Annotated in this window: 52 protein-coding genes and 2 pseudogenes (2 of these 54 running past the window's edge); 33 read left to right on the forward strand and 21 right to left on the reverse strand. The window is 62.3% G+C overall.

Features of this window, described 5'->3' with window-relative positions:
* A protein-coding gene (locus CRX69_RS07270) for an MFS transporter (protein ID WP_076383444.1) crosses the window boundary here: on the forward strand, positions 1–1,299 show its 3' portion. Its footprint begins 99 nt before the window's first position; 1,299 of the gene's 1,398 nt are visible here — the last part of the coding sequence; the start codon falls outside the window, past its left edge; the stop codon is at positions 1,297–1,299.
* Between the two features lie 9 nt (positions 1,300–1,308).
* Positions 1,309–1,827, forward strand: coding sequence for a single-stranded DNA-binding protein (locus tag CRX69_RS07275; protein ID WP_047229766.1), 519 nt, complete (start codon positions 1,309–1,311; stop codon positions 1,825–1,827).
* A gap of 107 nt (positions 1,828–1,934) precedes the next feature.
* Here CRX69_RS07275 and CRX69_RS07280 read toward each other — a convergent pair whose 3' ends face one another.
* Positions 1,935–2,489: a cysteine hydrolase family protein gene (locus CRX69_RS07280; RefSeq protein ID WP_107321778.1), complete on the reverse strand. Its 555-nt coding sequence runs from the start codon at positions 2,487–2,489 to the stop codon at positions 1,935–1,937.
* 96 nt (positions 2,490–2,585) lie between these two features.
* Here CRX69_RS07280 and CRX69_RS07285 point away from each other — a divergent pair, with 96 nt between their 5' ends.
* From CRX69_RS07285 to CRX69_RS07295, 3 genes are all read left to right on the forward strand, one after another.
* Complete coding sequence (locus CRX69_RS07285; RefSeq protein WP_107321779.1) at positions 2,586–3,578, forward strand: GlxA family transcriptional regulator; 993 nt, start codon at positions 2,586–2,588, stop codon at positions 3,576–3,578.
* Positions 3,579–3,779: 201 nt separating this feature from the next.
* Positions 3,780–4,889, forward strand: a complete 1,110-nt coding sequence (locus CRX69_RS07290; protein ID WP_107321780.1) for a DUF3182 family protein — start codon at positions 3,780–3,782, stop codon at positions 4,887–4,889.
* The gene (locus CRX69_RS07295; RefSeq protein ID WP_047229762.1) at positions 4,879–5,637 is read left to right on the forward strand and encodes an alpha/beta hydrolase family protein; all 759 of its coding nucleotides are present in this window, start codon (positions 4,879–4,881) and stop codon (positions 5,635–5,637) included. Before CRX69_RS07290 ends, CRX69_RS07295 begins: the two co-directional genes overlap by 11 nt.
* Positions 5,638–5,789: 152 nt before the next feature.
* Here CRX69_RS07295 and CRX69_RS07305 read toward each other — a convergent pair whose 3' ends face one another.
* The 5 genes from CRX69_RS07305 to CRX69_RS07325 all read right to left on the reverse strand — a co-directional run bounded on the left by CRX69_RS07305 (position 5,790) and on the right by CRX69_RS07325 (position 14,345).
* The gene (locus CRX69_RS07305) at positions 5,790–6,806 is read right to left on the reverse strand and encodes a lysylphosphatidylglycerol synthase domain-containing protein (protein WP_107321782.1); all 1,017 of its coding nucleotides are present in this window, start codon (positions 6,804–6,806) and stop codon (positions 5,790–5,792) included.
* Positions 6,793–8,091 carry a cardiolipin synthase ClsB gene (gene clsB, locus CRX69_RS07310; RefSeq protein ID WP_047229760.1) on the reverse strand — a complete coding sequence of 433 codons (1,299 nt, stop codon included), beginning with the start codon at positions 8,089–8,091 and terminating at the stop codon, positions 6,793–6,795. Before clsB ends, CRX69_RS07305 begins: the two co-directional genes overlap by 14 nt.
* A complete protein-coding gene (locus tag CRX69_RS07315; protein ID WP_076383448.1) occupies positions 8,088–8,900 on the reverse strand; it encodes an endonuclease/exonuclease/phosphatase family protein in 813 nt (270 codons plus the stop codon). The genes clsB and CRX69_RS07315 overlap by 4 nt, the downstream gene beginning before the upstream one ends.
* Positions 8,897–9,823, reverse strand: a complete 927-nt coding sequence (locus CRX69_RS07320) for a DUF72 domain-containing protein (protein ID WP_047229758.1) — start codon at positions 9,821–9,823, stop codon at positions 8,897–8,899. Before CRX69_RS07320 ends, CRX69_RS07315 begins: the two co-directional genes overlap by 4 nt.
* Positions 9,824–10,031: 208 nt before the next feature.
* Complete coding sequence (locus tag CRX69_RS07325) at positions 10,032–14,345, reverse strand: DEAD/DEAH box helicase (protein ID WP_107321783.1); 4,314 nt, start codon at positions 14,343–14,345, stop codon at positions 10,032–10,034.
* Positions 14,346–14,645: 300 nt separating this feature from the next.
* On the opposite strand from CRX69_RS07325, the gene CRX69_RS07330 reads away from it, so the two are divergent.
* Together CRX69_RS07330 and CRX69_RS07335 are read left to right on the forward strand one after the other, a co-directional pair.
* A complete protein-coding gene (locus tag CRX69_RS07330; protein ID WP_076386543.1) occupies positions 14,646–15,530 on the forward strand; it encodes a sugar nucleotide-binding protein in 885 nt (294 codons plus the stop codon).
* Complete coding sequence (locus tag CRX69_RS07335; protein WP_076383450.1) at positions 15,523–16,452, forward strand: NAD-dependent epimerase/dehydratase family protein; 930 nt, start codon at positions 15,523–15,525, stop codon at positions 16,450–16,452. The genes CRX69_RS07330 and CRX69_RS07335 overlap by 8 nt, the downstream gene beginning before the upstream one ends.
* Positions 16,453–16,587: 135 nt before the next feature.
* Here the strand turns inward: CRX69_RS07335 and CRX69_RS07340 are convergent, their stop codons facing one another.
* From CRX69_RS07340 to CRX69_RS07360, 5 genes are all read right to left on the reverse strand, one after another.
* Positions 16,588–17,286 (reverse strand): OmpW/AlkL family protein, encoded by a 699-nt coding sequence (locus tag CRX69_RS07340; RefSeq protein ID WP_107321784.1) that lies wholly within the window; start codon positions 17,284–17,286, stop codon positions 16,588–16,590.
* A gap of 256 nt (positions 17,287–17,542) precedes the next feature.
* The gene (locus CRX69_RS07345; RefSeq protein WP_047229754.1) at positions 17,543–18,061 is read right to left on the reverse strand and encodes a DUF3299 domain-containing protein; all 519 of its coding nucleotides are present in this window, start codon (positions 18,059–18,061) and stop codon (positions 17,543–17,545) included.
* An 11-nt stretch (positions 18,062–18,072) separates the two neighbouring features.
* The gene (locus CRX69_RS07350) at positions 18,073–19,338 is read right to left on the reverse strand and encodes an ABC transporter permease (protein WP_047229753.1); all 1,266 of its coding nucleotides are present in this window, start codon (positions 19,336–19,338) and stop codon (positions 18,073–18,075) included.
* A gap of 1 nt (position 19,339) precedes the next feature.
* Positions 19,340–20,050 carry an ABC transporter ATP-binding protein gene (locus CRX69_RS07355; protein ID WP_076383452.1) on the reverse strand — a complete coding sequence of 237 codons (711 nt, stop codon included), beginning with the start codon at positions 20,048–20,050 and terminating at the stop codon, positions 19,340–19,342.
* A 161-nt stretch (positions 20,051–20,211) separates the two neighbouring features.
* Positions 20,212–20,802: a DUF2796 domain-containing protein gene (locus tag CRX69_RS07360; RefSeq protein WP_076383453.1), complete on the reverse strand. Its 591-nt coding sequence runs from the start codon at positions 20,800–20,802 to the stop codon at positions 20,212–20,214.
* 132 nt (positions 20,803–20,934) lie between these two features.
* Between CRX69_RS07360 and CRX69_RS07365 the strand changes: the two genes are divergently transcribed.
* On the forward strand, positions 20,935–21,282 hold the full coding sequence (locus tag CRX69_RS07365; RefSeq protein ID WP_047229750.1) for a hypothetical protein: 348 nt from the start codon (positions 20,935–20,937) through the stop codon (positions 21,280–21,282).
* A gap of 67 nt (positions 21,283–21,349) precedes the next feature.
* Here CRX69_RS07365 and trxA read toward each other — a convergent pair whose 3' ends face one another.
* The 3 genes from trxA to CRX69_RS07380 all read right to left on the reverse strand — a co-directional run bounded on the left by trxA (position 21,350) and on the right by CRX69_RS07380 (position 23,526).
* A complete protein-coding gene (gene trxA, locus CRX69_RS07370) occupies positions 21,350–22,222 on the reverse strand; it encodes a thioredoxin (RefSeq protein WP_076383454.1) in 873 nt (290 codons plus the stop codon).
* A 183-nt stretch (positions 22,223–22,405) separates the two neighbouring features.
* Positions 22,406–23,059, reverse strand: coding sequence for a class I SAM-dependent methyltransferase (locus CRX69_RS07375; protein ID WP_076383455.1), 654 nt, complete (start codon positions 23,057–23,059; stop codon positions 22,406–22,408).
* Entirely contained in the window at positions 23,056–23,526 is a 471-nt protein-coding gene (locus tag CRX69_RS07380; RefSeq protein ID WP_107321785.1) for a YbaY family lipoprotein, read from the reverse strand. Before CRX69_RS07380 ends, CRX69_RS07375 begins: the two co-directional genes overlap by 4 nt.
* A 127-nt stretch (positions 23,527–23,653) precedes the next feature.
* On the opposite strand from CRX69_RS07380, the gene nrdR reads away from it, so the two are divergent.
* From nrdR to CRX69_RS07440, 12 genes are all read left to right on the forward strand, one after another.
* A complete protein-coding gene (nrdR, locus tag CRX69_RS07385) occupies positions 23,654–24,118 on the forward strand; it encodes a transcriptional regulator NrdR (protein ID WP_024778359.1) in 465 nt (154 codons plus the stop codon).
* Positions 24,115–25,248 (forward strand): bifunctional diaminohydroxyphosphoribosylaminopyrimidine deaminase/5-amino-6-(5-phosphoribosylamino)uracil reductase RibD, encoded by a 1,134-nt coding sequence (ribD, locus tag CRX69_RS07390; RefSeq protein WP_076383457.1) that lies wholly within the window; start codon positions 24,115–24,117, stop codon positions 25,246–25,248. The genes nrdR and ribD overlap by 4 nt, the downstream gene beginning before the upstream one ends.
* Positions 25,249–25,294: 46 nt before the next feature.
* On the forward strand, positions 25,295–25,957 hold the full coding sequence (locus tag CRX69_RS07395) for a riboflavin synthase (RefSeq protein ID WP_047229745.1): 663 nt from the start codon (positions 25,295–25,297) through the stop codon (positions 25,955–25,957).
* Between the two features lie 16 nt (positions 25,958–25,973).
* Positions 25,974–27,065 (forward strand): bifunctional 3,4-dihydroxy-2-butanone-4-phosphate synthase/GTP cyclohydrolase II, encoded by a 1,092-nt coding sequence (gene ribBA / locus CRX69_RS07400; protein WP_076383459.1) that lies wholly within the window; start codon positions 25,974–25,976, stop codon positions 27,063–27,065.
* 90 nt (positions 27,066–27,155) lie between these two features.
* On the forward strand, positions 27,156–27,632 hold the full coding sequence (gene ribH / locus CRX69_RS07405) for a 6,7-dimethyl-8-ribityllumazine synthase (RefSeq protein WP_047229743.1): 477 nt from the start codon (positions 27,156–27,158) through the stop codon (positions 27,630–27,632).
* On the forward strand, positions 27,629–28,129 hold the full coding sequence (gene nusB / locus CRX69_RS07410) for a transcription antitermination factor NusB (protein ID WP_047229742.1): 501 nt from the start codon (positions 27,629–27,631) through the stop codon (positions 28,127–28,129). Before ribH ends, nusB begins: the two co-directional genes overlap by 4 nt.
* Positions 28,130–28,147: 18 nt before the next feature.
* Positions 28,148–29,113 carry a thiamine-phosphate kinase gene (thiL, locus tag CRX69_RS07415; protein WP_076383460.1) on the forward strand — a complete coding sequence of 322 codons (966 nt, stop codon included), beginning with the start codon at positions 28,148–28,150 and terminating at the stop codon, positions 29,111–29,113.
* Entirely contained in the window at positions 29,110–29,613 is a 504-nt protein-coding gene (locus CRX69_RS07420; RefSeq protein ID WP_047229740.1) for a phosphatidylglycerophosphatase A family protein, read from the forward strand. Before thiL ends, CRX69_RS07420 begins: the two co-directional genes overlap by 4 nt.
* Positions 29,614–29,624: 11 nt before the next feature.
* Positions 29,625–30,383, forward strand: a complete 759-nt coding sequence (locus CRX69_RS07425) for a substrate-binding periplasmic protein (protein WP_076383461.1) — start codon at positions 29,625–29,627, stop codon at positions 30,381–30,383.
* Positions 30,384–30,492: 109 nt separating this feature from the next.
* Positions 30,493–31,110 (forward strand): GTP cyclohydrolase II, encoded by a 618-nt coding sequence (ribA, locus tag CRX69_RS07430; RefSeq protein ID WP_047229738.1) that lies wholly within the window; start codon positions 30,493–30,495, stop codon positions 31,108–31,110.
* On the forward strand, positions 31,107–31,526 hold the full coding sequence (locus CRX69_RS07435) for a hypothetical protein (protein WP_047229737.1): 420 nt from the start codon (positions 31,107–31,109) through the stop codon (positions 31,524–31,526). The genes ribA and CRX69_RS07435 overlap by 4 nt, the downstream gene beginning before the upstream one ends.
* Positions 31,526–32,323, forward strand: a complete 798-nt coding sequence (locus tag CRX69_RS07440; protein WP_107321786.1) for a cobalamin-binding protein — start codon at positions 31,526–31,528, stop codon at positions 32,321–32,323. The genes CRX69_RS07435 and CRX69_RS07440 overlap by 1 nt, the downstream gene beginning before the upstream one ends.
* 137 nt (positions 32,324–32,460) lie before the next feature.
* On the opposite strand, the pseudogene CRX69_RS07445 reads toward CRX69_RS07440, so the two are convergent.
* From CRX69_RS07445 to CRX69_RS07465, 4 genes and pseudogenes are all read right to left on the reverse strand, one after another.
* Positions 32,461–34,338 (reverse strand): annotated as a pseudogene (locus CRX69_RS07445) (TonB-dependent receptor domain-containing protein).
* Between the two features lie 145 nt (positions 34,339–34,483).
* Positions 34,484–36,382 carry a 1-deoxy-D-xylulose-5-phosphate synthase gene (dxs, locus tag CRX69_RS07455; RefSeq protein WP_047229735.1) on the reverse strand — a complete coding sequence of 633 codons (1,899 nt, stop codon included), beginning with the start codon at positions 36,380–36,382 and terminating at the stop codon, positions 34,484–34,486.
* 105 nt (positions 36,383–36,487) lie between these two features.
* On the reverse strand, positions 36,488–37,375 hold the full coding sequence (gene ispA / locus CRX69_RS07460; RefSeq protein WP_047229734.1) for a (2E,6E)-farnesyl diphosphate synthase: 888 nt from the start codon (positions 37,373–37,375) through the stop codon (positions 36,488–36,490).
* The gene (locus CRX69_RS07465) at positions 37,372–37,614 is read right to left on the reverse strand and encodes an exodeoxyribonuclease VII small subunit (protein WP_047229733.1); all 243 of its coding nucleotides are present in this window, start codon (positions 37,612–37,614) and stop codon (positions 37,372–37,374) included. Before CRX69_RS07465 ends, ispA begins: the two co-directional genes overlap by 4 nt.
* A 497-nt stretch (positions 37,615–38,111) precedes the next feature.
* Between CRX69_RS07465 and CRX69_RS07470 the strand changes: the two genes are divergently transcribed.
* Genes CRX69_RS07470 through CRX69_RS07495 form a run of 6 tightly spaced genes read left to right on the forward strand, consistent with a single transcriptional unit; the run spans position 38,112 to position 48,294 of the window.
* A complete protein-coding gene (locus tag CRX69_RS07470) occupies positions 38,112–38,900 on the forward strand; it encodes a YfaP family protein (RefSeq protein WP_047229732.1) in 789 nt (262 codons plus the stop codon).
* Positions 38,901–38,935: 35 nt separating this feature from the next.
* The gene (locus tag CRX69_RS07475) at positions 38,936–40,645 is read left to right on the forward strand and encodes a DUF2138 domain-containing protein (protein ID WP_107321788.1); all 1,710 of its coding nucleotides are present in this window, start codon (positions 38,936–38,938) and stop codon (positions 40,643–40,645) included.
* Complete coding sequence (locus CRX69_RS07480) at positions 40,630–41,289, forward strand: DUF1175 domain-containing protein (RefSeq protein WP_047229730.1); 660 nt, start codon at positions 40,630–40,632, stop codon at positions 41,287–41,289. Before CRX69_RS07475 ends, CRX69_RS07480 begins: the two co-directional genes overlap by 16 nt.
* Entirely contained in the window at positions 41,286–45,854 is a 4,569-nt protein-coding gene (locus tag CRX69_RS07485) for an alpha-2-macroglobulin family protein (RefSeq protein WP_107321789.1), read from the forward strand. Before CRX69_RS07480 ends, CRX69_RS07485 begins: the two co-directional genes overlap by 4 nt.
* Positions 45,793–47,475, forward strand: a complete 1,683-nt coding sequence (locus CRX69_RS07490; protein WP_420821198.1) for a DUF2300 domain-containing protein — start codon at positions 45,793–45,795, stop codon at positions 47,473–47,475. The genes CRX69_RS07485 and CRX69_RS07490 overlap by 62 nt, the downstream gene beginning before the upstream one ends.
* A gap of 3 nt (positions 47,476–47,478) precedes the next feature.
* Positions 47,479–48,294: a YfaP family protein gene (locus CRX69_RS07495; protein WP_107321791.1), complete on the forward strand. Its 816-nt coding sequence runs from the start codon at positions 47,479–47,481 to the stop codon at positions 48,292–48,294.
* A 111-nt stretch (positions 48,295–48,405) separates the two neighbouring features.
* Here the strand turns inward: CRX69_RS07495 and CRX69_RS07500 are convergent.
* Positions 48,406–48,591 (reverse strand): annotated as a pseudogene (locus CRX69_RS07500) (type II toxin-antitoxin system RelE family toxin); the annotation flags it as partial.
* A complete protein-coding gene (locus CRX69_RS07505) occupies positions 48,581–48,820 on the reverse strand; it encodes a type II toxin-antitoxin system RelB/DinJ family antitoxin (RefSeq protein ID WP_047230583.1) in 240 nt (79 codons plus the stop codon). The pseudogene CRX69_RS07500 and the gene CRX69_RS07505, both read right to left, overlap by 11 nt.
* Positions 48,821–49,306: 486 nt before the next feature.
* On the opposite strand from CRX69_RS07505, the gene CRX69_RS07510 reads away from it, so the two are divergent.
* The 7 genes from CRX69_RS07510 (at position 49,307) to CRX69_RS07540 (ending at position 55,039) form a co-directional block, all read left to right on the forward strand.
* Positions 49,307–49,888 carry a YjfI family protein gene (locus CRX69_RS07510; protein WP_092394936.1) on the forward strand — a complete coding sequence of 194 codons (582 nt, stop codon included), beginning with the start codon at positions 49,307–49,309 and terminating at the stop codon, positions 49,886–49,888.
* Between the two features lie 24 nt (positions 49,889–49,912).
* Entirely contained in the window at positions 49,913–50,611 is a 699-nt protein-coding gene (locus CRX69_RS07515; RefSeq protein ID WP_047229446.1) for a PspA/IM30 family protein, read from the forward strand.
* A gap of 377 nt (positions 50,612–50,988) precedes the next feature.
* On the forward strand, positions 50,989–52,026 hold the full coding sequence (locus CRX69_RS07520) for an ion channel (RefSeq protein WP_107321792.1): 1,038 nt from the start codon (positions 50,989–50,991) through the stop codon (positions 52,024–52,026).
* Positions 52,013–52,687: a DUF2491 family protein gene (locus CRX69_RS07525; RefSeq protein WP_047229448.1), complete on the forward strand. Its 675-nt coding sequence runs from the start codon at positions 52,013–52,015 to the stop codon at positions 52,685–52,687. Before CRX69_RS07520 ends, CRX69_RS07525 begins: the two co-directional genes overlap by 14 nt.
* A gap of 15 nt (positions 52,688–52,702) precedes the next feature.
* The gene (locus CRX69_RS07530; protein ID WP_047229449.1) at positions 52,703–53,131 is read left to right on the forward strand and encodes a DUF350 domain-containing protein; all 429 of its coding nucleotides are present in this window, start codon (positions 52,703–52,705) and stop codon (positions 53,129–53,131) included.
* 18 nt (positions 53,132–53,149) lie between these two features.
* Positions 53,150–53,869, forward strand: a complete 720-nt coding sequence (locus tag CRX69_RS07535; protein WP_076383471.1) for a DUF1190 domain-containing protein — start codon at positions 53,150–53,152, stop codon at positions 53,867–53,869.
* A 12-nt stretch (positions 53,870–53,881) separates the two neighbouring features.
* Positions 53,882–55,039, forward strand: a complete 1,158-nt coding sequence (locus CRX69_RS07540) for a glutathionylspermidine synthase family protein (RefSeq protein WP_047229451.1) — start codon at positions 53,882–53,884, stop codon at positions 55,037–55,039.
* 154 nt (positions 55,040–55,193) lie between these two features.
* On the opposite strand, the gene CRX69_RS07545 is transcribed toward CRX69_RS07540, so the two are convergent.
* Positions 55,194–55,716, reverse strand: partial view of a phosphatidate cytidylyltransferase gene (locus CRX69_RS07545; protein ID WP_047229452.1) — the 3' portion only. Its footprint extends 410 nt past the window's final position; the window shows 523 of its 933 coding nt (coding positions 411–933); the start codon falls outside the window, past its right edge; its stop codon occupies positions 55,194–55,196.

Genomic DNA, 55,716 nt, shown 5'->3' on the forward strand with positions numbered 1-55,716 from the left:
GTGTTGCCGGTGCTGGCGACCTATGGGATGGATCTGGCAGGCGCGACCCCGGCCCTCATCGGGTTGGCGATTGGCGCGTACGGCCTGACCCAGGCGATTTTCCAGATCCCGTTCGGGGTCATTTCCGACCGCATAGGCCGGCGTCCCGTCATCTACCTGGGCTTGATTGTCTTCGCCCTGGGCAGTGTGCTGGCGGCCAATGCCGATTCGATCTGGGGCGTGATCGCCGGACGCATCCTGCAAGGCGCCGGGGCGATTTCCGCAGCCGTCATGGCTTTGCTGTCGGACCTGACCCGCGAACAGCATCGGACCAAGGCCATGGCCATGATCGGCATGACGATCGGTCTGTCGTTCGCCGTCGCCATGGTCGTCGGGCCGTTGCTGACCCGCGCCTTTGGCTTGTCGGGGCTGTTTCTGGTCACGGGGGGCATGGCGCTGGTGGGCATCCTGATCGTGGCGTTCATGGTGCCGCGCTCCACCGGGCCGTTGCAGCACCGCGAATCAGGGGTGGCTCGCCAGGCGCTGATGCCGACGCTCAAGCACCCGGACCTGCTGCGTCTGGACCTGGGCATCTTCGTGCTCCACGCCATGTTGATGTCCAGCTTCGTTGCCTTGCCGCTGGCGCTGGTGGAGAAGGCCGGCCTGCCCAAGGAGCAGCACTGGTGGGTTTACCTGACTGCGCTGCTGATTTCGTTTTTCGCCATGATTCCCTTCATCATCTACGGCGAGAAGCGACGCAAAATGAAACGAGTTTTGCTCGGCGCCGTCGTGACGCTGATGCTCACTGAGCTATTCTTCTGGCAGTTCGGCGACAGCCTGCGGGCCCTGGTGATCGGCACAGTGGTGTTCTTCACCGCGTTCAATCTGCTGGAGGCGTCGCTGCCGTCGCTGATCAGCAAGGTTTCACCGGCGGGTGGCAAGGGCACGGCGATGGGGGTTTACTCCACCAGCCAGTTCCTCGGTTCGGCGTTGGGCGGGATCCTCGGCGGCTGGTTGTTCCAGCATGGCGGTTTGTCGGTTGTGTTCCTGGGATGCGCCGCGCTGGCTGCACTTTGGCTGGTCTTTGCTGTTACCATGCGCGAACCTCCGTATGTGACGAGCCTGCGCTTGCCGTTGTCGCCCGAAGCCATCCGCGAAGCAGGCCTGACCGAGCGCCTTAAGGCCGTCGTTGGAGTAACCGATGCAGTGGTGGTCGCCGACGAAGCGGCCGTTTATATCAAACTGGACACCGAATTATTGGATCGCGCGACGCTCGAGCGCCTGGTGAACAACCCGGCCCCGACCACGTGCGAAGCCTAGGAGAACGTTATGGCCCGTGGGGTTAACAAAGTCATATTGGTCGGTACTTGCGGCCAGGATCCCGAAGTTCGCTACCTGCCCAATGGCAACGCTGTGACCAACCTGAGTCTGGCGACCAGCGAACAGTGGACCGACAAGCAGACCGGCCAGAAGGTCGAGAAGACCGAATGGCACCGCGTGTCGATGTTCGGCAAGGTGGCCGAAATCGCCGGCGAATACCTGCGCAAGGGTTCGCAGGTGTACATCGAAGGCAAGCTGCAGACCCGCGAGTGGGAAAAAGACGGCATCAAGCGCTACACCACCGAAATCGTGGTCGACATGCAAGGCACCATGCAACTGCTGGGCGGTCGTCCACAGGGTGACCAGCAGCAAGGTGGCAACAACTATCAGCAGGCTGCTCCGCGTCAGCAAGCACCTCGCCCGCAGTCGGCGCCTCAGCCACAGCGTGAACGTCCAGCGGCTCCGCAACAGGCCGCGCCGCAACCGGCTCCGGATTTCGACAGCTTTGATGACGATATTCCGTTCTAAAGCCGCTGGAAGCTCCAGGCAGCGAGCTTCAAGCTAAAAACAAAACCGCGCTTCGGTTTACGAGGCGCGGTTTTTTTTAGCCTTGGATTTGCCGCTTGGGGCATGACTCAGTGGCGGGCAGCCAAAAACTGTTCAGTGCTCACCACATCCGCATAGGCAAATCCCAGGGCGGACATGAAGGCCGCATGTACGTGAGCCGCCGGGACGACGAGCCCATTGAATTCCAGATCGCGGCTGGCACAAGCATCGTGAATCACCGTGACCTCATAGCCCATGTCCGCCGCCGCTCGGGCGACCCCGTCGATGCACATGTGGCTCATGCTGCCGACGATCACCAGATGCTTAATGTCGTGGCGGTCAAGGATGGCTTGCAATTGGGTTTCGCGAAACGAGTTGACGAAGTGCTTGAGCACCACCGGTTCGTCGGTGCGGTTGAGCACTTTGGGATGCAGTTGCGCACCTTCAGAGCCTGGGGTGAAGAACGGTGCGGAATCGGAGGTGAATTCGTGACGGATGTGCACCACCTGATCCGCTGCCTGGCGAAAGGCTTCGATCAATCTGGCGGCGTTATCGGCGGCCGCTTCGGCACCGACCAATGGCCATTTTCCCTGGGGGAAGTAGTCGTTCTGGATATCGACTACGATGAGCGCTTGCTTGGACATAAGGCTTCCTCGATCAGTGGGGTCTGAAGCCAGTATTGGCTCATGCCACCGGTTTCAGAATGGGCCGTAACGACAATAAGCGAGGGAAAACTGACAATGACGCAGCAAAGGGCAGTCGCTGAGCTCGGGGTGCTCATCTACCCCGGCGCGCAACTGGCGGCGGTGCATGGCTTGACCGATCTGTTCGCCGTGGCGCAGCGGATTGCCGACGAGCAAGCCAGTTCTCAGTTGCCGCGCCTGCGGGTCAGTCATTGGCGAGCGCAGGAGGGAGAAGTGCCGACCCGGGTGTTCGAGAGTTTCGCCGGTCCTCAGGGCAGACTGGTTGCGCTGCTGATTCCACCGTCCATCGCCGGTTTCAGTGAGGGGCTGGTGTCGCAGGCGCTGATGACCTGGTTGCGAGCGCGGCATGCCGACGGTACGGTGCTGGGTGGGGTGTGTGTCGGTTCGATTCTGTTGGCCGAAAGCGGCCTGCTCGATGGGCGCAGCGCCACGACCCACTGGACCTCGGCCAAGACCTTTGCCGCGCGTTATCCGAAGATCAAGCTCGACGCTGATAAACCCATTGTCGACGATGGCGACCTGATTACCACGGCCGGGCTGATGGCCTGGTCAGAGCTGGGGCTACGACTGGTGGACCGCCTGCTCGGCCCCAGCATCGCCACGCGCACGGCGCAGTTTCTGGTGATCGAACACAGCGACAGCGCCAGCCAATGTGGCAGTAACTTCGCGCCCATCCTCGGACACGGTGACGCGGCCATTCTCAAGGTCCAGCACTGGTTGCAAGGCAGCGGAGCAGTGGACGTTTCCCTCGGCGCCATGGCCGAACAGGCCGGGCTGGAGGAACGCACCTTCCTGCGCAGGTTTCGCGCCGCCACCGGGCTCAAACCTACCGAATACTGCCAGCACCTGCGCGTCGGCAAGGCCCGGGAAATGCTGGAGTTCACCAATGGCACCATCGACCACATTGCCTGGACGGTGGGTTATCAGGACCCGGGGGCTTTTCGCACGACGTTCAAGAAAATTACCGGGTTGGCGCCCAGTGATTATCGGGCGAGGTTTGGGGTCAGCCCGATGAATGCGCCAAAGTAGTCATCGATCTCTTCGCCACCGTCGCAGTCGTCGTGCAATTTGCCGGATGTCCTCAGGGTGTCGTGCAGAATGAAACAGGCCCGGTGCTATCAATCCTCCCTCAGACGCCCGTTTCGTTGCTCGTCCTGGCTCGCAACACCGTTGGCCTGATCTCTGCACCCCTTTATCTAAAGCCATCGAGCGCAGTTAAAAGGGCACCGCATGACGACGGTCAATCGCAACAAACTGGTAGTGGACCATTCGATCAACCCCCACGCGCCGCTTCATGAGGTCGAAACCAATCGGGCGCTGGCCCGTTGGCTGGCGCAGATTCTCGGCCTTGAATACGGCGGCAGTTATGACCAACAGCATCATGCTGGCCATGATCTGTACTTGCTGCCCACGCAAACCGTCATAGGTGCCGAAGCCGCCCTGCGCTTGGGCGTCAAAGGGCCGGAGGATCTATGGGGCGGTTACGTCGAGCATGATTTTATCTGCACCAAGGCAATCACCCACGGTCTGCTGAACAGGCACGCGGTCGCGCCCTTGGGCTGGTCACCGCTGTTTGCCAAGTTGACCCGGGGTGCGGTGCTCGATGGCGTGACTGTGTTTGCGCTCCAGGATGCGCGCCAGGCGGCTGAGCACCTGCTGTACACCGGAACGATTCGCTTCAAGCCTATCCATGCCTGTGCCGGACGCGATCAGCGGGTGATCAAGAGTCTGGCGCAATTCGATGAAATCGCCGCCGGCCCCGAGGCTCAAGCGCTGTTTCGCGACGGTGTGGTGCTTGAGCAGAACCTCGAACAGGTCAAGACCCAGAGCGTCGGCCAGAGCTTCATCAACGGCAAGGTCTTGAGCTATTGCGGTGTGCAACATCTGACGCGGGACAGTGAAGGGCTGGAGGTTTACGGCGGCTCGGACCTGTTGGCGGTGCAGGGCGGTTATATTGAATTGCTCAAGCTTGAGCTGCCCGACGATGTACGTGAGGCGGTGCGGTTGGCGCAGGTGTTTGACGATGCCGCCAATCAGGCCTTTCCAAGGTTCTTTGCCTCGCGGCGCAATTACGACATCGCCCAGGGCATTGATGTCAGCGGGCAGCCTCGCGGTGGCGTGCTGGAACAGTCATGGCGCATGGGCGGCGCCAGCAGTGCTGAGCTCGCGGCGTTGCAGGCGTTCATTGAGGATCCTACGTCCAGCGCGGTCCGTGTGTCCTCGGTGGAGACCTACACTGAGCAGCCGCTGCCCCCTGGGGCCAGGGAGGTCTATCGCGGCCCGGCGCACAATGGTGACTTTCTTCTTAAATACGTAACGGTTCATTCCTATGACGGCTAGAAGCGAAACCATTCAGATCGAGATCGACGACGAATACATGAACGGCACCTTTCTGAGCCCTAAATCCAAGGTTCCAGGGGTGTTGTTCGTCCACGGTTGGGGCGGTAGCCAGGAGCGTGACCTGGAGCGCGCCAAAGGCATTGCCGGCCTGGGTTGCGTCTGTCTGACCTTTGACTTGCGCGGGCATACCGGCGGGGCGGGCATTCCGTTATCCCGAGTAACCCGGGAAGATAACCTGCGGGATTTGCTCACCGCCTATGACCGGCTGCTCGCCCATCCAGCCTTGGACACCTCGGCGATCGCCGTGGTGGGCACCAGCTACGGCGGTTACCTGGCGGCGATCCTGACGTTGCTGCGGCCAGTGCGCTGGCTGGCTTTGCGAGTGCCGGCGCTGTATCGCGACGAGCAATGGCACACGCCCAAGCGTGACCTGGACAAGACTGACCTGCTGGATTATCGCAGTACCCTGGTGCACGCCGACACCAATCGCGCCTTGCATGCGTGCTCGCAGTTCACCGGTGATGTGTTGCTGGTGGAATCGGAGACCGACGACCATGTGCCCCACGCGACGATCATGAGCTACCGAGCGGCGTGCCAGCAGACCCATTCGCTGACGCACCGGATCATCGACGGCGCCGACCATGCCTTGAGCGACCCAGTGTCCCAACAGGCCTACACCTCAATCCTGGTGGACTGGATCACCGAGATGGTAGTGGGTGAGCGGTTGAGCATTATTCAGGCGCGGTGATTGCGCTGTGTTCATGCGGGCCTTATCGCGAGCAGGCTCGCTCCCACAGGAGATCTTTGGTGGACAGGAATCCTATGTTCGCCGCAGATCAATTGTGGGAGCGAGCCTGCTCGCGATGAGGCCCGCTCAGACAACCCATACTCAGAACCCCGTCACTTAGGCCCCGGCTTGACCCGCAATGCCTTGGCCTTCGCCTCGATCACCAGGTACATCACCACCGTGATCAACAACGGCAAGATGAAGTAGATCGCTCGATAGGCAATCAGCCCCGCCAACAGGCCTCCGCGAGAAACCTCGTGCTGCAGCAGGGCAATGAACACCGCCTCCAGCACCCCCAATCCCGCCGGAATGTGCGTGATGACCCCGGCAATGCTGCTGATCATCAGCACCCCGAGCACCACCGGATAATCCAGCTTGCCCGGCAGCAGGGTGAAGATCACCGCCGCCATCAGCGACCAGTTCAACGCCCCCAGCGCCAGTTGCAGCCCCGCCATGCGCAGCGACGGCAGGTTGATTTCCATGCCGCGGATGGTCCAGGCCCGACGTTTGGAAAACCGACAGGCCACCAGATAACCGGCACTGATGCACAGCAGCAGCACGCCCACGCCTTGCAGCGCAGTGCTGCTCAGTTTCCACCCCGGCGGCATCGTTACCAGGCCACTGCTGAACACCACCCCGGCCAACGTCATGTAGCCAAACCAGTTCGTGGCCAGGCTCAGGCCGAGGATCTTGGCGATGTTCCCGTTGCTGACCCCCAGCCGTGAATACAGCCGGTAGCGCATGGCGATGCCGCCGACCCAGGCACTGAGGTTCAGATTGAAGGCGTAGCTGATCACCCCCACCGGCAATATCTGCTGCCAGCCCAGTTTCTGCCGTATGTAGGTGCGGCCGATCAGGTCGTAGCAAGCGTAAGTGATGAAACTGGTAACGGTGAGCGCAGCGGCAATGAGTAACGTGCGCAGTTTGAAGTCCGCCAGGGTCGCGAACACTTCGGCCCAGTCAATGCGCCGGGCCAGGGCAGTGAACAACACGATCAGCAGCAGGAAGAAGGCCAGGGTCAGAGGGCGTTTCCAGCGGCTCCAGCGTGATTTGGGTTTGCTGTGTTCGGCCGCGTGGGCATCAGATGCGTGGGCATCACTTGGCGCCGTGTGCGCGTCAGAGTGGTTCATGGGGTTCGCTCCGAACCGCCGTGGGCGGCGAAAAAGGTTTCAGGCGCGGCTTATGGGCTGGCAGCCAGCCGGCCCAGGCCGGAAAGTGGCGCAGGAAGTGAAACACCATGAAGCCGATGGTCATGCGCCACAGCAGGCCCCGAGGGGCAGGGTTGGCCGGCATGACGGTGCAATGGTTGCGGCTCAGATCATCGAGGCGCTCGAACAATTCACGGTTGAAGGCCCGGTCGCGGATCAGCACATTGGCTTCCAGGTTCAGGGACAGGCTCAGGGGGTCGAGGTTACTTGAGCCCACCGTGCTCCAGTCCTCATCCACCAAGGCGACTTTGCCGTGCAACGGCCGTTCGCAATACTCGTAGATCACCACGCCGGCCTTGAGCAGATAGTTGTACAGCATCCGCGCTGCGAGCTTGGCGATCATCATGTCCGGCTGGCCCTGCAGGATCAGTCGTACTTCCACGCCACGCCGCGCGGCATTGCGGATCTCGCGCAGCAGCCGGAAACCGGGGAAGAAATAGGCATTGGCAATGACCACGCGTCGCTGGGCGCTACGCAATACTTGCAGGTACACCTCTTCGATGTCGGTCTGATGCTCATGGTTGTCGCGATAGACCAGCCGCACCTGACCATCATGATCGTTGAAGGCCAACTCGTTGCGGCGGCTGCGGCGGCGTTGCCACCAATATTTGGCCCGGCTGGGCCGACCGCTCTGCAACAGCGCGAAGTGATGGATATCCACCACCGCCGGTCCTTTGACCTCCACGGAATAATCCTGCTTGGCCTCGGGACCGAAGTCGCCCAGATGGTCTGCGGAAAAATTGATCCCGCCGATAAACGCGATCACACCGTCCACCACGACGATCTTGCGGTGCAGGCGCCGGAACCAGTTGGTGCGGATGCCCAGGTGCCGGGGTGCGGGATCGAATATCTGCAAACGCACCCCGGCGTCGCTCAATGTCGCCAGAAATTCCGGGGTCAGCTCGCCGCAGCCAAAACCGTCCAGGCTGACGGTGATGCGCACGCCACGTCCGGCCGCGTCGACCAACAGGTCCCGTAGTTCGATACCGACTTTGTCCTCGAACAGAATGAAGGTCTCAAGGAGGATTTCCTTTTCGGCCCGGCGTATGGCCTCAAAGACCCTGGGAAAATATTCCTCGCCGTTCTCCAAAAGCGTGACCCGGTTATTGCCGTGCCAACCGTACTCGATGTCCACCAGCGCCGGATTGCGCTCGGTCGGCGGAACCTCTACCTGTTCCACCGTCGCCTTGTTCATAGTCGCGCTCATAATTCGATCTCCACCGAAAGCGGTGCATGGTCGGAAAGGTGCGACCAGGGGCGTACGTTCAATACCTTGGGATGACGGGCCTTGAGGTTGCGCACGTAGATGCGGTCCAGACGCAGGACCGGCAGGCGCGCCGGAAAGCTGCGGGCCGGCTTGCCCCATTGCTCGGCGAACACCTCCCGCAGGCCGCTGGGTTCAAGCAGCTCGCTGGCTTTGCCGCGCCAGTCATTGAAATCCCCGGCGACGATGACCGGCGCCTCGGGCGGCAGTTCGCTCAAACGCTGGCAAAGCAGTTTCAATTGCTCGACACGATGCCCCTCGCGCAACCCCAGGTGCACGCAGATGGCGTGGATTTCCCGCTCATCGCCGCCCGGCAGACGCAGCACGCTGTGGAGCATGCCGCGGCTTTCATGGCCGCTGATAGACACGTCCAGGTTGTCGTGGCGAATGATCTGGAATTTGGACAGCAATGCGTTGCCATGGTCCCCCGCCGGGTACACCGCGTTGCGCCCGTAGGCGAACTGTGGCCAGAGGCTATCGGCGAGGAATTCGTATTGCGGCATGCTCGGCCAGTTGGAATAGCGCTGCGGGTGGTGTTCGTGGGTGCCGTGGACTTCCTGCAAGAACACCACGTCGGCGGACACACTGCGCACCGCCTCGCGCAGTTCCGGGAGGATGAAGCGCCGGTTCAGGGCGGTGAAACCTTTATGGGTGTTGACCGTCAGGACGGTGAAGCGATTGATCCGGTCGAGGTCTTGCGTCCGTTCCTGGGTTGGATCGCGGGTCGTTTCGGTGAACTCCGGGATGCTCATGGCAATACCCCCTCGGCCGGGCGCTCGCCGGGCGTGGTGGCCAGGTCCTTGTCCAGGTCGAAGTGCTCCAACAAGTGACGCGCGTCATAGGGCGCACGGACTTTGATGTCATTGTCGAAATAGCAGAACACCTCCCGGCTCTTGCGGGCGCGGGGTTTCTTTTTCGGGTCGATCAAATGGGCATCGCGCGGTTGTGTGCCGTGGCTCCAGGCCTCGATCCGCTCGCCCCAGCGTTTCAAGGCCGCATCGGTGTAGCCGCTGGCGTATAGCTCCTCGGCTCCGTGCAGGCGCAAGTACACGAAGTCGCTGGTAACGTCTTCGCGATACGGCCATTTTCCCGCGGTGTCAGCGATCACCAGTGCCACGTCGTAGCGTTTGAGCAAGGTGATGAAGTGTGGATCGATAAAGCTTTCATGACGGATCTCCACCGCGTGACGCAGCGGCCGCTTCTTGTCGGCCTGGGTGCTGGCGTGGCCGTTCAGGCGCGGTTCGTGCTCCCGGGCCAGGGCGGCGGCATCTTCGGTGTTGTGGGGCAGTTGCTTGAGAAAGTCTTCGAACAACTCGGGATCGAATTTGAAACTGGGAGGAAACTGCCAGAGGATCGCGCCGAGTTTCTCCTTGAGCTCCAGCACGCCGGAAGCGAAGAAATTGGCCAACGGCTTGTGAATGTCCCGAAGACGTCTGATGTGGGTGATGAAACGCGGCGCCTTGACGCTGAAGACGAAGCCGGGCGGGGTCTCGGCGTACCACTGGGCATACCGTTCGGGGCGTTGCAGGGCGTAGAACGATCCATTGATTTCGATGCTGTTGACCGCTCGCGAGGCGAATTGCAATTCCCGTTTCTGGGTCAGCCCCTTGGGGTAGAAATCCCCCCGCCAAGGCGTATAACGCCAACCGGAAATGCCAATGTGGATCGCCGTCATGTGTCCCTCCCGTGCCAATGACCTCGTACCGCCTGTGTCTTTTGATGACTGTCGCGCGGGGTAGAAAGTTTCGATGGAGTTACCGACGGTGAGGGCAGGTGAAGTCCTGCAGTCTTGTTCGCTGTGTTTCAGTAGTTGCTGAATGGGCCCCCAGCGCAGATCAAATGTGGGAGCGAGCCTGCTCGCGATGAGGTCCGTCCAGACACCCTCAACTTCTCTGGATCAGCTTGTTCCTTACCTCAGTCATGCCCTGCGCATCCAGCTCCAGCCACACATGCTGTTTGCCCGCGATCTGCGCCGCCGCCGGCAGGCCATCGCGATACACCAGCCGATTGCTCGCCAGCGCCGGTACTTTCGCTCCCGGCAACAAGGTGCCGGCCAGGTTCAGCGGGTCGACACCGCACACCGCGACCAGGGCGCCGTCGCTGGGGCGGCGGCGCACTTCCCGCAGCAATGGAATGGCTTCGGGCAGGGCGAATTGCTCGCCCGCCAGGCCGCTGACAAAACGTCCGCCACGAATCTCTCCCCGCGCCTCCAGGCGATGAAACGTGCGCAGTAACTCGCGCCAGCTCGGCAACCAATCCGCCTCCCGCTCCAACAGGCGCCAGAACACCACGCCATAACGGCGCAGCAAGGTCATGGCGATGTGTTCGAGGGTGTCGGGTGGTATCGCCGCTGGCCGGTTTCCTTCCTCGGGCTCTGGTGTGCTACGGCGTATTAAGGCCCAGCGCCCGGCATCGTCCATGCCGCCAACGAATGCCCCGCGCCCGCGCCGACTGCTGCGGGCCTGGCGCTTACTGGCAGGGGTGATCAACGCGCGCAACCCGGCGAAGCTGTCGGCATTTACCAGCCCGGCGCCTACCAGTTCCTGTAGCGCGATTTCCAGTTCGCTGCGCAGCAAGTGCGCCTCGTGCAACAACTCATCGAAAAACAGCGCGCCGTGTTCGCTGAGGGCCTTATGGACTTTTTGCGTCTTGGGTGACAGCTCGCTGGGTGGGGTCTGTTCAGTCAGGCTGCTCCAGAGGGCGACCTGATTGCGCGGCAGCAACACAATCGGCGTGCTGCGCAAGGCGCTGGAAGATTGCTTCTGACGAGCGCTCAGGCGCGTCCACACCAGCTTGCCGCTGCGGCACAGCTCATCGAGCCAGCTCGGGGAATAGTCCTTGATCCGCGCCGGCAACAGGTCGCTGTCCCACGCCGAGGCGGCGGCCGGATAGCCTTCGAACTGACTGATGATCGACGGCAGCACCGCGTTGCCCCGGCCTTGGGTGGACGGCGACAGATGCTGCCAGTCGAACAGGAACCGCATGAAATCCTGCAACATCACCGGCTCGATTTCCCGGCGCAGGCGCTTGACGGTGTAGCGGTGGATACGCGCCAGCAAATGCCGCTCGCACCATTCTTCCTGTCCGCTGCCGGGGGTGAATCGGCCACGCAGCACGTAGCCTTGCTGTTCCAGTTGCGCCAGGGCCTGGGTGATGGGCGGGGGCGTGAGCCCCAGCGGGTAGGCGATGGCCTCCAGCGGCAGTGGACCAAAGGCGCTGAGCCGCGCGCGCAGTACCTCCACCATGGCCTCATCGCGGTCCCAGGGTTCATCGAAACCCGCCAGCGGCGTCAGCGGCGGTCGCCATTGAGCCTGTGGATAAATGGCTTGCAGACACGTCAGCCGTTCCAGCGCCACCCACACACCTCGTTCGGCGCTGATCTGTACATGACTGGCGCGGCCGCGCTCGGCCAGGGCCTGCAGCCAGTCCAGCCACGACGGCTGAGCACTTGCCTCGCTGTCGGCGATGCAGGCCAGGCTCATCAGTGCTTCGTGCATTTCATCGAGGTTGGTGGGGGCCGGCCAGGCTTCGTCCCGTACCGCCTGGATGGCGTCGGCGTCGAGTGCACCGAGGTCGTCGGTAGACTGCGGGTCGCTCCAGCGCCGGTTGATCACCGCTTGAGTGCGGCGTTCTTCCAGCGGGGCGTCGTCGAGAAAGGTGTAGGGCCGGGCGCTGAGGATTTCTGCCGCCAGGGGCGAGGGCGCCGGCAGATCGCGGCTGATCAGGCGAACCTCGCCGGCTTCCATGCGCCGCAACAGCGTCAGCCAGCCTTCGCTGTCCATGGCTTCGTGCAGGCAGTCGTCGAGGGTCTGTTCCACCAGTGGGTGATTGGGGATTTCCCGTTCGCCGGCGAGGTTCTCCAGGCAGGCGATCTGGTCCGGGAATACGCTGGCGATCAGGTCTTCGCTTTTCATGCGCTGGATCTGCGGAGCGACTTTGCGTCCGCCCGAATAGCGCGGCAAGGCCAGGGCGACACTGGCATTCCAGCGCCAGCGCACGCCGAACAGCGGCGCATCCAGCACTGCCTGGATCAGTATCTGTTCGGCACTATGGCTATTGAGATAGCGCCAGACCTCGTCCAGCTCGAAGCTGTGGCTGGTGGACAGCGACAGCACAATGGCGTCTTCGCTGGCGGCGGCCTGCAATTCGAAATTGAAGGTGCGGCAGAAACGCTTGCGCAGGGCCAGGCCCCAGGCGCGGTTGATGCGGCTGCCGAACGGCGTATGGATGATCAGTTGCGTGCCGCCGGACTCGTCGAAAAACCGCTCCATCACCAGTGTGTCCTGGGACGGCAGGGCGCCGAAGGCCAGGCGTGCCGGGGCCAGATAGTCCACCAGTTGTTCGGCACTGGCCAGGTTCAGTTGCAAGGTGCCGGTCAGCCAGTCGAGGGCCGGTTGCAAGTTGCCCGGCGTGGCACCGAGCAGTTGGTCCAGTTGGGCTTGCAGGCGGGCTACCGCCAGGGACAACTCGGCGCTGCGGCCAGGGGCTTCGCCAAGCCAGAACGGAATGGTCGGCGGCTGGCCCTGGGCGTCCTCGACCCGCACCCGACCGGTTTCCACGCGAATGATGCGGTAAGAGGTATTGCCCAGTTGGAACACGTCGCCGGCAATGCTCTCCACGGCGAAGTCTTCGTTGACGCTGCCGATGTTCAATCCTTGGGGTTCGAGCAGCACGCTGTAGTCGGCGTTGTCCGGGATAGTGCCGCCGCTGGTCACGGCGGTCAGCTTGCTGCCCCGGCGCCCGCGCAGGGTGCGGGTGACGGCGTCGCGATGCAGGTACGCACTGCGCACGCCCTGACGACCATTGAGGCCCTCGGCGAGCATGTGCAGCAGCGCCTGATAGTGGCCGTCGTCCAACTCGGCATAGGGCGCGGCGCGGCGAAAGGTTTCCAGCAGCGCCTGTTCCGGCCATTCCTGGCAACTGACCTCGGCGACGATCTGCTGGGCCAGCACATCCAGTGGCGCCTTGGGGATGTGCAGAATGTCCAGCTCGCCACGGCGCACGCAATCGAGCAGGGCGACGCATTCGATCAAGTCGTCGCGGGTGGTGGCGAACAGGCGTCCCTTGGGTGTGCCGCCAACCTGATGGCCCGAGCGGCCGACCCGTTGCAAAAACGCCGAGATCGACCGCGGCGAGGCGATCTGACACACCAGGTCGACGTCGCCGATATCGATGCCCAGTTCCAGGGACGCGGTGGCGATCAACACCTGCAACTCGCCGCGCTTGAGCCGTTGTTCGGCGTCGAGGCGAAACTCCTTGGCCAGGCTGCCGTGGTGGGCGGCCACCGCGTGCTTGCCCAGGCGTTCGCTCAAATGACGGCTCAGGCGTTCGGCCAGTCGCCGGGTGTTGACGAAAATCAGGGTGGTGCGGTGTTCCCGGGCCAGTTCGGCGAGGCGGTTGTAGACCAGTTCCCACACATCATTGGCCATCACCGCCGAGAGCGGCACGGGTGGCACTTCTATGTCCAGGTCCCGGGGGCGGGCGTGGCCGATGTCGACGATTTCACAGCTGCGCCCCTGGCCAACGAGAAAACGCGACACCGCTTCGATGGGTTTTTGCGTGGCGGACAGACCGATGCGCATCAGCGGTTCGGCGCACAGCGCTTGCAAACGCTCCAGGGTCAAGGCCAGGTGACTGCCGCGTTTGCTGGCGGCGATGGCGTGGATCTCGTCGACAATGACGGTGCGGGTGCTGGCGAGCATTTGCCGGCCGGAATCGGAGCCGAGCAGCACGTAAAGCGATTCGGGGGTGGTCACCAGAATATGCGGCGCGGTCTTGCGCATCGCTGTGCGGTCTTTTTGTGGCGTGTCTCCGGTGCGCACGGCGGTGGTGATGTGCAACGGCGGCAGGCCCATCTGCCGCAATTGTTCGGTAATGCCGGCCAGCGGGTTTTGCAGGTTGATCTGGATGTCGTTGCTCAATGCCTTGAGCGGTGAGACGTAGACCACCAGGGTCTGGTCCGGCAGACCGCCTTGTTCCAGGCCTCGGTGTACCAGGTCATCCAGTACGGCAAGAAATGCTGTGAGGGTCTTGCCCGATCCCGTGGGCGCAGCCACCAGGGTCGAACGGCGCTGCCCGATCAGCGGCCACGCCCGGGCCTGAGCGGCCGTGACCGCCGGGAATGTCTGGCTGAACCAGGCGCGAACGGCGGGATGAAAGCCTGCCATGGCGTGGTCGGCTGGGAAGGGCAGATTCATGTGGGCAGTTATGCGGGTGGGATGGGGAAGATGCAAGTACCTCTGAGCGATGCCTGGCCTGGGAGGGCCTCATCGCGAGCAGGCTCGCTCCCACATTCGACCGCATTCTTTCTGAAGAGACTCGCTCCATTGTGGGAGCGAGCCTGCTCGCGATAGAGCCTGTGAACCTTACACAAATACCGGATCTGCACTTTACGGATGACGGTTGCGCACTAAACCCGCAAAATGCAACGATTCCGACAACGCCTGCGGGCGTTGTCGACCCAATTCTTTTGCCAACAGACCGGGCCTGCTGACTTTATGCGAATGCGCCTTATGTTACTGGGCGGCGGAAATGCCCTTGGGCAGGCGCTGATTCGCCTCGGTGCGGAAGAAGACATCGGTTTTCTTGCCCCCCGCCCCCCCGAAGACGGCTGGGATGCCGCGAGCCTGACGCAGCTGCTGGACGACACTCGACCGGACGCCTTGATCAACCTGGCGTACTACTTCGACTGGTTCCAGGCTGAGACCGTCAGCGAGCAGCGCCTGGCCAGCCAGGAGCGCGCTGTCGAGCGGCTGGCCGAATTGTGCCAGCATCACAACATCATTTTGCTGCAACCGTCGAGCTATCGCGTGTTTGATGGATCCCGCGCTACGGCGTACAGCGAAAAGGACGAACCTGTGCCCTTGGGGCTGCGCGGGCAGGCGTTGTGGCGGATTGAGCAGAGCGTGCGCGCCACCTGTCCACAACATGTGCTGTTGCGTTTCGGCTGGCTGCTGGACGACAGCGCCGACGGCATCCTGGGACGTTTCCTGGCCCGGGCCGAACAACCCGAAGACCTGCTGTTGGCCGACGACCGTCGGGGCAATCCGACGCCGGTGGACGACGCGGCGCGGGTGATCATCTCGGTGCTCAAGCAACTCGATTGCGCCGCGCCGTTGTGGGGCACCTACCACTATGCCGGGCATGAAGCGACCACGCCGCTGGCGCTGGGGCAGGCGATCCTCACCGAAGCCCGGGCCCTGCATCCCCTGGCAATCGAATCGCCTACCCCCCAGGCACACGCCGCACGGCCGGACGCCGCGGAAGAACCGCAGCATGCGGTGCTGGCCTGCAAGAAAATTCTGCACACGTTCGGGATCAAGCCCCGCGCCTGGCGCGCTGCACTCCCGGGCTTACTGGATAGGTTTTATCGTCATGGCTGAAGGTCCTGTTTTAATCACCGGCGGCGCTGGTTTCATTGGTTCGCACCTGACCGACGCCTTGCTTGCCAAGGGCCATTCGGTGCGCATCCTCGATGACCTGTCCACCGGCAAGCGCAGTAACCTGCCGCTGGACAACCCTCTGGTTGAACTGATCGAAGGCGACGTGGCCAATGCGGCGCTGGTAGCCCGGGCCGTGGCCGGTTGCAGCGCCGTGGCGCACCTGGCAGCAGTGGCTTCGGTGCAGGCCTCGGTGGACGATCCGGTGCGTACGCACCAGAGCAATTTCATCGGCACCCTCAATGTCTGCGAAGCCATGCGCCAGGCCGGGGTGAAGCGGGTGCTGTTCGCCTCCAGCGCAGCGGTCTATGGCAACAACGGCGAAGGTGAGTCCATCGACGAAGACACGCCCAAGGCTCCGCTCACGCCATATGCTTCGGACAAGCTGGCCAGCGAGTTCTACCTGGACTTCTACCGCCGCCAGCACGCACTGGAGCCGGTGGTGTTCCGCTTCTTCAACATCTACGGCCCGCGCCAGGATCCGTCCTCGCCCTATTCCGGGGTCATCAGCATCTTCAGCGAACGGGCACAGAAAGGCCTGCCGATCACGGTGTTCGGCGACGGCGAGCAGACCCGGGATTTTGTCTACGTCGAAGACCTGGTGGACCTGTTGGTGCAGGCTATCGAAACACCTGAGGTGCAAGTGGGCGCGGTGAACGTCGGCTGGAACCAGGCCACGACCCTCAAGCAATTGCTCCAGGCCCTGGCCACGGTGGTGGGCGATCTGCCGCCGATCAGCTACGGCCCGGCGCGCTCCGGCGACATCCGCCATTCCCGGGCTGACAATCGCCGGCTGTTGGAGCGCTTCAGCTTTCCACAACAGACGCCGATGAGCGTGGGGCTGGCGCGGCTGCTGGGACGCTGAATCCTACGCCACCAAAAACTGTGGGAGCGAGCCTGCTCGCGATAGCGGTTTGTCAGCTGGCATCAATGCCGGCTGATCCAACGCAATCGCGAGCAGGCTCGCTCCCACAGGTTTTTTCTTACTCTCAAGAATGAGTTAGAACTTGTAACCCAACCCCACCATGTAGATCCAAGGGTCCACATCGACATTCACCTTGGCCCGGGTACCGCTGGCCACGGCGTTGTTGTCCACATAGGCGGTGGTGTCGATGTCGATGTAGCGAATCTGGCCGTTGACCATGATGTTGTCGGTCAGCATGTAGTCGGCGCCCACTTGCCACGCCATGCCCCAACTGTTGCTCGCCCGGAAGTTGCTGAAGCCGTTGGCGCTGGCTTCGCTGCCGACGTGTTCATCGTAGATCCAGGTGTAGTTGATGCCGGCGCCGACGTAAGGCTGGAAGGCCGACGTGGCGTCGAGCGGGTAGTAGACCAGGCTCAGGGTTGGCGGCAGGTGCTTGAGGGTACCGAGCTTGTTGTTGGCCGCACCCAGGGCGGTGCCTTTGATCTTCACATCGTGCTCGAACGGCGATGCGGCCAGCAGTTCGATGCCCAGGTTGTTGGTGATCATGTAGGCGAAGTTCAGGCCTAGCTGTGTGTCGCTGCTCATGGTTGCCTTGCCGCCCAGGTCGGCGCCGGCCAGCGGGCCACGATCGACCTTGACGCTGGAACTGTCGGCTTCCGGGTTGACGGTGATGGCGCCGGCGCGAACGATGATGTCGCCAGCGGTATGAGCCTGGGCGAGCGGGGAGGCGAGCGCGAGGGCCACGAGGGAAGCGCTGAGCAGAGACTTTTGCATGGGGGCTCCAGAGGGCATCTAAAATTGATGTCTCATGGTACGCAGCGCTCTAGGGCGGTCTTTTGACTCAGCTCAATGAGTCTGGGTCTATTAATTGACTCAGCTCAATAAAATGATGATGAGGAAATCTTGAGGGCCCCATCGCGAGCAGGCTCGCTCCCACATTGGACCGGATTCCTTCTGAAGCAACTCGGTCAACTGTGGGAGCGAGCCTGCTCGCGATAGCTATTCCATTGCCAACACATCACCACCAGATTCACTCCGGCAGCTCATACACATAAATCTTCTCAGCCGCCATCTGATACCCGGCATCGGCCAGTTCACTGGTGGACGGCTTGACCTGCATCGGCCCTTCGACCCAGTACGGCTGGTACAACTCGTCGAGCTTGACCCCGATTTCACTTTTCACATGCACGATCTGATTCGACGGCGGTGGCGGTACGTGGATGCAAGCGCCGAAATACGGCACCAGCAAAAAGTCCGTGGTGCGGCCTTCTTCGCTGACTTCCAGCGGCACGATGTAACCCGGCAAACGAATCTGCTGGCCGTCGAGTTCCTTGACCACCGGCGCGTTGGGCAGATCCTGCTTGGCCGCGGGGGCCGCTTCGGCGGCCAGGGCATCGCTCATCTGCGACAGGTCGTGCAGCGGCGTCATGTTCGGCACTTCCGGCGGTGCGTCCGGCGGGATCATTTCCTGCCACGACAAGTCCCTCGGTTCGGCCGCCCACAGCGGTAGGGCGACCGTCATCAACAGCGCAAGCAAAGCGCGGGGCATCTTCAACGTCCTCATAAACGGATCGACAGGCCATCGGCCAACGATTGGCGATAGGCGCGCCAGGCCGGCACGCTGCCCATCAGTAGAGCGGCGACCAGAATGCCAGCCATCAGCGTCCATTCATATTCGCTCGGCCAGGCCAAGGGCAGATACAACCCATAGGCCGACTGCACATAACCCTGCGCGGCGGCGATGCCGATGTACAGCAGGGCCAGCCCGGCGGCGACCCCGGCCAACGCCAGGGCGAAGGCTTCGAGCACCAGCAGGGTCGCGATGTGCCACGGCCGCGCGCCCACCGAGCGCAGGATCGCCATCTCCCGCCGCCGCTCGTTGAGGCTGGTGAGAATCGCCGTGAGCATGCCGATCAGACCGGTCAGCACCACGAACAGCGAAATCACGAACAAGGCTTTTTCCGCCGTGCCCATCAGGCTCCATAACTCCTGCAACGCCACGCCGGGCAGGATCGCCAGCAACGGCTCGCCGCGGAACTCGTTGATCTCGCGCTGCAGGGCGAAGGTGGAAATCTTGCTGTTGAGGCCAAGCATGAACGCGGTGATCGCCTTGGGCGTCAGGTCCATGTTGCGGGCCTGGTCGGCGCTGATGCGGCCCTTGCCCTGGGCCGGCACACCGTTTTTCCAGTCGATGTGGATCGCTTCCATGCCGCCGAGGCTGATGTGCAGCGTGCGGTCCACCGGGGTGCCGGTGCGCTTGAGAATACCGACCACGGTGAAGGGCTTGTCATCGTGCTTGACCAGGCTGACCACCGCTACGCCGTGGGCCAGCACCAGTTTGTCGCCCAGCGTGTAATGCAGCGCCTCGGCCACTTCGGCGCCGAGCACCACTTCGAATGGATCGGTGGCGAAGGCGCGGCCCTCGGCCAGCGCCAGGTGTTGCCGGCGACCGTATTGGTAATGCTCGAAGTAGGCCTCGGTCGTGCCCATCACCCGGTAGCCGCGATGGGAATCGCCCAGGGACATGGGGATCGCCCACTTCACTTTCGGGTTGCTGGCGAACTGCTCGAAGCTGTCCCAGCGGATGTTGTTGGTGGCGTTGCCGATGCGAAACACCGAATACAGCAGCAGGTTCACCGAACCCGAGCGGGCACCGACGATCAGGTCGGTGCCACTGATGGTGCTGGCGAAACTGGCCCGCGCCTCGGTGCGTACCCGCTCTACCGCCAGCAGCAGGCACACCGAAAGGGCGATGGCGAATGCGGTGAGGATCGCGGTGAAACGGCGGTTCGCCAGGCTGGCCATGGCAAGACGGAACAAATACATCTCAGACCTCGAGTGGCGTGGCGGCGCGATTGAGATCGGCCAGCGAGAGGTTGCGGTCGAACAGCGGCGCCAGGCTCTGGTCATGGCTGACGAACAGCAGGCTCGATCCGGCCTCGCGGCATTCAGCGAACAGCAGCCGCAGGAAGTTTTCCCGGGCGTCGTAGTCCAGTGCCGAGGTGGGTTCGTCGGCGATCACCAGTTCCGGCTGGCCGATCAATGCCCGGGCGGCTGCTACCCGTTGCTGCTGGCCGATGGACAGCGAGTCGGCGCGGCGCCCAAGCAGATTCGTGTCGGTCAGGCCCAAGTGCGCCAGCAGCGTGGCAGCAGCTTGATCGACGCTGCCGTGACGCTGGATCGCCCGTTGCGCACGCAGTTTCGAGAAGTGACAGGGCAGTTCAACGTTCTCGCGCACCGAGAGAAACGGCAGCAGGTTGAATTGCTGGAAGATGTAGCCGGTGTGGTCGACGCGAAAGCGGTCACGGGCCCCGGCGCCCAGTTCGGTGAGTTCCTGGCCGAGCAGGCGAATGCTGCCCCGGTCCGGTGTCTGCACACCGCCCAGCAGCCCCAGCAGCGTGGTCTTGCCGCTGCCGCTGGGGCCTTTGAGAAACAGCGTCTCACCGGCCTCCAGGCGAAACGCCGGGATATCCAGCAAGGGTGGATGTCCGGGCCAGCTGAAGCCCAGGTCGGACAGCTCGATGAGTGCTTGAGTCATGTTTGCGGGTTCAAAAGATGAATACCTGTGGGAATACCGGTGGGAGCAAAGCTTGCTCGCGATGAGGCCGTCACATTCAACTTGGGTGTCGACAATAGAACCGCCATCGCGAGCAAGCTTTGCTCCCACCAGGCTCGCTCCCACATTGGTTTTGCGGTCAATCAGAACTTCAGGGTGGGTGCCTTGGCCGTCACTTCCACGCCTTGCTGGCCGCTCGGGCTGATCAGTTGTACCTGAATTTTCTGGGTGGCCGGGAAGGTTTTGAACAGGGTCGCCAGGTCCAGGTTTTTCAACTCGCCCGGGGTGGCGCAGGTGAACTGGTAGTGGGCATGGATTTCACTGTGTTCGCCGTGGTGTTCGTCGCCATGCTCATCTTCGTCGTGGTCATCGTGGTCCGGTTCATCGCCAAACAGCGGACTCTCCAGTTCCTGCTGGGCCACGGTGCATTTGGCGGCGGCGGGCAGGCTGAACAGCGCCAGCGGCTTGTCCAGTTGCGCACGCACGGCGGCGACCTTGGCCTTGTCGGCATCGCTGGTGGCGGCGTGTTCGAAGCCCACCAGGTTCATCGCTGGGCTTTCCAGCTCCAGTTCCAGGGTTTGGCCATCCAGGGCGGCATTCAGCCGGCCGACACCGTGTTCATGGGCGCCGAGGCTGCCGTGCTCGTGATCATGATCGTGGTCATGCTCGACCGCCGCATGGGCGACAGCCAAGGGCAGCAGGGCGAACGGCAGGGCGAGAAGCAGACGGCGCATGACGAGTCTCCAGATAAAATGAGTGTTCTGTTATGTAATCTTATAACGAAAGTGCGCAGAGTTTGACCGGCTGCTTGGCGTCGCGCAAGGCCCATGGGAGCATGGGCACATGAAATTTTCAGGAGCACGGTAATGTTGCGGATACGCGGAACCGTCGGTGATTGGCCGGTAGACTTGTCGATCGACATGGATGAGGGCGACTGGGCGCAGCTCGGCGCGCAGTTGCAAACGGTCAGGCCCGATAACACGGCGACGGCTGCGGCCAGGCCGGCCAACCAGGACGATGCCTTGTGGCAGATCGCCAGGGAATTGCTGCGCAAGGCCGGGCAACTGAGCGGTCCGGACCTGCTGGAACAGCTCGAAGGCCTGACCGGCAGCGCCCCGGCCGGCAAACGCCTGTTAGTGCGCTTGCGCCATAGTCCGGACGTGAAAGTCATCAGCGGCGGCGATACACCGCTCTACAGTTGGCACGCAGATTGAGCCGCAAGCCCCAAGCTGAAACGAATCGCCGCTTGCAGCTCGAAGCTTGCAGCTTGCAACGGCTCCTCTAGTACAACGCCGCAAACAGCTTGCGGCGATAGGTCGTCACCAGCGGATGGTCGTTGCCCAGCAATTCGAAGACTTGCAGCAACGTCTTGTGGGGTAGGCCTTCGCTGTAGCTGCGGTTGCGGATGAACAGCTTGAGCAGCGCGTCGAGGGCCGGCTCGTACTGCTGGCGGGCCAATTGCTGGATTGCCAGTTGATACACCGCTTCGTCGTCCTGCGGATCTTTCGCCAGGCGGGCCTTGAGATCGGCGGCGTCCGGCAGATCCTTGGCCAGGCCGAGGAACTGGATCTGCGCCTTGGCCCCGGCCAGCGCGGCCTTGTGCTCGTCGCTTTTCACCGCGTCGAGCACGGTTTGTGCCTCAGTCAGCTCACCGCGCTCGGTCAGGCAGCGGGCATACAGGATCAGCGCCTTGGCGTTGGTATTGTCTTCCCCCAGCAGTGCAGTGAGCACGGCCTCGGCATCAGCGAAACGCCCCTCGTCGAACAGCGCCTGGGCCTGTTCAAACGGGTCGGCGGCGGCCGGAGGCGGCATCTGTACATGAGGTTCGAGCATCGCCCGCACGGCGGACTCCGGCTGGGCGCCGGCGAAACCGTCGACGGGCTGGCCGTCCTTGAACAGCACCACGGTAGGCAAGCTGCGAATGCCGAAGCGGGCGACGATGTCCTGCTCGATGTCGCAGTTGACCTTGGCCAGCAGCAGTTCGCCCTGATAGCTCTCGGCAATGCCTTGCAGCATCGGCATCAACGCCTTGCACGGTGCGCACCACTCGGCCCAGAAATCCACCAGCACCGGTTTGTGAAAAGAGTTGGCGATCACCGACTGGTCGAAGTCGGCGGTGGTGGCGTCGAAGATGTACGGGGTGTCCTGGGTCATGGGGAATCTCGTAGAACGCTTGAATGGGGCAACTATACGGCTTGGTGGGGGGCGGCTGAAAGCGGGGGGTTGCGGTGCCTTATCGCGAGCAGGCTCGCTCCCACATGGGATTTGTGATGAACACACATTTTGTATTCGACACAAAACCCTGTGGGAGCAAGCTTGCTCGCGATGCTCTTGAGGCTAACGCCGCGCGTGGTACAGGCTCACATGCCGAAACTCCTCGGGCTCGGCCAGATCCGGCAAGGTCATGGCTTCGAGCATTTCGATGCGCCGGTACAGCGGATGCTGGAAATCCCGCACCCGGGAGTCGGCCACCAGGGCCTCGCGGCCGCGACTGAGGAACTGGTCGAGCAACGGCAGGTTGGCGCGGTCGTAAAGCACATCCGCCACCAGGATCAGGTCGAAGCGATCGTCCTCGGCGAAAAAATCCTCCGAGTACCCAAGCGTTACGTCATTGAGCAGGGCATTGGCCTGGCACGCAGCAAGCGCCAGAGGATCCAGATCACAGGCCACCACCTCCAGCGCCCCGGCCTTGAGCGCCGCAATACCCGCCACGCCGGAACCGGCGCCGAAGTCCAGCACTCGCTTGCCTGCGACCCAATGCGGCTGTTCGACCAGATAGCGTGCCATGGCCAGGCCGCTGGCCCAGCAGAAGCTCCAGTAAGGTGGTTCGTGGAGAATGCGCCGGGTTTCTTCCGGGCTGAACGCGCGGTCCATGTTATCGCCGTCGATCAGCCACAATTTCAGCTCAGTCTCAGGCAGCGGGCAAGCCACTAGACGCGCGTCTCCAAGCAACTGGCCCAACGCGTGCTGCAGGTCTTGCGGTGAATTCATGGCGCTTTGACAAATTGCAGCGCGCCCAGCGCCTGGGTGGTCGGCTGGCTGATGCGTTGCTCCGGCAGATGCAGGATCAACTGGCCCGACTGGCTGGCGCGGCCGCGCAGTTCCACGCGGGCGCCAACCGGGAAGGCTTCGGGGTTGAAGCGCAGGCGAAAGGGCAGCGCCTGGTTGGTGCCGATCAGGCTGGAGCTGGCGAGCAATTGTTGCGGACGGTCCTTGTCATCGATCACCAGCAGTGCCAGTTCGACCTCGGCCCCGGCCGGTATCCCTTGCAGGGTGCCGCTCAACTCCCGCTGGTGCGCCGGTAGCGGCCCCAGTTCGGCGGCCTGGCGGGCTTTTTCCTGGGCTTGTTTCGGCGCAGGGGCCTTGGCCGGGGCGGGGGCATCGGGTTTGGGGGCGTCGCTGCTGCACGCCATCAGCAGGCTGAATAGACTGAGCAAAACGAGCGATCGTAGCGGCATGTGTGGCTCCAGCAAGGTAAATTCCAGGGGGCTGACGGTAACCCCGTCTGTATACCGTAAACCCTATGGCTTGTCTTGCCAGTGGGATGCGCTACCATGGCCCTCCCTTTTTTTGTTGCCTGCCACCATGCACTGTCCCTTCTGCGGTGCCAACGACACCAAGGTCATCGACTCGCGACTGGTCGCCGAGGGCGAACAGGTCCGCCGCCGGCGCGAATGCCTGGCCTGCGGCGAGCGTTTCACGACGTTCGAGACCGCTGAACTGGTGTTGCCGCGCCTGATCAAGACCGACGGCAGCCGTCAGCCGTTCGACGAAGACAAACTGCGCGCTGGCATGCAGCGCGCCCTGGAAAAACGCCCGGTGAGCGTCGAGCGCCTGGAAGCGGCGCTGGTGCACATCAAGCACAAGCTGCGGGCCACTGGCGAACGCGAGGTCAAATCCCTGGTGGTCGGTGAACTGGTGATGGCCGAGCTGCAGAAGCTCGATGAAGTCGCCTACATCCGTTTCGCCTCGGTCTATCGCCGTTTCCAGGACTTGAACGAATTTCGCGAAGAAATCGACCGCCTGGCCCGCGAACCGGTGAAAGAATGACCAGCCCGGCGCAGCAGGCGGTCCTCGACGCCCAACACATGGCCCGTGCCCTGGAATTGGCGCGGCGCGGTCACTACACCACGCATCCCAATCCCCGGGTAGGTTGCGTGATCGTGCGTGACGGTCAGGTTGTCGGCGAAGGCTGGCACATTCGCACCGGCGAACCCCATGCCGAAGTCCATGCCCTGCGCGCCGCCGGTGAACAGGCTCGGGGCGCCACGGCTTACGTGACCCTCGAACCCTGTAGTCATCACGGGCATACGCCGCCCTGTGCCGATGCGTTGGTCAATGCCGGCGTGGCGCGGGTGGTGGCGGCGATGCAGGACCCGAACCCGGAAGTCGCCGGGCGCGGCCTGCAGCGGCTGGCCCAGGCCGGTATCGCCACCGAAAGCGGCGTGCTGGAAGGCGAAGCCCGCAAGCTCAATGAAGGTTTTCTCAAACGCATGGAACACGGCTTGCCGTTCGTGCGGGTCAAGCTTGCCATGAGCCTCGATGGCCGTACCGCCATGGAAAGCGGCGAAAGCCAGTGGATCACAGGTACCGCTGCACGTTCGGCGGTGCAACGCCTGCGCGCCCAGGCCAGTGTGGTGCTGACCGGTGCCGATACGGTGCTGGCCGACAACGCCCGGCTGACCGTGCGCGCCGATGAACTGGGCCTGGATGCACAGCAGACCGCGCTGATCATGAGTCGTCCGCCGTTGCGGGTACTGGTGGACGGTCGTCTGCGCGTGCCGTTGGACGCACCTTTCTTCAAGGCCGGCCCGGCGCTGGTCGCTACCTGCATGGCGGTGGAAGAACAATACGCCAATGGCCCAGAATGCATGATCGTGGCGGGCGACGATGGCCAGGTCGATCTGCGTCGCCTGCTGATGGAGCTGGCGGGCCGCGGCGTCAATGAAGTGCTGGTGGAAGCCGGCCCACGCCTGGCGGGGGCTTTTGCCCGGCAAGGATTGGTGGATGAGTTCCAGATTTTCATCGCCGGCAAGTTCCTTGGTTCTTCGGCACGACCGTTACTGGATTGGCCGCTGGCGCAGATGAAAGATGCCCCGGAGCTGAAAATCACCGAAATCCGTGCCGTGGGCGATGACTGGCGAGTCATCGCCGTTCCCGTTTCGCAGGCCCGCGTATAATTCCCGGCTTTCGCTCAAGCGGCGGCCCGTTCTCGAGGAGGACTCCATGTTTACCGGCATCATCGAATCCATCGGCAGCATCCGTGCACTGACCCCCAAGGGCGGCGACGTGCGGGTTCATGTCGAAACCGGCAAGCTCGACCTGAGCGACGTCAAACTGGGCGACAGCATCGCGGTAAACGGCGTGTGCCTGACCGCCGTCGAACTGCCGGGCAATGGTTTCCTGGCGGACGTCAGCCGCGAAACCCTCGACTGCACCGCCATGAACGATCTCAAGAGCGGCAGCCCGGTCAACCTGGAAAAAGCCCTGACCCCTACCACCCGCCTGGGCGGACATCTGGTCAGTGGCCATGTCGACGGCGTGGGTGAAGTGGTTGCGCGCAGCGATAACGCCCGGGCCGTGGAGTTTCGCATCCGCGCCCCGAAAGAGCTGGCCAAGTACATCGCCCATAAAGGCTCGATCACCGTCGATGGCACCAGCCTGACGGTCAATGCGGTGGATGGCGCCGAGTTCCTGCTGACCATCATTCCGCACACCTTGAGCGAAACCATCATGGCCTCGTATCGGCCCGGTCGCCGGGTCAACCTGGAGGTTGACCTGCTGGCCCGTTATCTGGAGCGCCTGCTGTTGGGTGACAAGGCAGCAACGCCTGCAGCCGGTAACATCACTGAAAGCTTTCTGGCCGCCAACGGCTACCTCAAATCCTGACCCAAGGGGGTGCCGCGTGGCGCTCAATAGCATCGAAGAACTGGTTGAAGACATCCGCCAAGGCAAGATGGTCATCCTCATGGATGACGAAGACCGCGAGAACGAAGGCGACCTGATCATGGCCGCCGAGTGCTGCAAGGCCGAACACATCAACTTCATGGCCAAGCACGCCCGTGGCCTGATCTGCATGCCCATGACCCGCGAGCGCTGCGAGCTCTTGAAGCTGCCATTGATGGCGCCGCGCAACGGTTCCGGCTTCGGCACCAAGTTCACCGTGTCCATCGAGGCCGCCGAGGGCGTGACCACCGGTATCTCCGCCGCTGACCGTGCCCGCACTGTGCAGGCTGCCGCCGCGAAAGACGCCAAGGCCGAAGACATTGTCAGCCCCGGCCACATCTTCCCGCTGATGGCCCAGGCCGGCGGCACCCTGGCCCGTGCCGGCCACACCGAAGCGGCGTGCGACCTGGCGCGCATGGCCGGTTTTGAAGCCAGCGGCGTGATCTGCGAAGTCATGAACGACGACGGCACCATGTCCCGTCGCGCGGAACTGGAAGCCTTTGCCGCCGAACACAACATCAAGATCGGCACCATCGCTGACCTGATCCACTACCGGATGATCCACGAACGTACCGTTCAGCGGATTGCCGAGCAGCCGCTGGACAGCGAACTGGGCCAGTTCAATCTGGTGACCTACCGCGACTCGGTGGAAGGTGACGTGCACATGGCGCTGACCCTGGGCACCGTGTGCGCCGAAGAACCGACCCTGGTGCGCGTGCATAACATGGACCCGCTGCGCGACCTGCTGATGGTCAAGCAGCCCGGCCGCTGGAGCCTGCGGGCCGCCATGGCCGCGGTGGCCGAGGCCGGCAGCGGCGTGGTCCTGCTGCTCGGACACCCGCTCGATGGCGACGTGTTGCTGGCGCACATCCGTGAAACCGGCGATAACACCATCGTGAAAAAACCGACCACCTACAGCATCGTCGGCGCCGGTTCGCAGATCCTGCGGGACCTGGGCGTACGAAAAATGCGCCTGATGAGCGCACCGATGAAATTTAATGCGATATCCGGTTTCGACCTGGAAGTTGTAGAATACGTGCCCTCCGAATAATGGCCCGGGATTTCCGGCTCAGTATTCGCGGCTAATATCACTAAGGAGCGCGTATTCGAACGCGCTCTGGCTCTTTAAGAGATCTGACGAATGACCCTGAAGACCATCGAAGGTACCTTCATCGCCCCTCAAGGCCGCTACGCTCTGGTAGTGGGCCGTTTCAACAGCTTCGTGGTTGAGAGCCTGGTTGGCGGTGCGGTCGATGCCCTGGTTCGCCATGGCGTGAGCGAAAGCGACATCACCATCATCCGTGCGCCTGGCGCCTTCGAAATTCCGCTGGTTGCGCAGAAAGTCGCTCAAAAGGGCGAATATGCGGCGATCATCGCCCTGGGCGCGGTCATTCGTGGCGGTACTCCGCACTTCGAATACGTGGCCGGCGAATGCACCAAGGGCCTGGCCCAGGTGTCCATGGAATTCGGCGTGCCGGTCGCCTTCGGCGTGCTGACCGTTGATTCCATCGAGCAAGCCATTGAACGTTCCGGCACCAAGGCCGGTAACAAAGGCGCCGAAGCTGCCCTGTCCGCCCTGGAAATGGTCAGCCTGCTGGCGCAGTTGGAGGCCAAGTGATTAGCGACGAAAGCGATCGTTTCAACCCGCGCGATCCCAAGCCAGCCGATGCCGGCAAGCCTTCGAAGAGCGTCAAGCGTCGCGAAGCCCGTCAGCTCGCGACCCAGGCGCTGTATCAATGGCACATGGCCAAGCAATCGCTGAACGAGATCGAAGCGCAGTTTCGGGTCGACAACGACTTCAGTGACGTTGATGGCGCGTACTTCCGCGAGATCCTGCATGGCGTCCCGGCCCACAAGACCGAAATCGACATTGCCCTGGCTCCTTGCCTGGACCTGACCATCGAAGAGCTGGACCCGGTTGAACTGGCCGTGTTGCGCTTGTCCACCTGGGAGCTGATGCAGCGCGTCGACGTTCCGTACCGCGTAGTGATCAACGAAGGGATCGAGCTGGCGAAAGTCTTCGGGTCCACCGATGGGCACAAGTTCGTCAACGGTGTACTCGACAAGCTGGCCCCGCGTCTGCGTGAAGCTGAAGTGAAGGCGTTCAAGCGCTGACCGGCGTTTGCAGCGACTATGGGCGAATTTGAGCTGATCCGTCATTACTTCGCCGCCGCGTCTTGCGCGCAGGGCGGCGAGGGCGTTGCGCTCGGGATCGGCGACGACTGCGCCTTGCTGGCCGTTCCACCCGGGGAGCAGTTGGCGGTGTCCACCGATACCCTTGTGGCCGGTGTGCATTTTCCAGACCCTTGCGACCCGTTCCTGCTCGGCCAGCGCTCGCTGGCCGTGGCGGTCAGTGACCTGGCCGCCATGGGCGCTACTCCTTTTGCATTTACCCTGGCCCTGACCTTGCCGACGGTGACCGCCGATTGGTTGCAAGCCTATGCCCGTGGTTTGAACCAGATGGCCCAGGCGTGTGATGTCGCGCTGGTGGGCGGTGATACTACGCGTGGGCCGTTGAGCATGACCCTGACGGTGTTCGGTCGCGTGCCGTGCGGCCAGGCCCTGACTCGCGGCGGCGCGCAGCCTGGTGATTGGCTATGTGTCGGTGGCGAGTTGGGCAATGGCGCTGGCGCATTGCCGCTCGTGCTGGGGCAGCGCACCGCCGAACCTGATATCGCCGAGCCGCTGCTGGCGCATTATTGGTCGCCACGCCCGCAAATCGACCTCGGCCTGGCGCTGCGGGGCAAGGCTGGCGCGGCGATGGATATCTCTGATGGCCTGCTGGCCGATTGCGGGCATATCGCCCTGGCGTCAGGTGTGGCGTTGCACGTTGAACGTGACCGCCTGCCATTGTCCAAGGCTTTGGTAGCGTTCCTGGGCCGAGCGAATGCCGCGCACGCCGCGTTGAGCGGTGGTGACGATTACGTGTTGCTATTCACCTTGCCATCTGTCCGACTGATGGCGTTGCAGGCCGAGGGCTGGCCGATCCATGTGATCGGTCGCGTGGTGGCCGGGCAAGGTGTTGCGCTGCTCGACAGCGATGGACACGACATCACCCCGAAGATCCGGGGCTATCAACATTTTCGGGAGACACCGTGACAGATCATCCCAACCAGGTCCCGGCGGAATTCGTTCCGCCCTCGGTCTGGCGTAATCCCTGGCATTTCCTCGCGTTCGGCTTCGGTTCGGGCACTTTACCTAAAGCTCCGGGCACCTGGGGCTCGCTGGTTGCGCTACCCTTTATACCGTTGTGGCAGATGTTGCCGGACTGGGGCTACTGGCTGATGCTCGGCATCACCATGCTGTTCGGCTTCTGGCTGTGCGGCAAGGTGGCGGATGACCTGCGGGTGCACGATCATGAGGGCATCGTCTGGGACGAAATGGTCGGCATGTGGATTACCCTGTGGCTGGTGCCTGAAGGATGGTATTGGCTGTTGGCGGGTTTTCTGATGTTCCGCTTCTTCGATATCCTCAAGCCATGGCCGATCCGCTGGATCGACCGCAAGGTGCATGGAGGCGTAGGCATCATGCTTGACGATGTATTGGCCGGTGTCTTCGCCTGGCTGGCGATGCAAGGATTGGTGTGGTGTTTCTCCTGAGGGATTCAGGCATGGGCGCAAGCCGCGCACTCTTACTGCTGTTGTGTCTGGTGGGCTGCTTCGGCGCGCGGGCGGCCGAGCCGACGGCGCTGCCCGACAAGGTGCGCGCGGCCAGCGAGGAATGGGCGGATTACTCCCAGGCTGATGGCAAGGGCATGGCGTGGGACATCTTGCGTGAAGTGTTCGAGCCCGCAGGCGTGAGGCTGGAAACCCGCAGCGTGCCGTACACCCGTTCAATCGGGCTGGTGCAGCGCGGTGAGGTCGATGTGCAGGTGGGCGCTTATCTCGATGAGTCGGAGGGGGTGCTTTATCCTCAATGGCACTACGATGTCGATCACATCTACGCCTTGGGGCTGGCCTCCAAACCGTCTCCTACATTGGCAACGGTCGGCAACTATCGGCTGGTGTGGATGCGTGGCTACGAATACGACAGCTACCTGCCTAACATCCGCAAATTCAACGAAATTCACCGTGCCGTGGGCATCCTGCCGATGCTGGTCCATGATCGCGCCGATTTTTATATCGATGCGTTGATGGAAATCGAGAACGTACTTGCCAAGGCCGAGAATCCACAGCAATTCAAACTTTCGCCGCTGATCAATCTGCCGCTCTATCTGGGGTTTGCCAACACCGAAAACGGTCGGGTGCTACGGGGCCTGTTTGACCGGCGCATGGCTGAGCTGGTGAAGAACGGTCGACTGAAGCCGATTTTTGCACGCTGGAAACAACCCTATCCCTTCGACGAGCACGGCAGGCCACCAAAGCCGTAATCAATCTTTTCGATGTTTATGGCCGATAATTCAGCCTGAGCGTCGGTCGGGACGTGCTGTTACAATGCCCGCCTCTGCGAATCTCCAGTAATAGATCAGGAGCACACCGGTGCCTGTCGTTTTTGTTGCCGCTTCCAAGCTGCCAACGCCTTTTGCGCAATTCACCATGCATGGTTTTCTCGATGAAGCCACTGGCCGCGAGCACGTCGTGCTGAGCCTGGGTGATTTCGCCGACGGTGCCCCGGTACTGGGCCGCCTGCACTCTGAATGCCTGACGGGCGATGCCTTGTTCAGCCAGCGCTGTGATTGCGGCTCGCAACTTGAGGCCGCGCTGCGGGCCATTGCCCGCGAAGGGCGTGGCGTGCTGCTTTACTTGCGCCAGGAAGGCCGCGGCATTGGCCTGCTGAACAAGATTCGCGCCTATGAGCTGCAAGATGGCGGCGCCGACACGGTCGAAGCCAACGAGCGCCTGGGGTTTGCGGCCGACCTGCGTGACTACAGCATCTGCCTGCCGATGCTCGAGCATCTGGGCGTCAAGTCGCTGCGCTTGATGACCAACAACCCGCGCAAGGTCAAGGCGATGTCCGATATGGGCATCGTGGTGGCCGAACGCGTGCCACTGCACACCGGGCACAACCCCCACAACAAGCTTTACCTGGCGACCAAGGCCAGCAAGCTCGACCACATGATGGGCAACGAGCACCAGGGCGAGGTTGATCGGGCGTGACGCGCGGTCAGGTTCGGCGGCGACTGTCCGTCAGTTGGTGGCAATACCTGGCGCTGGCCTTGCTGCCGCTGTTCGTGATCAACGCGGTATTCGGCCAGGGCGAAGCGATTCTGCCGGTGCTGGCGATGCCGCTGTTTATCGCTGGCGTGGCCTCCATGTTCGTCAGCCTGCGCTTCTTTGGCGCTTACAAACACGCTTTGATCGCCACCCAAAAAGCCCTCGACACCCCCGAAGAGCCTCAAGCCTGGATCGCCTTGGCGGCCCGGCGGCGTGTGGCCTTTCTCGCTGCTGGCCTGCCGGCCTGGATCGGCGCCCTGGCGGTGTTCGTGGGCCTGGAAGCGGTGCCGTTGATGCTGCTGGCATTGTCCACGACGGTCTTGTTCTACCTGTATCGCATCCCGCGTCAGCTCGGTTGATGATCCGCTGGCTGGCGGTCCTGCTGTTGGCCGTCAGCGCCTCGACGGTGGCGGCCCAGCGTGTGGTCAGCCTGGCTCCGTCCCTGTCTGAAATCGTGGTTGAACTGGACTCCGCCGATCTGCTGGTGGGCGTGTTGGATGGCGGCGATCGGCCCTTGGCGTTGAAAGACCTGCCTTCTGTGGGGCGTTATGGGCAATTGGACATGGAGCGCTTGCTCAGTCTCAGGCCCGATCTACTCCTGCTCTGGCCCGGCAGTGTCGGCCACGCCCAGCGCCGGCAGCTCAAGGGATTGAAGATTCCTGTCTACGTCGCCGAACCCCACAGTCTCGACCAGCTCATCACCCAAATCGAAGCCATCGCCACGCAACTCGGCCGCCCGGAACGGGGCGTGGAGCGAGCGGCGCAGTTGCGCGGGCGTCTTGAGGCGTTGCGTCAGCGCTACCGGCGCGACACGCCGTTGCCGGTGTTCTATCAGGTCTGGGACCGGCCGCTGTACACCGTTGGCGGCGAGCAGATCATCAGTGATGCGCTGGCGGTTTGCGGGGCGCGCAATGTGTTTGCCGACCTGACCTTGCCGGCGCCGCAGGTGAGTGTGGAGTCAGTGTTGCAGCGCAATCCGCAGATCATCCTGGCCACGGACCAGGCCCAGCTCGACGCGTGGAAAGCCTGGCCGCAGCTGGCGGCGGTGGCGCAGGGGCGGCTGCTGTTGGTCAGTGACAAGGGGCTGGAGCGACCCAGTGGGCAGATGATCGAGGCGACGGCGCGGTTGTGCGGGCTAATTGCGCCGGACAGATAAACCGCGGTGCTCCCAATCGCGAGCAGGCTCGTTCCCACAGGGATTTGTGGCACCGCTGATTTTGTACTCACATCGGATCAAATTGTGGGAGCGAGCCTGCTCGCGATGAGGTCAGTCCCGGCACCACAATCTCTGGATCAGAGCGCCGGCGTCCAGGTTACCCCAAACAACCAGGCCCGGCCTTCCTCACGATACCCATACTGCCCACCTTCATGGCTATACAGCGCCCGGCTGTAGCCCTTGTCCAGCAGGTTATCGACCTTCATCTCCAGCTTCACCTCGCGGTTCAACGTCCAACTGCCGCGCGCAGGGCGTATCCGCCCAGGGCATTGCGGTTGTTCTCATCGTCGTAGCTGCTGCTCACCGCTTGCCAGGTGGCGCCCAGGCTCAAGCGGTCAAACTGGCGGTCCAGGTCCAGGCTCAAGGTCCGGCGGGCGCGGCGGGCCAGGGTGTGGCCGCTGTCGCGGTCCCGTGGGTCGATGATGGCCAGGCCCAAATTGCCCTGCCAGCCGAATAACTCTTGGCTTAGGGCTGCTTCGAAACCGTTGATTCGTGCCGAGGCGACGTTTTGTGGGCGTGAATTGCTGCCGAAAATAATCGCGTCTTCCAGGTCCGTGCGGTACAGCGAAGTCTCCAGGCGGGCGCTGTCGCTCAGTTGGCTGCGCCATTGCAGTTCGTAACTTTTTGCGGTTTCGGGCGCAAGGTCCGGGTTACTGAAGTCCGGGTAGTACAGGTCGTTGAAGGTCGGTGCGCGGAAGCTTTCGCTGTAGGTCAGCAGTACATCATTGTCCGGATTCACCGGCAGGGTGAACGTGCCGCTCCAACTATTCTGGGCGCCGAATTGCTGGTTCTGGTCGCGGCGCACGCCCAGTTCGGTGGAGAACGTTTCGCCCCGGAAACGATGCTGGATAAACGCCGCACGGTTCCAGCGGCTGTCTTCGTCATACGGCGTGCTGCTGTTGATCCGATCCTCATACCAATCACCACCGACGATCAGGCTGTTGCGATCGTCCAGCGTTACATCGTTCTGCCAGGTCAGCGAGTCGCGGTAGGTGTTGAACACTTCCCGGACATCACTGAGCTTGTCGAAGGTTTTTTCGCGGTTTTCGCTGTGGCCCAGTTCCAGGCGCGATTTCCACGCGTCGTTGATGCGCCCATCGACATAAGTGCTGAAACTGCTTACCGCAAATTCACTGTAGGGCTGCTGGGGCAACGACTCGAAGGTGTTCGGGTCGAAGCGGCCGAACGGGTTGTCGTATTCGCTTTTGCCGCGGTTATCCAGCAGGTTCAGGCCCACTTCCAGGTCAGCGTTGAGCTCATGACTCAAGCTCAGGCTCAAGGACTGGTTGCGGTTGGCATCAAGGTCACGGTCGCTGGCGTAGGACTCATGGGTGCGATTGGTCCCGTCGCTTTCATCCAGGCTGGCGCCGAGGCTGAAGCGTGTTCGATCATCACCGCCGGACAGGCCCAGGCTGCGCTCCCAGGTCTGGTGGCTGCCGAAACCCAGGTGCAAGAGCGGTTGCAGGCCTTGTTCGTTACCGCGACGGGTGAAGATCTGGATCACCCCGCCCACCGCGTCGGCGCCGTAGATCACTGAGCGCGAACCGCGCAGCACTTCCACCCGTTCGATCTGGTTGATGTTCAGGCGTTGCAAGTTGCTGTCGCCGGAGGTGGAGTTGCCGATGCGCTGGCCGTCCACCAGCACCAGGCTCTGGGCCGATTTGGTGCCGCGAATGTAAATAAATCCCCGGCAGGCTGCCACGCCCGCCCAGCGGCGCCACCTGAACCCCCGGCACACGGCTGAGCAGGTCGGTCACGCTGGCCGGTTGCAGGCGTTCGATGTCGTCACGGGTGAATACCGTGTTGGCGGCGCTACTGTCGTTGCGGGCCTCGACCTGGCGGTTGGCGCTGATGACCACGTCGGGGAGCTTGAGGGCCTGGTCGCGTTCGAAGGTGTCGGCCAGCAGCTCGGTGGTTGGTAGCAGTGAGAAGGTCAGGGCGAGGCGCAGTTTCATGGGTGTTCCGAGAAATATGGCTCCACGCATACCCCTGTGGGAGCGAGCCTGCTCGCGATGGCGTAAGACCAGTCGACATCTATATTGACTGACGCACCGCTATCGCGAGCAGGCTCGCTCCCACAAGGGTTTTGTGGTCTGAAGATTACCGGCCCAGCACCTGCAACCGCTGGCGCACGGCCGCTTCGATCCCGGCCTCGTCCAGCCCGCATTCAGCCAGCATCTGCGCCGGTTTGGCGTGTTCGACGTAGATGTCCGGCAGGCCCAGGTGCAGCACCGACTTGAGGATGTTTTCCCGGGCCAGGAACTCGCTGACCGCCGCTCCGGCGCCGCCCATGATGGCATTTTCCTCGACGGTCACCAGCAGTTCGTGACTGCCGGCCATCTCGCGCACCAGGGTTTCGTCCAGGGGTTTGACGAAGCGCATGTCCACCACGGTGGCGTCCAGGGTTTCGGCGACCTTCAAGGCCTCGGCCAGTTGCACGCCAAACACCAGCAGGGCGGTCTGCTTGCCCTGGCGGCGAATCACGCCCTTGCCGATTTCGATCGGCTCAAGATCAGCTTCAATGGTCGCATTCGGGCCGCTGCCGCGAGGGTAGCGCACCGCCGCCGGGCCATTGAACAGGTGACCGGTGGTGAGCATTTTGCGCAACTCGTTTTCATCGCTCGGCGTCATCAGCAACATGCCGGGGATGCAGCGCAGGAACGAAAGATCGAAGCTGCCGGCGTGGGTCGGGCCGTCTTCGCCTACCAAACCTGCACGGTCGATGGCGAACAGCACATCGAGGTTCTGCACCGCGACGTCATGAACAAGCTGGTCGTAGCCGCGTTGCAGGAAGGTCGAATAAATCGCCACCACCGGTTTTGCGCCTTCACACGCCATGCCGGCGGCGAGGGTGACAGCGTGCTGCTCGGCAATCGCCACGTCGAAGTAGCGCTGCGGGTAGCGTTCGCTGAAGGCCACCAGGTCCGAGCCTTCCTTCATCGCCGGGGTAATGCCCACCAGGCGTGGGTCGGCGGCGGCCATGTCGCACAGCCATTGGCCGAACACAGCGGAATACTTCGGTCCGCTGGCCTTCTTCGGAGCGGTGGCCGGGGCGTCCACTGGCTCAAGCTTGGTGATGGCGTGGTAACCGATCGGGTCGACTTCCGCCGGGGCGAAGCCTTTGCCTTTCTTGGTGACCACATGCAGGAACTGCGGGCCTTTGAGATCGCGCATGTTGCGCAGGGTGGCGATCAGAGTGGGCAGGTCATGGCCGTCGATGGGGCCGATGTAGTTCCAGCCCAGCTCCTCGAACAGCGTACCGGGCACCAGCATGCCCTTGGCGTATTCCTCGGTGCGGCGGGCGATTTCCCAGGCGCCTGGCAGGCGTGAGAGCACCTTTTTACTGCCTTCACGCATGCTGGCGTAGGTGCGGCTGGAAAGAATCTTCGCCAGGTAGTTGGACAACCCGCCGACGTTGCGCGAGATCGACATGTCGTTATCGTTGAGGATCACCAGCATGTTGGCGTTGACTTCCGGTGCGTGGTTCAGCGCCTCGAAAGCCATGCCTGCCGTCAGAGCGCCATCACCGATCACGGCAATCGCCTTGCGCTCGCTGTTTTGCAGACGGGCGGCAATCGCCATGCCCAGGGCGGCGCTGATGGAGGTGCTGGAATGGCCGACACCAAAGGTGTCGTACTCGCTCTCGGAGCGCCGGGGGAACGCTGCCACGCCGTCCTTCTGGCGCAGCGTGCCCATGCGCTCGCGACGGCCGGTGAGGATTTTGTGCGGATAGGCCTGATGACCGACGTCCCACACCAGCCGGTCGTCCGGGGTGTCGAATACGTAATGCAGCGCGATCGTCAGCTCGATGACGCCAAGGCCGGCGCCAAAGTGGCCACCGGTCTGGCCGACCGTGTAGAGCAGCTCCAGGCGCAACTCATCGGCCAGGGTTTCCAGCTCGGCTTCACCCAGGCGACGCAAGCCGTCCGGCGTGTTGGCGCGGTCCAGCAGCGGCGTGGTCGGGCGTTTGCGGGGAATCTCTTGAAACGTCGTGGGCATCAGGCGAATCGTTATAGGTATAGAAAGAGGCGGCAGTTTACCTTATGCATCGCAAGCTGCCCACGCGTAGGCCGGAACTTGGCCGATACGCAGTCTGACCCCGTATCAGCTACGGCGTTCGACGATATATCGGGCCAGCTCGCGCAACGGCTCGGCCGCCGCGTCAAAGGGTCGCAGCGCGCTCAAGGCCTGGTCGCGCAACTCCAGGGCATAGGCCTTGGCAGCGTCGAGGCCGAGCAGGGCCGGGTAGGTCGGTTTGTCGCGAGCGATATCGGCGCCCTGGCGTTTGCCCAGGGTCTGGGTATCGCTTTCGACGTCAAGGATGTCGTCCTGCACCTGGAACGCCAGGCCAATGGCCCGGGCGTAGGTCTGCAAGGCTTGCAATTGGTCAGGCGTGGCCCGACCGCTGGCCAGGGCACCGAGTTTGACGCTGGCCTCGATCAAGGCGCCGGTCTTGTGCCGATGCATGTATTCCAGCGCGCTCTGATCCAGCTTGAGGCCCACCGAACCGAGGTCGATGGCCTGGCCGCCGACCATTCCGGCCGGGCCTGCCGCCAGCGCCAGGGCGCTGACCATGTCCAAGCGAATCTGCGCCGGGCAATCGTTCAGCGTCGGCTCCAGCAGGGCGCTGAACGCCAGGCTCTGCAAGCCGTCACCGGCCAGGATCGCGCAGGCTTCGTCGAATTTCTTGTGGGTGGTGGGTTGGCCGCGACGCAAATCGTCGTCGTCCATGGCCGGTAAATCATCATGGACCAGCGAATACGCGTGGATCAGCTCCACGGCGCAGGCCGCGCCGTTGGCCTGTTCAGGCGCACCGCCCAAGGCTTCGCACGCCGCGTAGGCCAGCAGCGGACGCACGCGCTTGCCGCCGTTCATCACGCTGTAGCGCATGGCCTCGTACAGCCGCGCCAGCTCAGGGCTTGGGGCGGTGAACAGGGTGTCCAGTGCCGCGTTGACCCGGGCCTGACTGCCGGCCTGATAAGCGCCGATCATTCAGGCTGGTCCGCGTCGAAAGGCTCTTCGGTCAGCTCACCATCGCGTTCGAGCAACAGTTGTACCTTTTGCTCGGCCTGGGCCAGCGCCGCCTGGCAGTCGCGAGTCAAGCCGATACCCTGCTCGAAGGCGGTCAGCGAGTCTTCCAGCGACAACTCGCCGTTCTCCAGCCGCTCGACCAGCGTTTGCAGGTCGGCCAGAGATTGTTCGAAGTCCAGTGCAGCTTTTTTGCGGGCCATGGCGGCGATTCCGGTTGACTGTTAAACGGGCGCGACACTAGCAGACATGGGGTATTGGGGCAATCAGAGCAGGACCTGCGCGGTCTGTGAAACACTGCTTTTTGGTAAGGGGCAAGCTCCTGCTGGACTTGTAGGAACTGTCGAGTGCAACGAGGCTGCGATCTTCCCCCTGCCAATTGAATCTTGAGCGAAAGTTAAAAGATCGCAGGCTTCGCCAGCGCCAATAGAGGCAACGGGATTACCTCCGAAGCTACGTCAGTTTCCGTATTCGGCTCATTTCGTGAGCCGAATAGCCGCGCTAATCGGCTCACGCCCCCCTCAGTACGTGATTTCCCACACAGATTCGCGCGTTCCCTGATTGTGAATAATCCGCCGAATCGCTAACCTTCGCCGCATCTACGGGCCCCTTGTGGCGGGGCCTTCAGACGTAACCCGAATAATGACAGGCAGCGCCGAGGAAGGGCGCCGGGTTGGGTCATGCATGGCAGGAGGCAGACATGCGTTTTCTTTCATTGTTGATCGTGCTGGCGGGCGCGCCACTGGCGTGGGCCGAGCCTGCCGCCGAGCTGTCGGAACCGGTGGGCGGCTGGCGCTACAGCGGCTTGCTCGATCGCACTGAAAACCCACGCGTGGCCTATCCCACGCCGCCCATCGACCGCGGCGTGCAGCGCAATCGCACGATGATCGAGGGTCGGCTCAAGGCCATGGGCACGGCCCGGGCGCCCCACAGCCTGGCCGTCAACGGCAATCCACTGAATCTCTATACCGACGATGAAGGGCGTTTCGCCCGCCCGTATGCCTTTGGTGCTGGCTCCAACAGCGTCGAGGTACGCAGTTCCGCAGGCCAGTCCCTCAAGCGCGTGCAGTTCTATGAAGCCAACAATCAGCGAACCCCGGCGCAGATCCGCGTGGTGCTGGGCTGGGACGATCCCAAGGCCGAGCTGGACCTGCACATCGTCACCCCCGACGGCCAGCATGCGTTCTTCGGCCGGCCGGCGCTGAGCAACGGCGGCGGCCTCGACCCCGATGGCGTCGATGGCCCTGGCCCTGAGATGTTCACCATGACCGCGCCGATGCACGGTACCTACCTGGTCTACGTGAACTACTGGGGCAACTACAGCAACGGTGGCTACAACTTCGAAGAAACCAGCAACCAGAACGAGGTGATCACCTCGCAGATCAACCTGGTGCTCAACGAAAACACCGTCGATGAAAAACGCGAAACCTTTGTCGTGCCCCTGCGCGCCATCGGCGATCTGTTGCTGGTCAAGACTTTCAACTACTAAGTATCCGCTCCACGGATGAACAGGCCCTTGTGAATATGAGCGACAACACTGCTTCCCCGACCGCGCCGGCCCCCGCCACCAAACCTGTGCGCCGCTGGCCGGCGCTGCTGATCGGGCTGTGCCTGGTGGCCGGTGTCGCCGCCGGACTGGGTTGGTTCATGACCAAGCCCAAGGCACCGCCCATGGAACTGGCGTTGGAAAAACTCGGCCTGAGCCGCCCCGACGGCCTGCTCGAGGCCCACTCCCTGAGCCAGTTGCCCAAGGACTTGCTGGCGGTGCCGTTCCTCAAGGCCACGCTCACCGAGGATTTCGTCTTCTATTACGAAACCCATGCCGACCGCCTCGGGCTGATCGGCAGCCTGCGGCGGATCATCTACGAGCATGATCTCAAACTGCAGGACAGCCTGATCGAGCAGCTTTTCGACCAGCCGGCCGATGTAGCGCTATGGCGCGGCGCCGACGGGCGGCTCAAGGATTTTCTGCTGGTGATGGATCGCGGTGGCCTGGCCAAGGTGCTGGAGCCACTGGCAAAAGTGGCGCTGGATGATTCACAGCTCAGCCAGCTTGGTGAGATGAACGTGGCCGGCGACGTGGTGCCGGTCTATCAACTCACCTATAACGCCAGCAAAGCCCTGGTGTTCGCTTCTCATGGCGACAAGCTGGTGGTGTTGTCCAATCCGACCAGACTCTACGACCTGGGAAGTGGCCCCACCGACGAACCCGGCATGGTCTCGACCCAGGCCCTCGAAGCGCTGCTGGCCGGTGAAAAACTCTTCCCCGAAGCCTTTGGTCTGCTGCCCAAGGCGCCTGAGGTCAAGCAACGCATCTCGGTCAATGCCAGCGTGCTCGCCATGGGCTATCAGCGTTTCATCCCGAACTTCGCCGGGTTGCGTTTCGACATGGACGACAAGGGCTGGCACAGCTTCCTGGCCATGGATGAGCTGGAAGACCAGCCGGACTTCGACTTCAAGCCAATTTGGCAAGCCATGCCCATGGGCGCCAGCGCCTGTGTCGCTTTGCCCCTGGCCGCCGAACAACAGAAGCCATTGCTGGTGAAACTCGGTGCCGACGACAACGCGGCCCAGGTCATGATCGAGCACATGGCCGGCGCGGCGGGGCTGTGCTGGTACGCCGATTCGCGGCTTTACACACCACTGCTGGTGGCGAACCTGAACGATGACGGCGGCAAGCTCGATGCCGACCTGGGCAACCTGTTCGGTTCGATGGTGGGCGCCTACGAAAACAACGTGGCCGAACATGCGTTTCCCGTTGTTGAGACACAGGAAGGCCCGATGCACCGCTGGCAACGCCAGGTCAGCTCCAACTTCGGCCCTTACCCGGCCAAGGACGCCGCGCAGCCCGAGTCGATCACCGGCAAGGCGTTCATGCAAGTCAGTCTGGCGCGGCACGGTTCGACCCTGTTGTTTTCCCTCGACGACAAACTGGTAGACAAGGCCCTCGGCACCCTCGACAAACGTTTCCCGCCCATGGCCGACGTGGTGCCCAAGGACCTGCTGATGCCGGTCTACTTCGGCCCGGATGCCATGGCGCAACTGATGCAACGCGAAACCCTCGACAGCCTGCCCCAGGACATGGAACCGGTGTTCTACAACGCCGCGCAAACCTACCTGATTCCGAAGCTGCGCACCCTTGGCGGCTACGGCAAATACGCCCTGACGTTGCCTGAAGGCAGCGAACCGGACGGCCACTGGCAGTGGTTGCCACTGGAATGGAAAGCGCTGTGACCGGGTTGATCCGCCGCCCCGGATGGGTGTTGATGCTGGCGCTGCTGCTGGGCGGGCAGGCGTTTGCCGCTCAGACACCCGCGCTGGATGTGCAGCAATCGAAGGTCTTTCGTGCCTGGTTCGTGCGTATTGCCCAGGAACAACTGACCAAAGGCCCGAGCCCGCGCTGGTACCAACAGGACTGCGCCGGGCTGGTGCGCTTTGCGGCCAATGAAGCGCTGAAGGTCCACGACCAGAAGTGGTTGCGCAGCAATGGCCTGTCCAATCGCTACCTGCCGCCAGAGCTTGAACTGAGCGATGCCCAGCGACGTCTGGCGCAGCAGTGGCAACAGGGCGGCGGCAAGGTCGGACCCTACGTCAACGCCATCAAGCTGATCCAGTTCAACAGCCATCTGGTGAGCCGGGACGTCACCCAGGCCCGTCCGGGCGATCTGATGTTCTTCGATCAGGGCGATGACCAGCACCTGATGATCTGGATGGGCCGCAACATCGCCTATCACACCGGCACCACCACCCCAACCGACAACGGCATGCGCTCGGCAAGCCTGCAACAACTCATGAACTGGAAGGACACCCGATGGATACCCGACGCAGCCAACCCCAACTTCATCGGCGTCTATCGACTCAACTTTCTCTCCCAATGACCGGTGCCCACATGCTGCGCTTGTGTTCAAAATTGCCCCTGCTGCTGGCCCTGTTGCTGGCGCCGATCGTTCATGCCGAAGACACTGTGCAGCCCAGCGGCTATACGCCGTTGGCCGGTGAAAGCTTCTTCCTGCTGGCCGACAGCAGTTTTGCCAGTGACGAGCAAGCCATGGTCCGCCTCGAAGCGCCGGGGCGCGACTATCGGAAATTCCGCATGGAGCCGTACGGCGGTGCCGATATCCGCGTTTATCGCATCGAAAAACCGCTGGATTTCCTCAAGCGCCAGAAGAACCTGCACCGGGTGGTCAGCGACGGCCAGTTCAAGGGCGAAGGGCTGTCGAACACCCTGGCGTACCTGTGGGACAACTGGTACCGCAAATCCCGTCGGGTGATGCAGCGGGCGTTTTCCTACGAGTCGCGTCAGCAAGTCACCGAGCAAGTGCCGGAACTGAAAATGGGCAGCGCCATCGCCGCGCCGACGCCGTACGACGCGCAACCACAGTTCGCCTTGATTCCGGGTTTGCCGGTGGTCAGCCAGTTCCGTTACCCGCTGTGGCAGGCCAAGCCGATCCAGCCGCCAGCGGGGGTCAACCTGGCGGGTTCGTCGAGTGAGTTCATCAGCGTCGCGCCAGGCAACGTCTACGTGCCACTGGGCCAGTTGAAACCCGGTCTCTATTTGGTCGAAGCGCTGATCGGGAAATACCGGGCCACCACCATGGTGTTTGTTTCCAACACCGTAGCGGTGAGCAAGATCGCCGGGGACGAGCTGCTGGTCTGGGCCGCGCGTAAACACGAAGGTCGTTCGGTGCCCAAGGTCAACGTGCTGTGGACCGACGGCCTGGGCGTGATGAGCAGCGGCGCCACCGACGAAGACGGCTTGCTGCGCCTCAAGCACGTCAGCCCGGAGCGTTCGTTCGTCATCGGCGAGGACGAGGAGGGCGGGGTATTCGTCTCGGAAAACTTCTACTACGACAGCGAAATCTACGACACCAAGCTGTTCGCCTTCACCGATCGGCCGCTGTATCGGCCGGGGGACTGGGTGTCGCTGAAAATTGTCGGCCGTGAATTCAAGAATGCCCGGGACTCGGTGCAGCCGACGGCCGCCGACGTCAATGTCAGCGTGCTGGATGCCACCGGCACCGAGTTGCAGACCCTGGCCCTGAAGCTGGACTCCAAGGCCGGCACCCAAGGCCGTTTCCAGTTGCCGGAAAACGCCATGGCCGGTGGTTATGAGTTGCGCTTTGGCTACAAGGACCAGCTCTACAGCAGTGCCTTTCGCGTGGCCGAATACATCAAGCCGCACTTCGAGATCGCGCTGAACCTCGCCAAGCAGGATTACCGCACCGGCGAGCCGGTCAAGGGCGCTCTCGTGCTGCTGTACCCGGACGGCAAACCGGTGGCCAACGCCAAGGTGAGCCTGAGCCTGCGGGCCCAGCAACTGTCGATGGTGGATAACGAGCTGCAGCACCTGGGGCAATTCCCGGTGGAGCTGACCAGCAGCGAAGTGACCACCGATGCCAAGGGCAGCGCCACCCTCGATCTGCCGGCCGCCGACAAGCCGAGTCGCTATACGCTCACTGTGTTTGCCAGCGATGGCGCGGCGTATCGGGTCAAGACCACCAAGGAAATTCTCATCGACCGTGGCGCGGCGAACTTTCGCCTGAGCGCGCCCCAGCGTTTCAGCGCCGCCGGCGAGAACGTCTCGTTCAGCTACACCAACGAGGGTGGCACCACACAAAGCAACGCCGTGACGCCGGGCAGCTACGCCTGGGTGCGGCTGGAAGACCAGACCACCGGCGAAGGCAAACTGGCGGCCAAGGACAAGGGCTTCAGCCTGACCTTCGAGCGTCCGGGCACCTACAACCTGACCCTCAAGGATGACCACGGTCGAGTCATTGGCGCCACCGGCCATTCGGTGACCGGCGAAGGTATCAAGGCCGTGCCGGGCACGGTCGAGATTGTCCTCGACAAAGCCCAATACCAGGCCGGTGACGAAGCCCTGGCGCTGATCACCTTCCCGGAGCCGGTCAGCGATGCGCTGCTGTCACTGGAGCGGGACAAGGTCGAGGCTACGGCGCTGCTGTCCAAGGGCGGCGGCTGGCTGAAAATGGAAAAGCTCAGCGACACTCAATACCGCGCGCGCATCCCGGTGAAAGACGCTTTTGCGCCGAACCTGACCTTCTCGGTGCTGTACACCAAGGGCGGCCAATACAGCTTCCAGAACGCCGGTATCAAGGTGGTCGCGCCGCAGATCGACGTCGCCATCGTTACCGACAAAGCCACTTATCGGCCTGGCGACACGGTGACCGTGGACCTGAGCACCCAGTTCGTCGGCAAGGCGATCCCGGCGCACCTGACCGTCAGTGTCGTGGATGAAATGATCTACGCCCTGCAACCGGAAGTGGCGCCCACCATCGATCAGTTTTTCTACCATCCGCGCCGCAACAACGTGCGCACCAGCGCCAGCCTGTCGTTCATCAGCTACGACGTCGCCCTGCCGGGCAGCCCGGGCGCGCCGGGCAAGGCCAACCGCAGCGAGCGCGGGGTCAAAGTGCTGGAGCGGCCTCGTCGTGAAGACGTCGACACTGCCGCGTGGCAACCGGAGCTGGTCACCGACGCCAACGGTAAGGCCCGTTTCACCTTCAAGATGCCGGACTCCCTGACTCGCTGGCGTATCACGGCCCGGGCCATCGCCGATGACGGCCAGGTGGGGCAGAAAAAGCAGTTCATCGGTTCAGAGAAACCGCTGTACCTGAAGTGGAGCGGCCCGACCCGGTTCCGCAGTGGTGACAAACCGCAAATGGGCCTGTTCGCTTTCAGCCAGTCCGAACAGCCGTTGAAGGCCGAACTGCTGATCCGTTACGCCGGTACTGAACAGCGCGTGGTGGCGGACCTGAAGCACGGCATCAACTATGTGGCGCTACCGTCTCTGGAGTTGAGCAACGGCGACTTGAACGTGCAGTTGCAGGTCAATGGCGAAACCCAGGACACCCTGGCCGTGCAACTCAATGCCATTGGCAACGGTTGGCAAGTCACCCAGAGCCAGCGCCTTGACGTGGCGAGCGGTGACACACCGCTGAGCCTGCCGCTTGATGCCAGCGATATCCGCCTGCGCCTGGACGACAGCCCGCAAGCGCTGTTCCGTTCGGCCCTGGATGACTTGTTGAGCTACCCCTACGGCGGCGTCGAGCAAACCGCCAGTCGTCTGCTGCCGCTGAGCATCGCCTACCCGACGCTGGCGGCGAACCCGCAGATTCGCGATCGCTTGCGGCTGATCATGCAAAACAGTCGCCTGCGCCTGGTGCAAATGGCCGGGCCTGCGGCGAGCTTCACCTGGTGGGGCCAGGCTGGCGAACCGGATGCGTTCCTCACGGCCTACGCTTATTACGCCGACTGGCACGCCAGCCAGGCCCTGGATCTGAGCCTGCCGCCGGAGCACTGGCAGCGGGTGCTGGAGGTCTACGCCAAACAGGCCGGCGATACGCCGTTGCTGCAGCGTGCGCTGATCCTGTCGTTCGCCAAACAGATGCAACTGCCGGTGAACACCTTGCTCAGCGGCTTGATGGACGACCTGGCGAAAGCCGGCGAGGGCGGCGATTCGAGCGTGATGGACAGTGGCGAAGGCAGCCTGGTCATGAGCGCGCCGGATTCGGCCCTGGGCTTGGCCAGCGCCCGCATGCTGACGGCGTCCCTCGCCAGGCAGGTGAAGGTGCCGCTGCCGGAGGCCTTCAGTCGGCAACTCGACGCCGCACAACAGCAACTGGACGTCAGCTCCCAGCCGTTCGTCGAGGCCTTGAGCCTGTCACTGCAAAGCTTCGATCAGGCGCGTGCCAAGGCATTGCTCGAACGTCTGCTGCCGCAGCAATCGACCCTTGAACGGGCCCTGGCCTTGACCTGGCTGCAACGCAGCATCGAGCAGGCCGCGCCCGCCGTGGCCCTGACCCCGGGTGAAGGCTGGAAGGCCCGGCAAGGGGCCACCGGTGAAACCTACTGGCAATGGCAGGGCGCGCAGCTACCGACCCTGCTGACCTTAAGCGGTGCCGAGGAGCGCCCGTTGCAGGCGGCACTGAGCTACCAGAGCCAGCAAGCGCCCGTGACGCCGATGGCGGTGACCATTACCCGGCGCTTGTCCCGTCTGGTGCCGGGCGACGAGGCCTTCACCTTCAAGCTCGAAGCCGTGGGCAGCAAGCCGCTGTCCAGTGACAGCCTTTATCTGGATGAAGTGATCATCAACAGCAAGGCGCCTACGCCGCTGCGCTACGGCATGCTCGAAGTGCCGCTGCCGCCGGGTGCCGATGTGGAGCGCACCACCTGGGGCGTCCAGTTGCTGGGCAAGGCCGGCAGCGAGCCGACTTCCCTGGAGAAGGCGCGCTTCGAACCGGGGCAGATGGGTTACGCGGTGCCGCTGGACGCCCTGAGTGGCGAGCTGCGCCTGCGGCATCTGGTGCGCTTCTCCCAGAAGGGCCAGTTCAGCTTGCCGCCGGTGCGTTTCACCCAGGTCTATGCGCCGCAGCATCAGGCTCGGGAACAGAAACCGGCGCTCGGTCAGGTCACGGTCAACTGACGTGCGCTGGCCGCGGCTTGGGTGGTTGTTGTGCTTGATCCCTGCGCTGGCCACAGCGCAGGAGGAACCGTTGCGCCTGGCTTTCGATGGTCAGTTGCTGCGGGTGAGCCAGACCCAGGTGCTGGACCGTCAGCCCTTGCCCGAGGCCTTGCAGGCGCCGCTGGGCAGTGTGTGGAAGCTATTTGTCTACGCATGGCTGGTGGACACCGGCGCTCGCGAACCGGCATATGAATGTCGCGGTGAGTCCAAAGAGGAAGTCTATTGCTGTAGCGCCGGGCAGAGCATCGGTCGCGATCAGGCGTTGGTGAAATCCTGCGGTCTGTATTTCGAGCCGCAGCGACTTGGGCTTTCGGCTTCGAACTGGCGCGATTACTGGCAGGCCCGCCAAGCGCCGTCGTGGCTGCTGGACCTGCCGAGCCTGCAACCGCAAAAACAGGTACGCGTGGCTGAACTGCTCAAGGCACTGGCGATGCTGCCGGCTCAGGATCAGGCCCGTCGGGTACTGCTGGACGTGGTGCTCAACGCGGCGGATGGGCGATTGGTCGGCCAGCTGGGCAGTCGTCTGCGGGTCAAGACCTGGAGCTGGCTGGGTGAACAGGATCCTTCATCGCGCCAGGGCGGCTTCGCCGGTTGGCTGGCTGACGGCACGCCGGTGTGGGCCGGTGGGCGTGGCACCAGCGAGCAGATATTGAAGGCATACGGTGATGGATTGGCTGCGGCGCTGCCGTCTCGTTGGCCAGCGGAAACGGGGCGATGCGTGGAAGTGGACCTGTTCGCCCGGTATCCCTTGCAACGGGTGATGGCGGGTGACCGGCCGGCCACCCCAGGCCCGCTGCGCGGCGATTACCGTGTCGAATTCGCCAACGGCAACCAACTGGATATCCACAGCGACGGCGAGTTGTTCCTGCTGCCCGGCAAGCTGGTGGCGCGACTGGATCGCGAAGAGTACGTCGCCCGGGTCCTGCAGCGCGAAGCCAAGGCTGAACCCGTCGAAGCGGCCAAGGCCCTGGCTGTGGCGATCCGCAGCTACCTGCTGCAAAACGCCCAGCGTCACGGCGATTGCCTGAGCATCGATGACAGCAGTCATCGCCAGCGCGTCGCCCCACGTCCGGCGACGCCGCAAACCCGCGCCATCGCCGCCTGGACCAGCGATCTGGTGCTGGCGGGCACCGACGTGACCTACCACTCTGACCAATCCGCCCCGGACAAACTGTCCTGGGCGCAAGCCGTGGAGCAGGCCAGCGCCGGCCAGCGCTACGACGCCATCCTGCTGCATGCCTACCCGCGCGCCAGCCTCAGCCGCTGGGACAATCCGGTGGCGTCCTGTGAAGCGCTGCCCGCCGCCCAGGACTGGTTGTTGAAACAGCGACGCGGCTGGCGCCCCCGTCTGGCAGATGAAGTGGGTTACAACGAAATCAGCGCGTTTGCCGTCTGCCGTGTCGCCTTCGGCCGGCCCTATGTCGACCGCGAACGCCGGCGCATCTATGTGCGCGGTGTGCTGTCGCTGCAAGACCGCCTCGACCTGACCCACGAATACTTGCACCTGGCCTTTGAAGCCCACCCCAACGGCCAGGACGAAACCTACATCGAAGGGCTCGCCCGTCACCTCTTGCTGGAATAGACCATGACACTCCGTTATCCACAGGCCTTGCTGTTGCTCTGCGCTTTGGCCGTGTTGCCGCCAGCCATTGCGGGCGAGGGCATCAAACTCGACACCCCGGTCGGCGGCTGGCGCAGCGGTGCGCCGGGCGGTGAAGGCGAGAGCTTCAGCCAGACCGTCAACTACCCGGCTTCTTCGGTCAACACACCTCAGGGCCAGGCCAACACCGCCCGCATCAGCGGCCAGATCAAAGGCACGCCCAAGGACAGTAACGAGCCGGGCAAACTCATCATCAATGGCGTGACCCTGCCGCTGAAACTCGACCCGCAAGGGCGCTTCGACCGACCGTTCTCGTTCCCCAATGGCAGCAACAGCATCGAAGTGCGCAGCCCCGACGGCCAGCAACGCCACCGTACGCAATTTCTCAACACCAGCGGCGGCGCCACCCCGGCCAAGCTGCGGGTCTTGTTGACCTGGGACAGCGACGGCACCGACCTGGACCTGCACCTCGTCACCCCGGACGGCGCCCACATCTGGTACGGCGACCGCGTCGTCCCCAACGGCGCCGCGCTCGACGTCGATGTCACCACCGGCTACGGCCCGGAAATCATCGCCATGCCCGCGCCGATCAAAGGCCAGTACCTGGTGTACGTGAACTACTACGGCGGCGGTTACCGCAGTGACGAGGACGGCGAGCAACATGCGGCACAAGCCCTGACCACGGCGCAGATCACCGTCATCACCGAAGAGGGCACGCCAAGCGAGAAGATGGAAACCTTCGTGGTACCGATGCGCACGGCGGGGGAGTTGATGTTGGTCAAGAGCTTCAGTTACCCCTAAGGCAGCGCCAGAGTCGTTTGTGAGTGTGGGAGCGAGCCTGCTCGCGATAGCGGTATGTCAGACACCCTGATGCTGAACGTGCTGTCGCTATCGCGAGCAGGCTCGCTCCCACAGGGGGTGTCCGTGGTTTGTGACAATTAGAAATCTCACGTCGGGGAGTTGTCGGAGTCGGTTGGCTTCGACGCGAGGGTTTTCAAGAATTTCGATGAGCTTCTTTTTGAACTGCTGTCGCAGTGTTTCGCCTAGCTTGTTCCACTCCTTCAATGCACGTCGATCAAATTCAAGGCTATAGGTCATCCAGGCTGACCTTCACTCGTTGAGGGTTGGCGAGGCGCTCTGTGACCACCGCAATGAGCGCTTCATCTTCCTCACTGATTAACGCGGCCTTGAAAGGCAACTTGCCTCGCTCCGCTACGTATTGAAGTGTCTGGCGTAGCAGTTCGGAAGGCGTAACACCGAGCTTTTCCAGTTCGGCAAATGACCGCCGCTTAAGGTCATCGTCAATGCGGATGTTGATGGAAGCCATGGAGTAATACCTGTAATGACGTTTGGCGTTACGTTAGCAACTACTCCTCCCGTCCGGCACCTTTGGTTTGCGGGTTTAGCTGTTTTCAGACGAATCGGCCCCTTGTTGAGTGAGACAAAATTCATCCGGGAGCCGGGGAGTTGTGATTGACCTCGCCGCTGTGACCACCACAAAACAGTGTGGGAGCGAGCCTGCTCGCGATGGCGGTGTGTCAGACACCCTGATGCTGAACGTGCTGTCGCTATCGCGAGCAGGCTCGCTCCCACAGGGGGTGTCCGTGGTTTGTGACAATTAAAAATCTCACGCGTGAGCTATTGAGGGGCCTGGGTATTCCCTGTAGTGTTTCTCACGCGTGAGTTTTTTCGCAGTGAGGTCAGCACCATGAACAGCCGCTCTCCAACAGATCCTGCGGGGTCTGTTACCGATTCAGCGAGCCGCAAGGGAGAGCGCTCGAAACCGTCCGTGAAAAAACCATCCAGCTTTTACATGAAGCAGATGCGCGCGGGCTTGAGTGCCGCCGGGTATGTGAAACACGAAACTTGGGTGCTTCCCGAAAACCGGAGCCTGCTCAAGCAGATGGAGAAACAGCTACGCCAACCGATTCTGGCTGGCTCATTCATGTCGGAGAATTACATGAGCGCAGGTAACAACTGGAACATTGATCGCCTCTTCAGTGCCCTTCAGGCCCTCGACGAAGTGGTGGCGAACGACATCACGCTTTCCCTTGTTCAAGGCTCCGAGTCCAGCATCAAGCTGGAAATGAACGACTTTGGCGGCTTGCCGATTTACATCGCAGTGGTGGGTGATCAGATCATCGTCGACACCGTTCTGGTGGATGTCGAATCGATCAACGACGTCGCGGCCTTCAATGATGCCGTGCTGCGCAGCCGGGAAATGTTCCCGCTGTCCTCGATCGGTATCGAGTCCATGCCCAACGGGCAGATTGTCTACAACATGTTTGGCGCACTGAGTTCCGACTCCAGCCTGACCAACGTCGTGACCGAGGTCAAAACCCTCGTCGACAACGTCCAGCGCGCCAGCGAAGCCTTCGAACGTTTCTTCATCTAATTTTTCGGGAACAGGAAATATCCAATGACTCAGTCCATCTGGAGCAAATTGTTCACCGCGCTGCGTGGTGGTGCCAACGAAGTCGGCGAGTCGATCGTCGATCAACAGGCCCTGCGCATCCTCGACCAGGAAATTCGCGATGCCGACAGCGCGCTGGCCAACGCTAAGCGTGAGCTGGTCACCATCATGGCCAAACACAAACTGTCGACTGACCGCGTCAGCGAGTACAACGCCAAGATCCAGGACCTGGAGTCCAAGGCGCTGGCGGCCATCCAGGCCAACCGTGAAGACCTGGCACTGGAAGTGGCCGAAGCCATTTCGACCCTGACCTCTGAGTTGGACGCCGAGCAAAAGCACGCGACCGAGTTCGGTGGTTACGCTGAAAACATGCGCAAGGACATCGTCAAGGCCGAGAACCGCATCAAAAGCCTGCGTCAGCAAGTGGACATGGCCAAGGCCCGTGAGAGCGTGCAGAAAGCCCAGGTCAGTGCTTCGATTGCCAGCGGCGGCGCCAATGGCAAGCTGGAAACCGCCGTCGGTACGCTCAACCGCCTGCAGGCCAAGCAACAGCAACGTGCCGCTGAACTGCAAGCCCAGGACGAACTGGCCGAGGCTTCGACCGGCAACGACCTGGAGCGCAAACTGCGCGATGCCGGCATCACGCCGAACGAAGGCAGCGCCAATGCGATTCTGGAGCGCCTGAAGAAAAAATCGGCGGAGTAATCGGCTGGGCTTTGCCTTGGTGAGGACCGGCCAAGGCAAGCCAGGCACAGACCTTGTGGCGAGGGGATTTATCCCCGTTGGGCTGCGAAGCAGCCCCAATAACAGCGAGCTCGACCCAGCTGACACACCGAGGGTGTCAGGTTTCAGGGCTGCTCCGCAGCCCAGCGGGGATAAATCCCCTCGCCACAGGGTTTTGTGTTCAGCTTCAGGTTTTGTGTCTTAGTCCTGTTTTCCTGAAAATTCCCGGATTTATTGTCACCAAAGCTCTTCTATCCACGCCGCGCAGCAGGTTTAATGCTGCCCCGTGACCGCACTTGAGCACTCCGCTGCCCGTGCGATGACGTCGCCAGGAATGAACCCACGGAGTCAGGGACGAAATGTCGATTTTCCTTTTGCTGCGAACCTACGCCTCGTCCTTCTTCCATCGGTTCGGCTGGGCGGGCCTGGCCATTGCGTTGGGCGTACACCTGTCCATCGCCTGGATCGGCCTGGTGCTTCTGGGCGAACAGCACCTCATCGCTGCCGCCACGTTTATCTACTTCTATCTCACCACCACGCTCACCGTCGGCTATGGCGATCTGTTGCCACAGACATCCGGCGGGCGAATTTTCGTGGCCACCTGGATCATGCTCGGGGGCATTGCCCTGTTGACGACGGTCATCGGCAAAACCACCAGCAGCGTCATTGATGTATGGAGAAAAGGCATGAAGGGCAAAGGCGATTTCACCGGCAAGACCGGCCACACCGTTCTCATCGGCTGGGAGGGCGCCTCCAGCGAACGGGTCATCGAGTTGCTCCTGCAGGACGAGACGTCCAACGACAACCTGATTGTCATCTGCGATTGCGTGCTTGAAGAAAACCCCATGCCCGGCAAGACGACTTTTATCAAAGGTGAAAGCCTGTCCTCTGTCGCACTTTTGCAGCGTGCCGGTGTGCCGGGTGCCGAACGCGTCCTGGTGCGCACCCACTCAGACGACCTTACCCTGTCCACCGTGCTGGCGGTCAATCAACTGAACCCGGTCGGGCATGTGGTCGCCCATTTCAATGACAGTGAAGTGGCCGCCCTCGCCAGCGCCTACGCGCCCAGCCTGGAATGCACCTCCAGCATGGCCATTGAGATGTTGGTGCGTGCTTCACAGGATCCGGGTTCGTCAGTGGTCATCAATGAATTGCTTTGCGTGGGCGAGGGCGCCACTCAGTACCTGATGAAACTGCCCGAAGCGTTTGATGCCGCGTTCGGCGATCTGTATGTGCAGATGAAAGAACACCACAACGCCATTCTCATCGGCTACCGCGCCAAAGGCGCCCGGCACCCGTCGATCAACCCGCCCTGCGACACGCGGGTCGGGGGCGGCGGCGACCTCTTCTATATCGCCTCCGCGCGTCTCAAGGAAATCTCCAATGGGCTGGTTTAAACGGTTGATGGGCATGGAGGCGCCGAACTCGGGCAAGGACTCCAAATGGGTCGCCAACCCAATCCCGGCCTCCGTCGGGCCGCTGGGCCTGGCATCTGGCAAAGAACTCAGGTTCGATAGCACGCTGAAGTTGTTGCTCGACGGCAACACCGGCGTGGTCATCCCGGATGCCCAGCAGATCTGGAGCACCGGCATCGTCGACCTCGGGCAATCGAACTGGCTGACGCGCTGTTACATGAACGACGAGGACTACTGGCTGCAAGTGCACACCAGCGGCGATGTCGCCGGGCAGGTCGAGTCGGTGATCCTGTTCAATTACCTCAGTTACGTCACCCTCAACAGCGAAGCGGAGTTGCGACGCCTGGCCGGGCCCGAAAGCCTGATCGGCCTGCCGACCTACAACCACGACGGTGTCGAGTACAGCCGCGAATGGGGCACCGAGGAAGGCCAGACAGAACTGGTGGCGTTGAGCGAGCGCGTGAGCAATCCGGATGAGTCCTACAGCGTCGAGCACCGCTCAATGCTGTATGCCCGCGAAACTGGCCTGACCGATCGCCGGGAGTTCCTGCTGTTTTCCGTCGAAGAAGATGCCGAAGGCACCATCAGCTTGAGCACGTCGCTGGGCATTTCGCTGTACACCACTGACCTGAACACTTTTTAAAAAAGGAAGAAGTCCATGCTTGAAGCGCTCTCGATTTCCCTGAACAAAGCCGCCGTGCTCGGGTTTGTGTTGTACATCCTCGGTGCGGCCGTGCTGTTCGCGCTGTACCAGTTCATCTACACCCGGATCACGCCGCACAAGGAATTCGAACTGATCCGTTCGGGCAACGTGGCCGCCGCCATCGCGCTGGGCGGCGCCATCATCGGTTTCGCCATTCCGGCCAGCAATGTGATTGCCTATTCCGTCAGCATTCTGGACTTCGTCGTCTGGGCCGTGATCGCAGCGTTCGTGCAACTGCTGGCGTTCCTGGTGACCAGCCTGGTGCTCAAAGGCGCCTCTGAACGCATTAAAAAGGGTGAGCTCGCCGCGGGTATTTATATCGCGGCAGTGGCCATCAGCGTCGGCATGTTGAACGCCGCGTGCATGACGCCTTCCCAGAACTGATTGCGCCACGGAGATCCCATGAAACGAAGCAAGTACGTTCAGCTCTCGCTGGCCGCGTCGGTCGCCATGGCGATATCAGGCTGCGGCCCGACGGAAAAAACCTACCCGGTACAGAAGAAGTACAACTTCCAGTCCGTGCAGCAATGTGCCGATGAAAAACTCCCGGTAGACGTGTGCTCCGACGCCTACATGACCGCCATGGCCGAGCATCGCCGCATCGCACCGACGTACAGCAACCAGGCCGATTGCGATGCCGACTTTGTTGCCGATTGGTGCCAACAGGATTCCACCGGCCAGTTCATCCCCAGGCTGGGTGGTTTCGAACTGACCGCCGATGGCCAGGTTACCCAAGCCCAGGTGGACGCGGCCAAGGCACAACTGCCGGCCTCCGAAGCCAATGCGCAAGGCTCAGGGTTCTCCGGCACCAGCCTGCTGACCGGGTTGCTGATCGGCAACATGCTGAGCAGCAACCGCAACAGCTATTACTCCCAACCGGTCTACCGCTATCGCGATGATCGCGGCAACTACGCGTCCTCAACACTCGCCCAGCGGATTTCCAAAGGCTCGACCTTTACCAAGTCCAATCAGGCGAGGTATGGCAACTACACCGACACGGTCCGGTCCGCCAGCAAGCCGATCTCTGTTGCTTCCTCCACCTCCCGTGGCGGTTTCGGCAGCAAAGCCAGCGCCCGCAGCGGTTGGGGCGGCTCGAGCAGCTCCGGGCGATCGAGCAGTTAAGGAACGCGCGTCATGAAGAAAGTCCATTGCGCCGAACGTCATGACTGGAAACAGACCGCCGAGAGTCTCGGCTTTCTGTTCCACACCATCGACGACGAACCCTATTGGGACGAGAGCGCGTACTACCAGTTCACGCTCAAGCAGATCGAAGACGATCTGGAGGACCCGACCACCGAGATCCATGAGATGTGCATGGACCTGGTGGCCCGAGTGGTTCAGAGCGAGGAGCTGCTGGAGCGCCTGAGCATTCCCGCGCCGTTCTTCGACATGGTTCGCACCTCATGGCTCGAAGGGCATCCGCACCTGTATGGGCGCATGGACTTCTCCTACAACGGCAGCGGCCCCGCCAAGCTGCTGGAACTGAACTACGACACGCCGACCAGCCTGTACGAGGCGTCGGCGTTTCAGTGGGGCTGGTTGGAGCAATGCATCGAGCGCGGACTGTTGCCCGGGCATGCCGACCAGTTCAACAGCATCGACACCAAGCTGCATCAGGTCTTTGCCCAACTGCAACTCAAGCAGCCTTTTTACTTTGCGTCGATGAAAGACTCGATCGAAGACAAGGGCACCACCGACTACTTACGCCTGATCGCGGAAAAAGTCGGCATCGAATCGCGGCACATCGATATCGAGGACATCGGCCTTACAGGCGAAGGCCGTTTCGTCGATCTGGAAGATCGCTGGATCCCTCACCTGTTCAAGCTGCATGCCTGGGAGTTCATCTTCCACGAGCCTTTTGGTGCGGCGATTGCCCAGAGCGACACGCAGTTTTTCGAGCCGGCCTGGAAATCGATCATCTCCAACAAAGGCATCCTGCCGTTGCTGTGGGAATTCAACAAAGGTCACCCGAACCTGCTCGCAGCCCATCTCGACACTGACTCGAGCAAAGCCGTACCCAAGGGCTGGGTACGCAAACCGTTCTTTTCCCGGGAAGGCGCCAACATCGAGCTGCAAACCGCTGATGGCCTGATCGTCAAAGAAGACGGCCCCTACACCGACGCCCCCTTCATCCTCCAGGAATTCGCCCCGTTGCCGAAGTTTGGCGACAGCTACACATTGATCGGCTCCTGGGTCATCGGCGACCAGGCCGCCGGCATTGGCGTGCGGGAAGACAACAGCCTGATCACCAAGGATTCGAGCCGGTTTCTGCCGCATTTGATTCTCGACTGATTGCGATCAGTCCATCGAGGATCAAGCGACGAGAATCCCATGTGGGAGCGAGCCTGCTCGCGATGGCGGTGGATCAGCCAACATCAATGTCGACTGACTTTCCGCTATCGCGAGCAGGCTCGCTCCCACAGGTCAGGTGTTCACCAAAGATTCTTCAGGTCCACCAGTACCGCACCAGATGAAAGAAGATCGGCGCGGCGAAGCACACCGAATCCAACCGATCCAGCATGCCGCCGTGGCCTTCGATCATGTGCCCCCAATCCTTGACGCCACGGTCACGCTTGATGGCCGACATGACAATCCCACCGGCAAACCCCAGCAAGTTGATCAGCAAGGCGATGAGGAACGACTGCCACGGATTGAACGGCGTGATCCACCACAGCGCGCCACCGATCAGCGAAGCCAGCAGAATGCCGCCGACAAAACCCTCGACGGTTTTCGACGGTGACAGGTTCGGGGCGATCTTGTGTTTGCCGAACAACTTGCCGCACACGTACTGCAGCACATCCGACAACTGCACCACGATCACCAGGTAAGCGATCAGCAACAGGTTGCGCCCTTCGAAACCAGCGATGTCCAACGTCAGCAGCGCCGGCACGAACGAGATGCAGAACACCGCGATCATCAGCCCCCACTGGACCTTGGAAGCGCGCTCCAGAAAGTGCGTGCTGTCGCCG

The sequence above is a fragment of the Pseudomonas rhizophila genome, from assembly GCF_003033885.1.
GTDB lineage: Bacteria > Pseudomonadota > Gammaproteobacteria > Pseudomonadales > Pseudomonadaceae > Aquipseudomonas > Aquipseudomonas rhizophila.

What these genes read in the sequence shown, in the direction of transcription:
- CRX69_RS07275 (WP_047229766.1), top strand. Translation starts at nt 1,309, where the DNA reads ATGGCCCGTGGGGTTAACAAAGTCATATTGGTCGGTACTTGCGGCCAG.
- CRX69_RS07280 (WP_107321778.1), bottom strand. Translation starts at nt 2,489, where the DNA reads ATGTCCAAGCAAGCGCTCATCGTAGTCGATATCCAGAACGACTACTTC.
- CRX69_RS07285 (WP_107321779.1), top strand. Translation starts at nt 2,586, where the DNA reads ATGACGCAGCAAAGGGCAGTCGCTGAGCTCGGGGTGCTCATCTACCCC.
- CRX69_RS07290 (WP_107321780.1), top strand. Translation starts at nt 3,780, where the DNA reads ATGACGACGGTCAATCGCAACAAACTGGTAGTGGACCATTCGATCAAC.
- CRX69_RS07295 (WP_047229762.1), top strand. Translation starts at nt 4,879, where the DNA reads ATGACGGCTAGAAGCGAAACCATTCAGATCGAGATCGACGACGAATAC.
- CRX69_RS07305 (WP_107321782.1), bottom strand. Translation starts at nt 6,806, where the DNA reads ATGAACCACTCTGACGCGCACACGGCGCCAAGTGATGCCCACGCATCT.
- clsB (WP_047229760.1), bottom strand. Translation starts at nt 8,091, where the DNA reads ATGAGCGCGACTATGAACAAGGCGACGGTGGAACAGGTAGAGGTTCCG.
- CRX69_RS07315 (WP_076383448.1), bottom strand. Translation starts at nt 8,900, where the DNA reads ATGAGCATCCCGGAGTTCACCGAAACGACCCGCGATCCAACCCAGGAA.
- CRX69_RS07320 (WP_047229758.1), bottom strand. Translation starts at nt 9,823, where the DNA reads ATGACGGCGATCCACATTGGCATTTCCGGTTGGCGTTATACGCCTTGG.
- CRX69_RS07325 (WP_107321783.1), bottom strand. Translation starts at nt 14,345, where the DNA reads ATGAATCTGCCCTTCCCAGCCGACCACGCCATGGCAGGCTTTCATCCC.
- CRX69_RS07330 (WP_076386543.1), top strand. Translation starts at nt 14,646, where the DNA reads ATGCGAATGCGCCTTATGTTACTGGGCGGCGGAAATGCCCTTGGGCAG.
- CRX69_RS07335 (WP_076383450.1), top strand. Translation starts at nt 15,523, where the DNA reads ATGGCTGAAGGTCCTGTTTTAATCACCGGCGGCGCTGGTTTCATTGGT.
- CRX69_RS07340 (WP_107321784.1), bottom strand. Translation starts at nt 17,286, where the DNA reads ATGCAAAAGTCTCTGCTCAGCGCTTCCCTCGTGGCCCTCGCGCTCGCC.
- CRX69_RS07345 (WP_047229754.1), bottom strand. Translation starts at nt 18,061, where the DNA reads ATGCCCCGCGCTTTGCTTGCGCTGTTGATGACGGTCGCCCTACCGCTG.
- CRX69_RS07350 (WP_047229753.1), bottom strand. Translation starts at nt 19,338, where the DNA reads ATGTATTTGTTCCGTCTTGCCATGGCCAGCCTGGCGAACCGCCGTTTC.
- CRX69_RS07355 (WP_076383452.1), bottom strand. Translation starts at nt 20,050, where the DNA reads ATGACTCAAGCACTCATCGAGCTGTCCGACCTGGGCTTCAGCTGGCCC.
- CRX69_RS07360 (WP_076383453.1), bottom strand. Translation starts at nt 20,802, where the DNA reads ATGCGCCGTCTGCTTCTCGCCCTGCCGTTCGCCCTGCTGCCCTTGGCT.
- CRX69_RS07365 (WP_047229750.1), top strand. Translation starts at nt 20,935, where the DNA reads ATGTTGCGGATACGCGGAACCGTCGGTGATTGGCCGGTAGACTTGTCG.
- trxA (WP_076383454.1), bottom strand. Translation starts at nt 22,222, where the DNA reads ATGACCCAGGACACCCCGTACATCTTCGACGCCACCACCGCCGACTTC.
- CRX69_RS07375 (WP_076383455.1), bottom strand. Translation starts at nt 23,059, where the DNA reads ATGAATTCACCGCAAGACCTGCAGCACGCGTTGGGCCAGTTGCTTGGA.
- CRX69_RS07380 (WP_107321785.1), bottom strand. Translation starts at nt 23,526, where the DNA reads ATGCCGCTACGATCGCTCGTTTTGCTCAGTCTATTCAGCCTGCTGATG.
- nrdR (WP_024778359.1), top strand. Translation starts at nt 23,654, where the DNA reads ATGCACTGTCCCTTCTGCGGTGCCAACGACACCAAGGTCATCGACTCG.
- ribD (WP_076383457.1), top strand. Translation starts at nt 24,115, where the DNA reads ATGACCAGCCCGGCGCAGCAGGCGGTCCTCGACGCCCAACACATGGCC.
- CRX69_RS07395 (WP_047229745.1), top strand. Translation starts at nt 25,295, where the DNA reads ATGTTTACCGGCATCATCGAATCCATCGGCAGCATCCGTGCACTGACC.
- ribH (WP_047229743.1), top strand. Translation starts at nt 27,156, where the DNA reads ATGACCCTGAAGACCATCGAAGGTACCTTCATCGCCCCTCAAGGCCGC.
- thiL (WP_076383460.1), top strand. Translation starts at nt 28,148, where the DNA reads ATGGGCGAATTTGAGCTGATCCGTCATTACTTCGCCGCCGCGTCTTGC.
- CRX69_RS07425 (WP_076383461.1), top strand. Translation starts at nt 29,625, where the DNA reads ATGGGCGCAAGCCGCGCACTCTTACTGCTGTTGTGTCTGGTGGGCTGC.
- CRX69_RS07440 (WP_107321786.1), top strand. Translation starts at nt 31,526, where the DNA reads ATGATCCGCTGGCTGGCGGTCCTGCTGTTGGCCGTCAGCGCCTCGACG.
- dxs (WP_047229735.1), bottom strand. Translation starts at nt 36,382, where the DNA reads ATGCCCACGACGTTTCAAGAGATTCCCCGCAAACGCCCGACCACGCCG.
- ispA (WP_047229734.1), bottom strand. Translation starts at nt 37,375, where the DNA reads ATGATCGGCGCTTATCAGGCCGGCAGTCAGGCCCGGGTCAACGCGGCA.
- CRX69_RS07465 (WP_047229733.1), bottom strand. Translation starts at nt 37,614, where the DNA reads ATGGCCCGCAAAAAAGCTGCACTGGACTTCGAACAATCTCTGGCCGAC.
- CRX69_RS07470 (WP_047229732.1), top strand. Translation starts at nt 38,112, where the DNA reads ATGCGTTTTCTTTCATTGTTGATCGTGCTGGCGGGCGCGCCACTGGCG.
- CRX69_RS07475 (WP_107321788.1), top strand. Translation starts at nt 38,936, where the DNA reads ATGAGCGACAACACTGCTTCCCCGACCGCGCCGGCCCCCGCCACCAAA.
- CRX69_RS07480 (WP_047229730.1), top strand. Translation starts at nt 40,630, where the DNA reads ATGGAAAGCGCTGTGACCGGGTTGATCCGCCGCCCCGGATGGGTGTTG.
- CRX69_RS07485 (WP_107321789.1), top strand. Translation starts at nt 41,286, where the DNA reads ATGACCGGTGCCCACATGCTGCGCTTGTGTTCAAAATTGCCCCTGCTG.
- CRX69_RS07490 (WP_420821198.1), top strand. Translation starts at nt 45,793, where the DNA reads ATGCGCCGCAGCATCAGGCTCGGGAACAGAAACCGGCGCTCGGTCAGG.
- CRX69_RS07495 (WP_107321791.1), top strand. Translation starts at nt 47,479, where the DNA reads ATGACACTCCGTTATCCACAGGCCTTGCTGTTGCTCTGCGCTTTGGCC.
- CRX69_RS07505 (WP_047230583.1), bottom strand. Translation starts at nt 48,820, where the DNA reads ATGGCTTCCATCAACATCCGCATTGACGATGACCTTAAGCGGCGGTCA.
- CRX69_RS07510 (WP_092394936.1), top strand. Translation starts at nt 49,307, where the DNA reads ATGAAGCAGATGCGCGCGGGCTTGAGTGCCGCCGGGTATGTGAAACAC.
- CRX69_RS07515 (WP_047229446.1), top strand. Translation starts at nt 49,913, where the DNA reads ATGACTCAGTCCATCTGGAGCAAATTGTTCACCGCGCTGCGTGGTGGT.
- CRX69_RS07520 (WP_107321792.1), top strand. Translation starts at nt 50,989, where the DNA reads ATGTCGATTTTCCTTTTGCTGCGAACCTACGCCTCGTCCTTCTTCCAT.
- CRX69_RS07525 (WP_047229448.1), top strand. Translation starts at nt 52,013, where the DNA reads ATGGGCTGGTTTAAACGGTTGATGGGCATGGAGGCGCCGAACTCGGGC.
- CRX69_RS07530 (WP_047229449.1), top strand. Translation starts at nt 52,703, where the DNA reads ATGCTTGAAGCGCTCTCGATTTCCCTGAACAAAGCCGCCGTGCTCGGG.
- CRX69_RS07535 (WP_076383471.1), top strand. Translation starts at nt 53,150, where the DNA reads ATGAAACGAAGCAAGTACGTTCAGCTCTCGCTGGCCGCGTCGGTCGCC.
- CRX69_RS07540 (WP_047229451.1), top strand. Translation starts at nt 53,882, where the DNA reads ATGAAGAAAGTCCATTGCGCCGAACGTCATGACTGGAAACAGACCGCC.